Here is a 56,318-nt window from a genome sequence, read left to right as displayed (position 1 = left end):
GTGTCGATCAGGTGCTTAGCGGTACCGGCGGTTCGATCCAGCAGATCAATGACATGGCCGCGCAAATCGCCAGCGCTTGCGAGGAGCAAAGCAGCGTCACCGAAGAGATCGCCCGCAACATCTCCGATATCCGCGACTTGTCCAACGAAGCGGCAGCGAACTCTGCCCAGAGCATGCAGGCCAGCCAACAGCTTTCCAGCCTGTCGAGAAACCTGGCAGAACTGACCGGCCGCTTCCGCACCTGAAGCAGGGAGTGTCGTGTCCACTGACGATCAGCTCCGCGCGCTGCATCAGGACGGTTTTGTCCTGATGCCCGGCGTGCTGGATGCCCGACAGATCGCCGACCTGCGCCATGCCATCGACCAGTTGAAGCCCGAGCATTGGGACTACAGCGGTGTCATCGATCATTACAAATGTGTGTTCAATCGCGATCCGTTCTGGCTGCCGTTCCTGGATGTGGCCGGGGTGATCGAGCTGGCCGAGGCAGCCCTGGGCGATGATTGCCATGTCATCGGCCAAACGGCCTGGCGCTGCCATCCCGGTTTTACCGGGGCACCGTTGCACCTGGATTATCTGGCGATGCAATTGCCGCCAGGGCTGTTGGCTGACCCTGCCTTTGAACTGCCGATGCAGGTCTTTACCGCGCAGTTTTATCTGGATGACATCGACGCCGACTTGAGCCCGACCCAGGTCATTCCGGGCAGCCACAAAGCCGGCCGGGCCCCCGTGAAGGGCGAAACGCGGTGGCAGGGGCGCCCCGCGCAGCCCGTGCTGTGCCGGGCGGGCGGTGTGCTGATACTGCGCAGTGAGTTATGGCACGCCGGTAGCGATAACCGGACCGCCGACCGCACGCGTTACATGCTTCAGGTGCACTATGGTCGGCGGATGGTCGCGCAGAAGTTCTCACCTTATCTGCATTGGCAGTTCAATCCTGTGGTCTTGGTCGCCGCGACACCTCGTCAGCGGCGGTTGTTGGGCGATCACCAGGAAGCTGAATACGATTGAGCCTGGCTCAGTCAGATCCACACATCATTGACTGCCGTTCGCTCATTGGTTTGTTCGCCGGTATTGAGGACACCACGTGGTTCGATCAGCAGCAGTTTCACTTCGTGTGCGGCGCTGGGCTTGTGCTCGACACCTTTTTTGACCACGTACATTTCGCCCGGCCCTATGGTCACCGCACCGTCGCGAAAGTCGATATGCAACTGGCCCTCCAGCACGATGAAGGTTTCATCGGTGTCGGCGTGGGTGTGCCAGATGAATTCGCCTTCGAGCCGGGCGATCTTGAATTGGTAGTCATTCATTTCGGCCACGACTTTCGGTGCCCATTGTTCGTGGAACAGTGCGTATTTCTGAGCGAAGTTGATGGGGGCGTAGTGGGTCATCGAGGCATGCTCCTCAGGTGGGTGGTGAGCTGTACCTTACTGTCGGGGCCTGGGTGTCGTATTGGATGATCGTGCAGCTTTTTGTCGTGCCCAGCCTGTGCCTTCAGCGCAGCATTTTCAGCCAGCGTGCCGGTGAAATTCCGAAGGCCTGGGTGTGCAGTCGGGTCATGTGGCTCTGATCGAAAAAACCACAGGCCAGGGCTACCTCGCTCAGCGGCATGCCATGGAATACCAGGCGCCGGGCTTCGTTCAAGCGGCGCTGGGTGATGTAGCGATAGGGGCTGGTGCCATACAGTGCCCGGAAATCCCGGGACAGGCTCCATCGATCCCGGCCGCTGGCCTGCACCAGGTCGTCCAGTGTGATCGTCTGGTGGAGGGCATCATGGATGAACAGGCGGGCACGCTCCGCCGCCGGGTAGTCGATCAGCCGCCGCCCAGGTCGGCTGCCGGCCGCGATGTCGAGTGCCTGGGCCACATCGTAGATGGCGTCCTCTTCCTCCAGCGGATCGAGGGGATGATCCAGGCCGTTCAATAGTCGACGGGTCGCGATGTTGAGGCGAGGGTCGTTGGACAATCCTCCTTCGATGAAGGGCAATGGCTTGCCCCCCAGCACTTGCTGGATCACCGACGGTTCTATGTAGAACATCCGGTAGCGAAAACCCTCGTTCGTCCCGGCTTCGCCATCGTGCACCTCGTCCGGATGCAGGACGATGGTGCCGCCAGGCTGGCTGTGGCGCTTGCTGTGGCGATAGTTGAAGCTCTGCACGCCGGAAAGTGTGATTCCGATGGCGTAGGTGTCGTGGCGATGGGTGGTGTAGCCATGCCCGCTGAAATAGGCCTCGATGCGTTCCATTTTCCTCGATTCGGGCGCCCGCACCAGCCAGTCGCGATTATGGTTTGATCGAGTCATTGCACCAGCCTCCTTTTGTCCGCATACCCTACCTGCCTGAAAACCTTCGTTACAGCAAAAAAAGCTCAGGCTGCAAACAGCTCACTTGAGGCGATTGAACCCGTGGCGAGGGAGCTTGCTCCCGCTCGGTTGCGCAGCCACCGCAAAATCATAGGGCCGCTTCGCAGCCCAGCGGGAGCCAGCTCCCTCGCCACAATGATTCGGTTCAGATCTCCTTCACAGGCGTTTCGCCCTGGACATTCTTGATCAGCCTGATGACGTGAAGGCAGTCACTCTTGTTCACATAGGATTCGCCGCTGGCGATCGTTTCGTGGTTGCCGGCTCTCAAGCGCCAGCGCCATTGGCCTTTTCCAGTGCTCGGGGTGCCTCGGGTCTGTCGATAGATTTCAAAATACATCGGTTCGCTCCCTGCGATTCATTCAGTCAAGACATGCGTTGGACATGTGGCTGCCAGCCTAGCCAAGTGGCGGGTTTTGGCTACGGGAAATTCGTTTCCATTGGTTATTAAATATTGCTGGGCATGAGCCTGGAAAGAGGGTTCGACTTTCTGTAGGAAAAAAGTCATGTTGCGAACACACGGTCCGATGAAGTTCCGGTTTGATCCTTGCGTTGCCCTGCTCGGTCCTGCTTAATACGTTTCGACGCCTAGGGCCGCAAGCCGATGGGACTGAAAACACTATAAGAAAAAGAGCTATCAAGTGACTGAATATCCAGGAACGGATCTGCAAGGTCGTCTAGCGCTTTCGCTTGTCATTCCGGTCTACAACGAAGTCCAGTCCATCGATGTGTTCATGGCCAGGATCGACCAGGTCTTTGCCCATGAGTCGCTGGTGAGCCTGGAGCTGGTATTCGTCAACGACGGCAGCGTGGACGACACATTGGTGCTGCTGCTGGAACGGCAGAAGACCGATCCGCGCATCCGAGTCGTCGACCTGAGTCGCAACTTCGGCAAGGAGGCGGCGTTGAGTGCCGGCCTGCAAGCCGCTCGTGGCCAGGCGGTGGTGCCGATCGATGTCGATTTGCAAGACCCTCCCGAAGTCATCCTGGAAATGATTGCCCACTGGCGCAACGGTGCCGAAGTGGTGCTGGGCCATCGGATCAACCGCGACTCCGACTCCTGGGTCAAGCAGGTTTCCGCCAACGGGTTCTACCGGCTGCACAATAAAATCGCCGACCACAAGCTGCCGGAGAATGTCGGCGATTTTCGCTTGATGGATCGCTGCGTGGTCGATGCCCTGCAAACCCTGCCTGAATCTCGCCGCTTCATGAAAGGGCTGTTTGCCTGGGTAGGATTCCGCACCACCTACGTGGATTACGTCAGGCCTGAACGGGCCGCCGGTGAAAGCAAGTTCAATGGCTGGCGCCTGTGGAACTTTGCTCTTGAAGGCATCACCAGCTTCAGCACCGAACCGCTGCGTATCTGGACGTACCTGGGGCTTTGCGTCTCGCTGGTGTCTTTTGCGTTCGCCATCTTCATCGTACTGCGAACCCTTATTTCGGGGGTGGACCTGCCGGGCTATGCTTCGCTGATGGTGGCAGTCACGTTCCTGGGTGGGTTGCAACTGATCGGCATCGGCGTGCTGGGTGAGTACCTGGGCCGCACCTACATCGAATCCAAGCGCCGACCGATTTTCCTGGTGCGGCGCCTCTATGACGCCAAGGACTGACCATGGACCTCAAGGAAACCGATATCCTCGGTCCCGATATCGAGCAGCATTGGTACTACCGGTCGAAAGCGCGCGCCATGCTGCACATGCTCAAGGGCACCTCGGCCAGTACGCTGCTGGACGTGGGGGCCGGGTCGGGCTTTTTTTCCCATCACCTGCTGACCCATACCGCAACGGCCCAGGCCTGGTGCGTGGACATCAGTTATCCGGCCGACTCCGACGCCAGTACCGCCGGTAAACCGGTCCGCTATCGCCGTGCCATCGACACGCTGGACGCTGACCTGGTGTTGCTGATGGACGTGCTGGAGCATGTGGATGATGACGTGGGGCTGCTCAAGGCCTACGTCGACAAAGTGCCGTCGGGCAGCCGTTTCCTGATCACCGTGCCGGCGTTCCAGTTTCTCTGGAGCGGGCATGATGATTTTCTCGAGCATAAGCGCCGCTACACCCTCAAACAGCTGGAAAGTGTCGTGGCGCAGGCGGGTTTGCAGGTCCAGCAAGGTGCGTATTACTTCGGCTTGGTATTTCCCATTGCCGCCGCCCTGCGCCTGTTGCAGCGCAAGGCGTCCGGCGCCCCGGCCAAGTCGCAGCTTGCGCGTCATCATCCGCTGGTCAATGGCCTGTTGAGGTCACTGTGCAGCCTGGAGCGTCCGTTCATGGGCGCCAATCGTATGGTCGGCCTGACGGTGTTCTGCCTGGCGCAGAAGCCGTGACCTGGACGCACTCGCCGTTGCTGCGCCGTGCCTTGCGCTTTGCCATGACGGGTTTGGTTGTCACCGTAGTCCATGTGGTGGCTGCCGTGCTGTTTGTGCACCTGATCCTGGCAAACCCGCCACTGGCCAATGGTTTCGCCTTTGTCGTGGCGACCGTGGTGTCGTACCTGGTCAACACCCTATGGAGCTTTTCCAGCCGCTTGCATGGCCGTACCCTTGGCCGTTTCGTGGTGGTATCGATCGGCGGGTTCGGGCTGGCGATGCTGGTGGCCTGGGGCGCCCAGCGCGTCGGCCTGGATTACCTGGCGGGCATCGCAGCCGTGGCGCTGATTATCCCGGTGTTCACCTTCATCCTGCATAATTTCTGGACGTATCGATGACCGTTCGTGGTGAGCGTTACTGGGGCTGCTTGTTGCCCATCCTGTTGGGCGCGCTGGCATTCCTGCTGGTGATCGGCCCGCGGGTATTGGACCCCACGAACATCGCCTGGCTGGGGGAGGGCGATACGACAACCCATTACTTGGGCTGGGCGTTTTTCCGCAGTTCACCCTGGACCTTTCCGTTGGGCTTGAACCCTTCCTATGGTTTGGAGTTGGGCAACGGCATCATTTTTTCCGATTCCAATCCGTTGCTGGCGTTCCTGTTCAAGCCCTTCAGCGGCTGGCTGCCCGAGACGTTCCAGTATTTTGGCCTGTGGTTGCTGGCCTGTTTCATCCTGCAAGCCTGGTTCGCCTGGAAACTGCTCGGCCTGCTGACGCCGTCACTGTGGATCAGGCTGTTGGGCGCCGGGTTGTTTGTGTTTTCGCCGCCGATGTTTCTGCGCATGGGCGGGCATCTGTCGTTGTCCGGGCATTTCCTGATTCTGGCGGCCTTGTACTTGGCGCTGCGTCCTGGTTTGCAGAGGCGACGGCTGGCCTGGGGCGTGCTATTGGCTGCGACAGCGTTGGTGCATGCCTACCTGTTGGCCATGGTGGCGTTGATCTGGCTGGCCGACCTCGCCAACCAGGCCATCAAGGGTCGCTTGTCCCGACGCGATGCCTTGATCGAGCTGAGCGGTTTGTTTTTGCTGGTTGCGTTCTGTTGCTGGCAGGCCGGTTATTTCAGCGTGGGTGGCGGGACCGTATCGGGTGGTTATGGCCTGTACCGCTTGAATGTACTGTCGCTGGTCGACCCCAGTGGCTGGTCCTACATCGTGCGGGACCTGCCCGAGGGGCCCGGGGACTATGAAGGGTTCAATTACCTGGGACTGGGAGTCCTGATCCTGGCGATCTGTGCCGCTGTGGCACTGCTGCAAGGCAATACCGGTCTGGTGAGTGCCGTGCGCCACAGAGGGTTGTTGCTGTGGGCGCTGTTCGGGTTGACGCTGTTTTCGCTGACCAACACCCTCGGTATCGGCGTGCTGGATGTGCATTACTGGCTGCCCGGAAGCCTGGAGAAGCTGGCGAATGTCTTTCGCGCGTCTGGCCGGATGTTCTGGCCGGTGTTCTACGCCATCGTATTTGCCGTCATTTTCCTGGTGATACGCGGCAACAAACCACGGGCGGCGGCGTGTCTGTTGGCCATCGCCCTGCTGGTGCAAGTCCTGGATACCCGCGCTGGATGGGCAGGCCTGCGCCAGAGCCGGATGATGCCGGCCGCCTCCAGTTGGTCCACCTCCATGAATGATCCATTCTGGGCCAGTGCGGCCAGCCACTATTCGAAAGTCCGGACGCTGCTGCCGCAGAACCAGCCGGACAACTGGCTGCTGACCAGCCAATACGCCCTGAAGCATGGATTGGAAACCGATGGCGTGTACCTGGGGCGCATGGGCACCCGGGAGATCGAACAAGCCCAGCGACGCGCCGCGCAGATGCTTGCCAGCGGCGAGTATGCAGCGGATTCGCTGTACATCCTCGACCCTGGCGCCGCGCTCCAGGCGGCGAAGACCGTCAATCGCCAGACCGACCTGTTGACCCGTATCGATGGCCTCGTGGTGCTGGCGCCGGGTTGGAAGTCATGTGCCCAATGCCCATCGTTTACCGATGAGACGCTGGACGTGCAGGTGAAGATCGGCGAGCGCCAGGTGTTCAGCCGAATCAACCCGATGTTGGCCAGTGGCTGGGGACGCGTCGAGGATTGGGGCACCTGGTCGGAAGGGACCGAGGCTGAGATTGTCTTGCGCATTGCGCCAGAAGCGCGCGTCCTCTCGATAGACGCGGCGGCGTTCGTGCAGCCCCCTCTGCATACGCGCCAGCGAGTGGACGTCTCGATCAACGGTGTGGCGGCGTTGTCGACGCAGTTCACGCGCCTGCAAGACAACACCCTTGAACTGCCCCTGACACCGGCTATTCGTGAAACGATGGGCACGGATGGGTCGTTGCGCGTGCATTTCCATTTACCCGATGCCATCAGCCCCAAGGCGCTGGGGCTGGGAGGTGATGAGCGAGTCATGGCGCTGGGGCTGAAATCGCTGATCGTGAGGTAGGGCTTTTTTCATTGTGGCGAGGGAGCTTGCTCCCGCTCGGTTGCGCAGCAACCGCAAAATCTTGGGGCCGCTTCGCAGCCCAGCGGGAGCAAGCTCCCTCGCCACAAAAGCAGGGTGTCGCTCCCAATTTCTTCGACGGTATTGCGCAGGCGCTTAACCTTTTTGCGCATAGACGCACAACCCCAGGCGTTTCTACACTGCAGCCAATCAAGGGATGGAGGGCAGTGGATGAACCGCAACGAATTGCGCAAGGCCGACATCAACCTGATGGTGGTTTTCGAAACGCTGATGCTTGAGCGTAACGTGACACGGGTGGCGGAAAAACTGTTCCTGGGCCAACCGACCATCAGCTCGGCCCTCAATCGTTTGCGCAAAATGTTCAACGACCCGTTGTTCATTCGCGTCGGTCATCGCATGGAGCCGACGGCCCGGGCTGAAGAAATCATCCGGCATCTGTCTCCGGCGCTCGATTCGCTGTCGGTGGCCTTGAGCCTGACCCACGATTTCGACCCCACCAGCAGCACCATGACGTTTCGCATCGGCCTGTCCGACGACGTCGAGTTCGGTCTCTTGCCGCCCCTGTTGAGCAGCCTGCGGCAAGAGGCGCCGAAAATTGTGTTCGTGGTCCAGCACGTCGATTACTGGCGCATCCCCGATTTGCTGGCATCGGGCGACATCACCGTGGGCATCAGCCAGACTCGCGGCCTGCCGGCCAACGCCAAGCGCAAATTGTTGCGACACATCCAGCCCCGCGTGTTGCGCGCCGATGCGTCGGACACGCCGCTGACCCTGGACGAGTATTGCGCGCGACCTCATGTGCTGGTGTCCCATACCGCGAACGTCGCCGGGTTTGTCGATGAATGGCTGGCCGAGATCGGACGCACACGCCAGGTCGTGCTGTCGGTGCCGCAATACAGCGCATTGCCGGCATTGCTGGCCGGCACTGACCTGATCGCCAGCTTGCCGGACTATACCGCCGCCGCCATGGCGGCTTCGGGGCAACTGTTCAACGAACCCTTTCCTTTCAAGACCCCGACCCTGGATTTGTCCATGGTCTGGCTGAGCCATGTCGACAGCGACCCGGCCGAGCGCTGGTTGCGATCGCGGTTGGAGGCCTTCATGGGCGAGCGTGAGGTCTCGGTACAACCCTGACACCGGCCCGCAGCGAAACAAAAACTGCCCCAACGTTTAAAGTCGGGGTAAGGTTGTGACGGCTGAAATCCCCTTGTCATATTTTCGAATCGGAGTCGAACACATGCCTCACCTGCACATGGAGTACACCGCCAACCTGCCCGAGCTGAAGGCCGATGTTGCATTGCTGCGCCTGAACAATGCGCTGGTGGCTTCTGGTCAATTCGCGGCCGAGCTGGACATCAAGAGCCGGGCCGTGAAGCTCGAGACGTTCCGGGTGGGCACGGGGCTGGGCGAGCGAGGTTTCGTGCATGTGAAGCTGGCCTTGCTAAGCGGTCGCTCGACGGAAATCAAGAAGCAACTGGCCGATAGCCTGCTGGCCGTGATCCAGGAACTGGGGCCATGGCCGGCCGACGTTAGCGTGCAACTGTGCGTGGAAATCCTCGACATCGATCGAGGCCCGTATGCCAAGGCCTTGATCGGTCAATGACGTTCAGGTGTCGCGGGCGGCGCAGGCCTTGATGATCTGTTCGCGCAGCCAGGCGTTGGCACTGTCCTGATCGACGGCCAGGCTCCACTGCATGTTCAGGGTGAACCCCGGCAGGCCCTGGGGCGCTTCGTGATGATTGAAGATTGCCTCGTTGGCCAGCAATTTCTGGATGCGGCGGGGCAGGGTCAGGATGAAGTCGGTGCCGGTGATCATCTTCAGTGCGGCACTGTAGCTGTTGGCGCGGGCGGCAATCTGGCGTTGTTGCGCCTGCTGCGACAGCCAGCCGTCCACCATGTTGGTCGCTGACGACCAGGGCGTCGGAAACACGTGTCGGCGCCGTACGAAAGACTGAAGGCTCAGTTGCTGTTCAAGTGGCGTCGCCCGTTTATCCACGACACAAACCAGGTCCTCCTCCAGCAACTGCCGGGATTTGAAATCGGCATGGTTGCTGTGGAAGTTCGGGCCGAAGCAGATCACCAGGTCCAGGCTGCCGTCGCGCAACTCTTCGGCGGGGATGTCGGCTTCGAGCTTGTGCACGTTCACCACCACCGGCAGATTGGCGTAATCGAAGCCTTGCAGCAGTTGCGGCAGGATCAACTGTTCGAAATATTCCGGTGCGCAAATATTGAAGGTAATGGCTTGCCGGGTCGGATCGAAGGTGGGTGTACCGGCATGGCACAGGTTGATGCTTTGCAAAATGGCGCGCACATGCTCGTACATGCCCTCGGCCTTATAGGTGGGGCGCATGCCGGTGCGGGTGTTGATGAATAGCTCGTCTTCGAAACAGGTTCGCAGTTTCTTGAGGCAATAACTGACGGTTGACTGACTGACGCACAATGCCTCGGACACGCCGGTGACACTGCTTTGCTCGTACACGGCGCTAAACACCATGAGGTCTTGCATGTCGAGCTTTCTGAGGGAGTTACTGTTCAGCATCCGTTCTGTCTCTCGCTGTGCTCCTTGCGCGGATTTTGCGCAAACCAGGCCGATGATCCTAACGGAACGATCGTGCCAAGAGAATGCCAGGCAGGCGCTTTCATGGTCGGGAACGGGACAGATAATGTAGGGAACACGACGTGTCGATCAACGACTGTTTGGTTTGCCTATGTTTAGTTGGCTGCGATCCAAGCTCCATCAAATCCAGGTTTAACCTCCCAGGGTAGCGTGGGACGCTTGTCCGATGTGTTTCCTGTGATGCGCTCATGGACGGTTGGCCCCTGGCATTCCAATACCCTGCATCTGCCACGGTCGATCCGGTCGGCCGGTTTACGCCTGCCATGGCGCCAAGCCTCAGTGCGTTGCCCTCCGAGCTGGCCTTTTGGGCGCTCTGGCATTGCCGTCACGCCCGTCCTCCAGATACTCGTATTACCTGTTGATCATTCGCAGTGTTCGCTCAATGGCGAGCACAGACTGACGGTGCCTTGTCGCCCGTCCGACATGGAAATACGAGCCTTCTCATGAGCCTTGCCAAGATTTCTTTCGCTCCCGTGCAACACGCCGAGGCGTTCCTTGCGCAGAACCCTGATATCGAACTGTTCGAGCTGTTCATCCTCGACAACAACGGCGTGCCCCGGGGCAAGTTGTTGCATCGGGACGAGTTGCTGGCGGTTTTCGAAAGTGGCCGGCCACTGCCCAGTACGATTCTCGGGCTCACCGTCAATGGCGATGATGTGGAAAATTCCGGACTGGTGTGGGACGTCGGCGACATCGATTGCCGTGCCTACCCCCTCAGCGGCAGCTTGCAACGTATGCCGTGGCGATTGATTCCCACGGCCGCCGTGCAGGTCAGCATGCATCCCCAGGAGGGCATGCCGGCGACCATCGCCGATCCGCGTTATCTGCTCAGCCAGGTGATCGAGGCTTTACAGGCCGACGGCTATTACCCGGTGATGGCGGCGGAGCTGGAGTTTTATCTGCTGGACGCGCAACGCGACAGCCAAGGCCGGCCACAGCCAGCGCGGGACGCCGACGGTGGCCGACCGCGTGCCACCCAGGTCTACGGTTTGCGCGAGCTGGAGCAGATCGAGCCGTTCCTGGCCGACCTGTACGCTGCGTGCAAGCTGCAAGGCATTGCGGCCCGGACCGCCATTTCCGAATACGCACCGGGACAAGTGGAGATCACCCTTGAACACCGCAGCGATGCCTTGCAAGCCATGGATGAAGCGGTGCGCTACAAGCGACTGGTCAAGGGCGTGGCCCACAAGCACGGCATGCAGGCCTGCTTCATGGCCAAGCCGTTCGATCACTTGGCGGGCTCCGGCATGCACATGCATGTCAGCCTGGCGGACCGCGATGGCCACAATCTGTTTGCCAGTGAAGCCGCCGACGGCACGCCGCTGTTGCGCCATGCGGTGGGTGGGATGCTCGACACCTTGCTCGATTCGCTGTTGATGTTTTGTCCGAACGCCAACTCCTACCGGCGATTCCAAAGCAACAGCTACGCACCGCTGGCGGCGACCTGGGGCGTGGACAACCGTACCGTGAGCCTGAGGGTGCCGGGCGGCCCGGCGTTGTCGAGGCACATCGAGCATCGTATCTGCGGTGCCGATGCCAACCCTTACCTGGCTGCGGCGGCGATATTGGCCGGCATTCATCGCGGCCTACGTGAACAGTGCGATCCCGGGAAACCTGTCGAAGGCAACGGCTACGCCCAGGCGGCCGAGTTGCTGCCCACCGACTGGCTCACCACCCTGCGTGCCCTTGAGGCATCGGCCTGGGCGCGGGAAGCGTTTGGCGATGAGTTTCTTGGCGTTTATCTGGCGGTCAAGCGCGCCGAATACCGCCAATTCATGGCGGAAGTCGGGGAGCAGGACTGGCGCTGGTATCTGAATCAGGCTTAAGAACAGCTTCAAGCTGCAAGCTGATTGGCAAAGAAAGACTGTTCACTTAGGGCAGCCGAAAAAACGTGGCGAGGGAGCTTGCTCCCGCTTGAGTGCGAAGCACTCAAAAAAAGGGGCTGCTACGCAGCCCAGCGGGAGCAAGATCCCTCGCCACGCATCACTTTTCTTTAGCACTGCAAGCTGGGTCGAGCTTGCCGCTTAAATAATTATTTAATAGCAACTTTTTCACGAAAAATTGATGGTGGGCTACCTAAAGTTTGTGTTGCCGTAGGAAATGAACTTTTCACATTTTCCTGCGGCACTTCTTTTTCAAAGAGCAACTTTCAGGAAGTCGTCAACCATCATGCTGACCCTTAAAGCCGTGCGCCCCGAGTGGGTGACGCTGGCCGCCAGTGCCTTTTTGTTAGTGGGTTTCAACCTCGTTCTCTGGCAACACTTGCTGGCGATCACCACGGCTGACGCTCGTGGCCTGCTGATGTGCGTGGCGTTTGGCCTGATGATTTTCTGCGCGTTCAACCTGGTGTTGACGCTCGTGGCCTTCCGTCCGCTGCTCAAGCCCGTGCTGATGCTATTGTTCCTGGTCAGTGCTGGCGTGGCGTATTTCATGGCCCAATACGGTGTATTGATCGATGCGGGCATGTTGCGCAACTTTGCTGAAACCAATGCCACGGAAGTTCGTGATCTGTTGTCGCTGAAGTTGTTTATCTACCTCGGGTTATTGGGGGTGTTGCCTTGCTGGTTATTATTCAAGACCCCGATCAGCTACCGTCGCTGGCCCAAAGAGTTATTAAGTAAGTTGCTGGTTGGCGTGGCGTCGGCCGCGGTAATCGGTATGGTCGCCCTGGCCAACTACCAAGGTTTGTCTTCGTTGTTTCGCAACCACCACGAGTTGCGTTTGATGGTCGTGCCGAGCAACTACATCGGTGCGTCGCTCGGCTATTTGCGTGAGCAGGTCGCGTCGGCCAAGCAGCCGTTCATCACCCTGGGCGAGGACGCGAGCCGCAACCCGGCCTGGCAAACCCACGGCCGCAAATCCCTGACCGTACTGGTGGTGGGCGAGAGTGCCCGGGCCGAGAACTTCGGCATCCTCGGCTATGACCGCGATACCACACCGACACTGGACAAAGAGGCCGGCCTGATCGCCTTTACCGATGTGCATTCCTGCGGCACGGAAACCGCCGTGTCGGTGCCCTGTATGTTTTCCAACATGGGGCGCAAGAACTATGACGCCAGCAAGGCCAAGAATGAAGAGGGTTTGCTGGACGTGCTCAAGCACGCCGGGCTGGAGGTGATCTGGCGGGACAACCAATCCGGCTGCAAGGGCACTTGTGATCGGGTCACGCTGCAGGATGTCAGCAATCTCAAGGACCCGGCCCTGTGCGCCAACAGTGAGTGCCGTGATGAAATCCTGCTCCAGGGTTTGCAGCATTTCATCGACACACTCGACAAGGACACGGTGCTGGTACTGCACCAGATGGGCAGCCACGGGCCGGAATACTTCAAGCGCTATCCCAAGGAATACGAGCATTTCACCCCGGTATGCGAAAGCAACGCGCTGAACAATTGCAGCCGCGAGAGCATCGTCAACGGCTACGACAACACGCTGGTGTACACCGATCACGTACTGTCGACCCTGATCGATCTGTTGCGGGCCAACCAGGACAAGGTCGACACGGCCATGCTGTACCTGTCGGATCATGGCGAGTCCCTGGGCGAATACAACCTGTTTCTCCATGGCACGCCCTACATGCTCGCCCCGGAGCAACAGAAACACGTGGCAATGCTTGCCTGGTTTTCCGACAGCTATCAGAAATCTTTCTCGGTCGACACCCATTGCCTGCAACTGAGTCGGCAAAAGCCTTTGAGCCAGGACAACCTGTTTCATTCGATGCTCGGGCTGCTGGAAGTCAACAGCCAGGTCTACAACCGGGACCTGGACCTGTTCGCCAGCTGTCGCGGCGCGGTGATTGACGGTGTCCTGGCACGAGAGTGATGGCCTGGACCTTTTTTTCACGCAGTGTTGGTTAACCTGTCATTCAATCTTCTCCAAGAGCCGTTCGTATGTCCGGGCTACCCCCATCCACCGTCGAGCTTGAGTTCGCCAGGCAGCATGACCAGGAGCATGCACAGGTTTGCTGTGGGCCGACGCCTCGACGATTGCGCCTGGCGTTCTGGCGCGACGAGCACATGGTACGCAATGCCCTGAAGGTGGCGGGCGAGCCCGGGTTGGTGCTGGATGTGGCCTGTGGCGCGGGACGATTCTGGCCGGTGCTGGCCGAGCACGCCAACCGGGTGATCCTGGCGGCGGACCCGTCGCCGGACAGGCTCGAACATGCGCTCACTCACCATGGCGGCGCGTTGCTCCAACGGGTCAAGACCTTCCCGAGTTCAGCGTTCACCCTCGGGCTGTCGGCCAACGCGGTGGATTGTATTCTCTGTCTGCAACTGTTTCGCCACGTCAGCGCCAGCGAGCATCGCCTGGCGCTGTTGCGCGAATTTCATCGGGTCAGTCGCGACACGGTGATCGTTTCGGTGAAAATCGAAGGCCGCCTCAAGATCGGCCAGGCGCCGCGACGGAGCCTGGCCGACAAGGCAGATGTGGAAGCCGAGTTCCGCGAGGCCGGTTTCAGCGTGCTTTGGTACCAGGATTTCCTGCCCGGTTTTGCTCTGACGCGTGTTTATGCGTTGCGTAAGACCGGTTAAGTCTTGATGTAGGACTATTCTTTCTTTTTCGCAGGCGATTTCTCTCAGGCGGCTGCTCTATGGATGCTCGCAATCGCCGGCGGCGATATATACTGCGCGCCATTCTTCAAGGGAGAGCCGTGTGGCCATCGATATTCACTGGATTCGCGACAACGATAGCCTCGGTCAGTTTTGCGCCGAGTGGCAGCAGTTGCCATTCGTCGCCCTCGACACCGAATTCATGCGGGTCGACACTTTTTACCCTATTGCCGGTTTATTGCAGATCGGCGACGGCAAGCGTGCCTACCTGATCGACCCCTTGACCATCGACAATTGGCAACCCTTGGCCGCACTACTGGAAAACCCGGCGGTGCTCAAGGTGTTGCACGCCTGCAGCGAAGACCTTGAAGTGCTGCTGCGCCTGACCGGCAGCCTGCCTGCGCCGCTGTTCGATACGCAATTGGCCGCCGCCTACCTGAACCTGGGTTTCTCCATGGGCTATTCGCGGCTGGTGCAGGAAGTGCTGGGTATCGAGTTGCCCAAGGGCGAGACCCGTTCCGACTGGCTGCAACGGCCCCTGTCCGAGACGCAGATCAGCTACGCGGCAGAGGACGCCGTGCACCTGGCAGAAGTTTTCGTACTGCTGCGCCCGAAGCTTTCCGACGAAAAGTACCGTTGGGTCCTGGAAGACGGCGCCGAACTGGTAGCCAACCTGCGTCGCGAGGTCGACCCGTACGAGGTCTACCGCGAGGCCAAGCTCGCCTGGAAACTGTCCCGCGCCCAATTGGCCGTGCTGCGCGAGCTGTGCGCCTGGCGCGAACGCGAGGCGCGGGCTCGTGACCTGCCGCGCAATCGCATCATTCGCGAGCATTCGCTGTGGCCCCTGGCCCGTACCCAGCCGGATAACCTCGGCGCGTTGGCGAAAATCGAAGACATGCACCCGCGCACCGTGCGCCAGGACGGCCAGTTTCTGCTGGACCTGATCCAGCGCGCCGCCAGCGTGCCGCCCGAGCAATGGCCGCCGGCCGTGGCCGAGCCACTGCCCATCGAGGCCTCGGCCCTGGTCAAGCGTCTGCGGGCGCTGGGGCAGGCTGAAGCCGAGCGCCTGGAAATCGCCCCGGAGCTGATGCTGCGCAAGAAAACCCTCGAAGCGCTGATCAAGAGCGGCTTCCCCGAGGGCCCTTACCAATTGCCCGATTCGCTGCGTGGCTGGCGCCGCGAATTGATGGGCCAGGCGCTGCTCGACAGCCTGGCCACTGCCGGAGAACAGCCTTGAAACGTATCTGCTCCATCTATCGAAGCTCGAAGAAAAACGAGATGTACCTGTATGTGCTCAAGAGCGATGCCTTGGAGCGTGTACCTGAGCCGTTGATGGCCGCCTTTGGCAAGGCGATCCATGCCTTCGACCTGGTCCTGAGCCCCGAGCGGGCGCTGTCACGGGAGGACATCAACAAAGTGCTGGAAAACCTCGACACCCAGGGCTATCACTTGCAAATGCCGCCGGCCGAAGACGAGTACATCGAGCATTTGCCCGAAGAGTTGTTGCGCCGCAACGACCCGGTCTGACGGTCTCTGAGGCACCTGTTCTGGGTGCCTCTGGAAAAACACTGGAAGGGTTTATTGACGACGATCGTATGGATGGAGCGACACTCTATCGGCGGTTGTCTGCACTGTTTTTGAAAGGTTTGATTCATGCGCGTTCTGATTGCCGAACACGACCACCCGGTGTACGCCCAGCTTCTGCGTCAGGCGGCACCCGATATTGAAGTCCTGACCAGCGGCGACTCCGCCGAATTGTCGCGACTGGCCACCGATTGCCCGGTCTGGCTCGGCCAGCCTGATCTGCTGGCCACCTTGTTGCGTCAGGGCCATAGACCCAGCTGGCTGCAGTCGACCTGGGCGGGTATCACGCCGTTGTTGGCCGAAGGCTTGACGCGCAACTACCGCCTGACCCGTGCGGTGGGCATTTTCGGCCAGGTGATGGCCGAATACGTGCTGACCTACATGCTCGGCCACGAGCGTGAGGTGCTGGCACGGCTGGTCAGCCAGGTCGAGCGCAAGTGGGACAATCGCCAGGGGCAAGGCCTGGCCGGGCGCAAGGTGTTGATCGTCGGGACCGGTGATATCGGTCAGCGTGTGGCGCAGTTCCTGGTGCCGTTTGGTGTGCAACTGTACGGTGTGGCCAGTGAAGCGCGAGCGTTGGCGCCGTTCATCGAAGTCGGGGCGCTGAAGGATCTGCCGCGCTTGGTGGGTGAGGCGGATTACGTGATCAATTTGCTGCCCAACACACCCGATACCCATGATGTGTACGACGCGGCGCTATTCAAGCAATTCAAGCCGACCGGGTTGTTCATCAACGTCGGCCGTGGCGTGGCGGTGGTGGATGCGGACCTGGTGCAAGCCCTGAAGGACGGGCACCTGGCCGGTGCGGTGATCGACGTCTGCCGTCAGGAGCCATTGCCACAGCGCCACCCCTTCTGGACCGCCTGGGGCCTGCTGCTGACCGGCCACAGCTCGGCACCGACCTCGCCGCCGATGATGGTGCAGTTGTTCCTGGAAAACCTGCGGGCCTATCAGGCCGGTGAGGCGCTACGCGGGGAAGTGGATTTCAGCCGGGGTTACTGACTTTCTTCCCGCTCCGGGTTGCGCCGTTCACTTAAGGTTTGTGTGAACCCAACCCTGTGGCGAGGGAGCTTGCTCCCGCTGGGCTGCGCAGCAGCCCCAAAACCTAAGCACGCGGTGCATCAGATTGTCCGAGCCGGCTGATTCAGGGCTGCTGCGCAGCCCAACGGGAGCAAGCTCCCTCGCCACGGGAAGTGCTGTTCTTATGTGAATAGTTTGTTCACATGAAGGGGCAGGGTTACAGGGTGAAGTCGCCCTCAGCCACCAGTTCGCTCAACGGCCGGCGCGGGCTTGGGGTTTCGCGGGCCTGGAGGTATTCGGCCAGTGTCGATTTGTCCCCCAGCTTGCCAATCGCCACGGCGGCGTGCAGGGCGTAGCCTTCCGGGATCTTCAGTTCCTTGCGGGTCAACGCCTGGTCGAAACCGGCCATGCCATGGGTGTGCCAGCCGCTGAGGCTGGCTTGCAGCGCCAGGTGGCCCCAGGCCGCACCCGTATCGAAGGTGTGGGACTGCGCAGGGGTTTCTTCGGTGGCGCCGGGAATGGCGAAGGTGGTTTTCGAAACAATGATCACCAGCGCCGAGGCGTGTTGGGCCCAGCTGCGGTTGAATTCATTGAGCAGGCCCAGGAAACGCTCCCAATTCGGCGTGTCGCGGCGCGCATACAGGAAACGCCATGGTTGGGAGTTGTACGCCGACGGCGCCCAGCGTGCAGCTTCGAAGAAGCCCAGCAGGGTTTCTTCGGCAATGGTCTCGCCGGTAAAGGCACGGGGCGACCAGCGCTCGATGAATTGAGGGTGAATCGCGTAATCGGCAATGCGGGGATTGGCACTCATGGGCTTACCTGGCTGGGGTTTGGAAAGTCAATGAAACAACCTACGTCCCGCCGCCCGGGCTGACAAGTCCCGGCCTACCGACAGTCGCCAATGCTTGGCCTGAAGAGGCCCGGGCACTAGACTGTCGGCCTTTTCACCACCTGATGTTGATGCTTGAGCCATGGCCGCCAAAGTCGAACCGTTCTGGAAACGCAAAACCCTCGATCAGCTCGATCTGCAGGAATGGGAATCGCTGTGCGACGGCTGTGGCCTGTGCTGCCTGCAAAAACTCGAAGACGAAGACGACAACAGCGTCTACTACACGCGCATCGCCTGCAAACTGCTGGACCTGAAAACCTGCCAGTGCACCGACTATCCCAACCGCCGCGACTTTGTCCCCGATTGCATCCAGCTCACGCCGGGCAAGGCCGATGAGTTCAAATGGCTGCCGCCGACCTGTGGTTATCGGCTGGTCAGCGAGGGCAAGGACTTGCCGTTGTGGCACCACCTGGTCTGCGGTGATCGCGATGCGGTGCACCACGAACGCATTTCCCAGTCCGGGCGTATGCTGGCCGAAGGCAGCGTGCCGGAAGACGATTGGGAAGATCATCTGATTTTCCGCGCCGGCTGAGCCGTCGGGCGGCGCGCCCCAGGGAGAACCCATGGCTGCAGGATTGAAACGGATGCTGGCCGCCGGGCTGCTGGCGATGTGCGGGCCGCTATGGGCGGCGCAGAAAGTCGATCTGGATTATCACGTGCACCTGTTGCCCCTGAGCGATCAGGCCGAGGTGCGTCTGACCCTGGCCCGGGGGGCGGCGGTGCGTAGCCTGGATTTCGACCTCGGCGACGGCAGTCGCTACAGCGATTTCAAGGCCGACGGCCAATGGCAACTCACTCCCGGCAAAGAGGCGCGAGGTGTCTGGCGGCCGGCAGCGGACAAGGCCAGCCTGAGCTACCGCGTGCGCATCAGCCATGCGCGCAAGAACGCCACCTTCGAAACCCGCATGACCCCGACGTGGGCGTTGCTGCGCGGCGACGACCTGGTGCCGTCGGCCAGGCTCGACCAGCAGGACGGCGTCGAACTGGTGGCCCGTCTTGAAGTTGAATTGCCCAATGGCTGGAAAAGCATCGAGACGCCCTGGCCGCGCATCGGCAAGCAACGCTTTCGCATCGACAACCCCTCGCGCCTGTTCGACCGCCCTACGGGCTGGATGCTCGCCGGCAAACTGGGTAGCCGCCGCACCCGCCTGGGCGAAACTGAGGTGACGGTCGCCTCGCCCCAGGGCCAGGACATGCGCCGGATGGATGTGCTGACGCTGCTGACATTCGTCTGGCCGCAGGTACAAGCACTGGTGCCGCGCCATCCGGCCAAGTTGCTGATTGTCGGCGCCGGCGATCCGTTGTGGCGTGGCGCCCAGGCCGGTCATGACTCGATCTACCTGCACAGCCGTCCGCCGCTGGTCAGCGAGCGGGGCAGCAGCCCGTTGTTGCGGGAGTTGGTGCAGGCGCTGGCCCGGGTCAATGATCATGATCGCAGCGATTGGATCAGCGAGGGGCTGACCGAGTACTACGCCATCGAACTGCTGCGCCGCGCCGGCGGCCTGAGTGATGAGCGCTATCAGACCTTGAACGACCGGCTCGCCCGCGACAGCAAGGGCATCACCACCTTGCGCGGCGAACAGATCAGCTCGGCGGCGGTGGCCAAGGCGGTGTTGCTGTTGCAGGAACTGGACCGCGAGATTCGCCTGAAAACCCGCAACAAGCGTTCGCTGGATGATGTGTTGCAGGGGGCGATGCGGTTGGAAACGGTCGATACCAAAGAGTTTGTGCAGCTCAGTGAGAGCGTTCTGGGTGGGGCCTCTACTGTGCTGGATACCCGGTTACTTCAGTGACACCGCCATCGCGAGCAAGCTCTCCCACATTGGGTTTTCGGCGTTCACAAAACATGTGGGAGCGAGCTTGCTCGCGAAGGGGCCAAGCGGCGCTGCAAAAATCAGAGCCCAACCTTCGGCGAATCCAACGAGTCATTCCCCGTCACCGTAGCCGTGCCAGTCGCCGCTTCGGCATTGGCCTTCAGGCGGCTCAGCTCATCACCGGCCTGTTCGATGCGGGCGCGGGCGTTGCTGAGGTTCTGCCGGTTCTTTTCCAGCAAGGCCTTGGCCGAGCAATGCCCGGTGATCCCCCGCGCCAGCGCCATGCCGCCGATCGCCAGTTGAGCCAGGCCGAGCACACCGCCACGGCGCAAGCCCTTGCCCATCATCAGCACACCGCCGGCCAGTGAGCCAATGCGTTCCCAGCCATGCACGTTTTGTGGCGGATGGGATTGGAAAGGGGTGGTCTCAATCGGCTCGAACGGATTGTTATCGCTCATGATCTGTCTCCAGTATGGGGATTGGTATAAAGCTGACTGCCCGAGCGATTGCCTTGTTCAATCGAATGTTGCACCGATCAGCGGAATTGCGGCCCCGAACGGGTGTTGTTGCCTTTGGCCATGCGGTCATACAGCACGACGTTGACGGTGGCGGCCAGGTTCATGCAGCCGGTGGTGGGGATGTACACCACATCCTCACACCAATCGCGAATGTCCTTGTCCAGCGAGCCGTCTTCCGGGCCAAAAATGTACAGCGCTCGGTCCGGGTGAGTGTATTCCGGCAGTGGGCGAGCGCCTTCCACCAGTTCCACGGCCACCGGCACACAGCCCAGGGGCAGGATTTTCTTCAGGTCGTCGATACCGATCAGCGGAATGTCGTAGTGGACTTTCTTGGTGTCGGTGACGAAGTCGGCGGCTCGCTCATAGCGCTTGCCGGTGTAGAACACCGACGCCACGCCGTAGCAGCCGGCGGCACGCATGACCGAACCGACGTTTTCCGGTGACTTGGGGTTGAACAGACCGATGCAGCTATAGCGTTTGTTGGCCACGGGCGGGGTGCCTTTGGGGAAAAGGCGCGATTATACGGGGAATGGGGCTGCGTGTTCAGTTTGTGAGTGGGGGGTGATGGTCGGTGACCTGTTCACGAACCTGACCAATCGGTAACGTCCCCGCCAGCGTCGTGACAGGCACCAGTCGTTATGGTTTGCCTGACAAATGACTGCCGGAGTTCCTCATGAAAACCCTTGATGCCTTGCTCGCCGTTTCGATCCTGTCCCTTTCTTCCCTTGCCTTGGCGGAAGGCGGAGGTGACCGGGTTTATGGCCAGATGATCCAGAACAATCAACAAGCCATGGCGCAATACGCCGTCGAAAACGGCAAAGCCATCGCCGAAATCGTTCATTACGAATACGGCATGAAACTCGATGTTAAAAAAGTGGTGAGCATTACACCGGCCAATAAAGGCTGTGGTGTCGGACCGTCGCGCATGACCTACGAAGACTCGAACGGCAAGCTCAATACCCTGGAATATAGGCTCCTGGGTGATAACTGTCCGAATGGCGGCTGATTACCGTCTCGTTTGTTCTCCTTTGGTTTTGAGACGGTCAGGCGCCCTGGTGGCGCCTGTTTTTTATGGGCGCCGGATTATTGTGCTGGCGTGTTACGCAACCTCAAGGCATTGAACACCACCGATGCCGAACTCACGCTCATGGCGATGGCGGCAATCATGGGCGAGAGCAGGTGACCGGTCAGGGGGTACAGCAGGCCGGCCGCCAACGGAATACCCATCGAGTTATAGAGGAAGGCAAAGCCGAGGTTCTGGCGCATGTTTCTAACGGTTGCCACCGAAAGGGTGCGGGCCCGCAAGATCCCCATCAAATCGCCTTTTACCAAGGTCAGCTGGGCGCTGTTCATCGCCACGTCCGTGCCTGTACCCATGGCAATGCCTACGTTCGCCCGAGCCAGGGCGGGCGCATCGTTTATTCCGTCACCCGCCATCGCGACCTGGCGGCCATCGCGCTGCAGGTCCGCCACCAGACGTTCCTTGTCCTCGGGTTTGACTTCGCCATGGACCTCTTCAATGCCCATCTCCCTGGCCACGGCGCGTGCCGTGGTGAGGCCGTCACCGGTGGCCATGATGATTGTGATGTCGTGAGCCTTGAGCCGGCTGACCGCTTCCCTGGAGGTTGGCTTGATCGGGTCCGAGACGCCCAGCAGCCCGGCCAGTACTCCGTCGACCGCCATGTAGATAATGCTGATGCCTTGCGCGCGTAGCTGCTCGGCCTGCTGTTGCAGTGGGCTGACGCTGATGCTGGCGGCGTTCATCAGGGCGGTATTGCCCAAGTGGATCTGTTTGCCGTCCACCTGGCCACTGACACCGATGCCGCTGCCGGATTCAAATGAAGCCGGCTTGATCAGTTCAAGATGCTCGGCTCGTGCGTGATCGACGATGGCGTGGGCCAGGGGATGTTCGCTGCCCTGGTCGAGGCTGGCGGCCAACAGCAGCACCTGGCGGTCGTCGAAGCCCTGGGTGGCTTTCACGCTGTGAAAGGTCGGGCGCCCTTCGGTCAGGGTGCCGGTCTTATCGACGATCAGCGTGTCGATCCTGCACAAGTTCTCGATGGCGCTGGCGTCCCGGAAAAGCACGCCCAGGCTGGCAGCCTTGCCGGTGGACACCATGATCGACATGGGGGTTGCGAGTCCCAGCGCGCAGGGGCAGGCGATGATCAGCACGGCGACGGCATTGATCAGCCCGAAGACCCAGCCAGGTTCGGGGCCTAACAGCCCCCAGCCGAAAAAGGTCAGTACGGCGATGGCAATCACGCCCATGACGAAATAGCCAGCGATCACGTCGGCCATGCGCTGCATAGGCGCTTTCGAGCGCTGGGCCCGGGCGACCATCTGGACAATTTGCGCCAGGACGGTCTCGGCGCCGACCTTCTGCGCCGTCATCACCAAGCTACCGTGGGTGTTGATCGTGGCGCCGATCAGGTTGTCCCCGGCGCGTTTGCTCACCGGAACCGGCTCGCCGGTGAGCATCGACTCGTCAACGGCGCTTTCCCCTTCGAGTACCGTACCATCGACCGGGACCTTTTCACCGGGCCTGATCCGCAGGTGGTCACCCTGATGGACGTGGGCCAGGGGAATGTCTTGTTCCTGGCCATCGGCATTGATCCGGCGCGCGGTCTTGGGGGACAGCCCCAACAGCGACTTGATGGCGGCCGACGTCTGCGAGCGTGCCTTGAGCTCCAGCATCTGCCCCAGCAAGGTAAGGGAGATGATCACTGCGGCGGCTTCAAAGTAGACGCCGATACGCCCCTCTTGCACGAATGTGGTGGGGAATCCTCCCGGCCAAAACGTGGCGGCGACACTGTAGAGATAGGCCGCCGCGGTGCCCAGGCCAATCAGGGTCCACATGTTCGGGCTACGCTGGCGAACAGAGGCCACTGCCCGTACAAAAAACGGCCAGCCTGCCCACAGGACCACGGGTGTCGCCAGGAAAAACTCGACGAGATTTTGCGTTGCTCCGTGAAACAGCGACAAAGCGTGCCCCGCCATGGCGAGCACCGTGACGATCACCGTCAACGGCAGTGACCACCAGAAGCGGCGCGTGAAGTCCTTGAGTTCTGGATTGTCCTCTTCTTCCAGCGCGGGCATCACCGGCTCCAGCGTCATGCCACACTTGGGGCAGGTGCCGGGGCCGGGTTGGCGGATTTCCGGGTGCATGGGGCAGGTGTATTCAGTCGCCATGTCGCCGCTGGGCGCTGGAGCACTGTGGTGAAGGTGCGCTGGAACGTTGGGCATGGCTAGGGGCCTTCCTGATCCCTGCGGTTGACGGGTGGTTGGCCATGTCGTCCATGACCGCCATGGCCGTGGCCGTGTCCGAAGATATGCATCAAGGGACATATCAGGAGAATCAGGTACGGCCAATTCGCCGCGATGTGGCTGAAGTGTTCTCGCGCCAGATAGAAGAGGCCGATGGCCAACAACATGATCAATACAATGCCGGTCTTGCCCCGCCAGAATGGCGTAGCACCCGCAGGGGGTTGATGAGTGTTCATGGTGTCGCTCCTTCAGGCCGGGCGAGCCACCGCCACCGATAACCACAGAATAGGCAGGGAGGGCTTTGGCAGATTGATATTCATCAACCTTGGCTTACTTGACCTGCAAATGAGGGAAGTAGCGGGCATGCTAAAGGTGCGAAGCTGTCAGCGACCTGACGAGGGCATTGCAGATTTGTCAGCTGGACCATGAAAGCGGCCCAGGCAGCCGCCCCACAGTCGAGCAGGCCACTTTTGGCGAGGGGATTTGATCTGTGGAGCAACACTTTGCAGCGCAAGATAAACCCACTCGCACAACGGCTAATTACTCGTCCTTCTTCATCAACCCGGCCAGTGCGGCGAAGGGGTTGTGGGTCGCCTTGGCGATTTTCGGAGTGCTCAGGGAGCCGTCGCCGAAATATTGCTGGTCGGTGTAGCGCGAGTGTTCGTTGTCGTGGCAGTACAGGCACAGCAGTTCCCAGTTGGAACCGTCCTGCGGGTTGTTGTCGTGGTTGTGGTCGCGGTGGTGAACGGTCAGTTCGCTCAGGCGCTTGCCGGAAAACTCACGGGCGCAGCGGCCACAGACATGGGGGTACATTTTCAGGGCTTTGTCGCGGTAGCCCATCTCCCGGTCGCGCTGGGCATCGGCGAGGATGCGGTCCAGCTTGGCGGTGTTGGACGGTGGCGTTGACGAACTCATGGGTTCACCTTTGTAGACAAGACGGATGACGGTTGGACAGAGTTTAGCTCAGCCCTTGAGCTTCTCGGCAATCCAGATGGTGTGGCGGGTGCCTTTGTTGCCATGGGCGAACACTTGCACCTCTTCGGCCTTGAAGCCGGCCTTCTTCAGCTTGTCGGAAAACTGCCGGTCAGCGCTGGCCGACCACACCGCCAGCACGCCCTTGGGCCGCAGGGCCTTGGCGCAGGCGGCCAGACCTCCAGCCGAATACAGCCAACTGTTGGCTTTCTGGGTCAGGCCTTCCGGGCCGTTGTCGACGTCCAGCATGATCGCGTCGAACCCCTGGGGTTCGGCTTGCAGGACCTTGGCGACGTCTTCCATGCGGATCACTGTGCGTGGATCCGACAACGGCCGCCCGGCCTTTTCACCCAGGGGGCCACGGTTCCACTCCACCACGCCGGGCACGAGTTCGGCCACCACCACTTCGGCGGTCTTGCCCAGGTGCTTGAGGGCCGAGGCGAGGGTGAACCCCATGCCGAGGCCGCCGATCAGCACGCGCGAGCCGGGACGACCGGCGACCTTGCGGCAAGGAATCTCTGCCAGGGCATCTTCGGAACCGTGCATGCGGGTGTTCATCAACTGCCCGCCGTCACCGCCCTGGATCTTGATGACGAAGTCTTCCCCGTACTCGAATAGGCACAGGGCACCGCCGTTATCAGGGATGGGCGTGGTGTCGAGTAGAACGAAACGTTTCATGGAAATCTCGTAGGAGGGCAAACCGCGCGGTAACGACTAGCCTTAAAGCAGACAATAGCCACGGAGCCATTGATGAAGTGCATCATTCTAACGGCCATTGCCCTGGCGGCGCTCTCAATAAGTTGCGCCCAGGCTCAACAACCGACGATTCCAGTCAACCCGCCCAGCATCCCCGGATCGCCTGGCACCGCCACTCCCATGCCCTATCCGCCGGTCACGCCCAACGGGGTGCCCAAGGTTGGCCCCGGAAGCGGCGGACCGCCCTTGCTGCCCCCCATCGAAATGCCCAAGCCGCCCAAGGACCAGCCGATACCGGGCATGGAGCCCAAGCCAGTGAAGGCCAAGTCGCCTGGAGGATAAATCGACAAGACGACGCATTCACCTGTGGGAGCGAGCTTGCTCGCGATAGCGGTGTGTCCGTCGGCTTCAATGCTGGCTGATCCGCCGCCATCGCGCGAGCAAGCTCGCTCCCACTGGGTTTATGTGTTGTTGTCAGACCTGCTGCGACAACAACTGCCCATCGGCCATGCGCAGGCGCTTGGACAGGGAGACGGCGAGGGCGCGGATGATCTTGGCGGCGATCTTGGGGGCGTCGTTGAGCATTTTTTCCAGGGAGTCCTTGCCCAGGTTCAGCAACTGGCAATCGCTGGCGGCGATGCAGCTGGCCGAGCGCCGTTCGCCGTCGAGCACGGCCATTTCGCCGAATGCCCGGCCGCTGCGCAGCGTGGCGATGGTCACGGGGTGGCCGTCGGGGCCGGTTTTCTGAACGGCCACCTGGCCGGTGTGGATGATGCACATGAAGCTGCCGGCATCGCCCTCGTGGAAAATCGCTTCGCCCTGGGCGATGGCGCTGATGCTGAAATAGCCCGACGCCGCGGCGAAGTCCACAGGTAGCAACTGGTCGAACAGACCGCAGTCCATCAGCCAGTCGCGGATTTCTTTGTTCAGTAAGGTCGGTTCTGACATGTTGGCACGGTCTTTTTCTTGTGTGTGTTGCAGGTTCAGTTTGGCCCGGGCGTAAAAAGATCCATGGTAGATCCCCTGTGGGAGCGAGCTTGCTCCCACCGTTATTTGATCCGGGATGCCCGGCGCATGGAGCTAAGACCCGGCCATCCCACAGAGTTCCTCAGACCACCCCCAAAACCTTCAAGACAAATGCATATTCGAGCGCTACGTCACGCAATCCCTGGTAACGCCCGCTCATTCCGCCGTGGCCGGCGCCCAGTTCGGTCTTGAGCAGCAGGGGGTGGTCGTCGGTCTTGGTGGCGCGCAATTTCGCCACCCACTTGGCCGCTTCCCAGTACTGCACACGGCTGTCGTTGTAACCGGCGATCACCAGCAGCGCCGGGTACGCCTGGGCGCTGACGTTTTCGTACGGGGCGTAGGCTCGGATCCGATCATAAACGTCCGGCTCCTCTGGATTGCCCCATTCATCGTACTCGGTGACGGTCAGCGGCAAGTCCGGGTCGAGCATGGTGTTGAGCACGTCGACGAACGGCACCTCGGCAATCGCAACCTTGAACAACTCCGGGCGTTGGTTGAGCACCGCGCCGATCAGTAGGCCACCGGCGCTGCCGCCGCTGATCGCCAGTTGTTCGGCGGTGGTGAAGCCGTTGGCGATCAAATGCTCGGCACAGGCGATGAAATCGCCGAACGTGTTGTGCTTGTGTTCCTGCTTGCCGGCGCGATACCAGGCTTCACCCAGCTCGCCGCCGCCGCGCACATGGGCGATGGCAAACGCTACGCCGCGGTCAAGCAGGCTCAGCCGCGAATGGGAAAACCACGGGTCGAGGCTTTCGCCATAGGCACCGTAGCCGTACAGGTACAGTGGTACCGGCCGGCCGAGGGCTTCGCGCTTGACCACCAGGCTGATGGGCACTTGTGTGCCGTCTGGCGCCGTGGCCCACAGCCGTTGGCTGACGTAGTCATCGGCGTCGAACGGGCCCAGTACCGGGGTTTGCTTGAGCACGACCTGTGCGCCGCTGGCCAGGTCCAACTGGCGGATCTGCGCCGGACGGTTCAGGGCCTCGTAGCGCAGGCGAATGCGCTCGCTGACGAATTCCAGGCTGTTTTGCACATGCAGGCTGTAGGCCGCGTCCGGCAGTTGCACCCGATAGGCCGGCAAGCCTTGCGGGTGAACCTCGATGATCGGCAGGCCGCCTTCGCGCAGGCTCAAGGTCATGGCCCCGGCGTTCAGGCTCAGGCCGTCGATCATCACCGTGTCGCTGTGGGGGATCAGGTTCTGCCACTCGGCCTCGGTCGGCGCCACGCCTGTGTCGGCGGCCTGGTACAGGGCGAAGTTGATCCCGTCGCGGTTGCTGCGGATCAACCAGGTCCATTGGCCATCGAGCAGGCCGTGGTCGACGTCGTACTCATGGTTTTCCACGCGGGTCGCCAGGCAGGTAAAGGGGCGCTGCGGTTGCGCAGCGTCCAGTACCCAGACTTCGCTGGTGGTCTTGCTGCCCAGGGACAGGATCAACTGCTTTTCCGAACTCGAACGATAGCAATGCAGGAAGAAACGCCCGTCCGGCTCGTGGAACACCTCTTCGGCGGCAGTGCCGTCCAGGCGATAGCGCCAGAGTTTGTGGGGGCGATGGGTGTCGTCCAACTCGCCGAAAAACAGCGTCAGGCTGTCGTTGGCCCAGGTCATGCTGCCGTCGCAATCGGCGAAGGACAGTTCGCTGACCTTGTCGTTGGACAATTCCTTCACGAACAGGGTGTAGATCTCATCGCCCGTGGTGTCCAGGCTGTAGGCCAGGCGCTGGTGGTCAGGGCTGATGCTGAAAGCGCCCAGGGAAAAGAAGCCGCCGCCGGCCAGCACGTTCGGGTCCAGCAGCAGTTGTTCACGGCTTTCATCCACGTTCAGGCTGTCATCGGCCGGACGCGGGCAGCGGTAGTGGCGCGGGTATTCGTCACCAGCCGTGGTACGGGTGTAGTACAGGTACGGGCCCCAGGGCGAGGGCAGTGACAGGTCGGTCTCGAGAATCCGACCCTTGATCTCCTGGAACAGGGTTTCGCGCAGTTCGGCCTGGTCGGCGAGTTGCGCCTCCTGGTAGCTGTTTTCCGCCTTGAGGTAGTCGAGCACGGCGTCGGTGTCGCGTTCCTGCAGCCAGGCGTATGGGTCAACACCGGGGTCCCTGCGGGCAATCGGGGCGTTGGAAACGTGGGCAGATAGGGACATGAAAGGCTCTCGAACGTTGTACGAAAAGGGACACATGGCCTGGACAGAACCAACCACACAGGCCATTCGCCAGACGCCGGGGCAGCCTGACGAGCGAAAAGCCGTTACTATAAGCGCCTCTTTGCCTGCCTTGCCATGGACACCATGACCGAGAATGACTATCTGATCGCCTGGGGCCTCTACGCCTTCGCCGCCCTGGGCTGCCTGTTGGTATGGATGCGCATGACCCGCTGGATGTGGCGCTGGTTGCGCGAACCGCTGCGGTTGCTGCTGGCGGTGCTGCTGTTTAGCCCTACCATCGTAGATCCGGTGAAGGACAAGGTCGCCCCGGCCCTGGCTATTGTTGCCCTGGACGTGCTGTTCAAAGTCGGCAACAACGTCTGGCGGGCGGCTTCCGATCTGCTCATGTACGGCATGATCGCCTTCGGTCTCTACTTCATTTTGGTGCTGATCCGCTTTCCCATCGAGCGGGCCGCCAACGCTCGCAAGGAACGGGCCGCCGCCGCAAAAGCCGCCGCTGCGGTCGATGAGCCGGAGGACGAGCCACCGTTTGGCGTGGCCGGCGATGACCGTTACGGTCGCCCGCCCGTGCCGAGCAACCCCCAGCGTTCGCGTATCGAACCGCGCCTGTAACCGGGCCTGCCCCTTGAAGCGAGAGTTCGAGCATGTGTGAGTTATTGGGCATGAGCGCCAATGTGCCGACCGACATCGTGTTCAGCTTCACTGGGCTGATGCAGCGCGGCGGCAAGACCGGGCCGCATCGGGACGGTTGGGGCATCGCCTTCTACGAGGGCCGTGGCCTGCGCCTGTTCCAGGACCCGGCCGCCAGCAGCGAATCGGAAGTGGCGAACCTGGTGCAGCGCTATCCGATCAAGAGCGAAGTGGTGATCGGGCATATTCGCCAAGCCAACGTCGGCAAGGTCTGCCTGTCCAATACGCACCCGTTCGTGCGTGAGTTGTGGGGCCGCAACTGGTGTTTTGCCCACAATGGCCAACTCGCCGATTTCCAGCCGGGCGTGAGCTTCTACCGCCCGGTGGGCGATACCGACAGCGAAGCGGCTTTCTGCGATCTGCTCAACCGTGTGCGCCAGGCCTTCCCCGAACCGGTGGAGGTGGAACAATTGCTACCGTCGCTGATCGAGGCCTGCGCCGAATACCGCAGCAAAGGCGTGTTCAATTGCTTGCTCAGCGATGGCGACTGGCTGTTCTGCTATTGCTCGACCAAACTGGCCCAGATCACCCGTCGCGCGCCGTTCGGCCCGGCTCGGCTCAAGGATGTGGATGTGATAGTCGATTTCCAGGCTGAAACCACGCCCAACGACGTGGTCACGGTGATCGCCACCGAACCGTTGACCGAAAACGAAACCTGGACCCGCTACGAACCGGGCCAATGGAGCCTGTGGCGACGCGGCGAATGCGTCAGCCACGGCCGGACCGAATAAGGACGTCACGTTATGTTGCTCAGTTATCTACGGCTGGTGTTGTTCGCGGTGGGCCTGTTGGTTGGGGTCCAGGTGCCGGGCTTCATCAATGATTACGCCAAGCGGGTCGAGGCCCACCTGATCGAGGCGCAGACCGGCTTGCAAGGGTTCCAGGGCACCGCCAATCAGTTCTTCAAGGGCGACATGCAAGCCCTGGTGGCCCATTACCGCGCCAGCGAAGACCCGATCTTTCGCAGCGACGCCGACAGCCTGAACACCTTGCTCGTGCGCCAGCAGGCCCTGGACAAGCAATTCCAGGCCATGCAGGGCCCGTGGTACATCCGCTTGCTGCAAGTGGCGCTGGCCGCCGATCCGGACATCCGCAAGGAAACCTGGAACGGCTACAGCTACCAGATCCTGTTGACTCCCGAGGCCATGATCTGGGGCATCAGCGGTGCGTTGTTGCTGTCGTTCGGCCTGGAGTGCCTGTTCCGCCTGATCGACTGGGTGGTGCTGGGCGGCAAGCGCCTGCGCCAGAGCCGGCCGATTGAAGAGCGGGATTTGCGCGGGCTCTGATTGCACGACTGATCGAAACCGCAACCGGCTTCTGTGGCGAGGGAGCTTGCTCCCGCTGGGCCGCGAAGCGGCCCCAAAACCAGACACCGCGCAGTGTCAGGTAGATGGTATCCAGCAGGTTTGGGGCTGCTTCGCAGCCCAGCGGGGATAAATCCCCTCGCCACAGGTTCGTGGTTGGTAAAGTGGCTCGAACGGTCTGACTCACCCAGCCCATCGCCAAACACAAACCCCGTGGCGAGGGAGCTTGCTCCCGCTGGGCTGCGCAGCAGCCCCAAAAAGCCTGGAAGCATTCAGCCAGTTACACCGAGGCACCTGGTCTGGGGGCTGCTTCGCAGCCCAGCGGGAGCAAGCTCCCTCGCCACAATGGTGTTCAGCTAGGCCACAACGGTGTGCAGCCAGGCCTTGCGTGTTACCCAATCAAATTTTTCTTATGACCCAACCGAGGTTTTATTCGTTGGACGGGATCGGCCGCGCGCTCAAGAATCGACGCATCGGTCTCCACGTCAGCGTCGTCGAGACTTACAACAATAAAACTGCGGAGAACCACCATGAGTGCACCCGACACGCTCGGCGTCCCCCAACCCCAGGCCCGTTCCGGCCCATTCGATTGGTATCGCAACATCAACCAGCAGGAACGTCGCACCTTCTGGAGCTGCAAGATCGGCTACGCCCTGGACGGCATGGACACGCAGATGCTCAGTTTCGTGGTGCCGACCCTGATCGCGATGTGGGGCATTACCACTGGCCAGGCAGGCCTGATTCACACCAGTACCTTGATCGCTTCGGCCATTGGCGGCTGGGTGGCCGGCATTCTCTCGGACCGCATCGGGCGGGTGCGCACCCTGCAACTGACGGTGCTGTGGTTCGCCTTCTTCACCTTTTTGTGCGGCTTTGCCCAGAACTATGAACAACTGCTGATCGCCCGCACATTGATGGGCTTCGGTTTTGGCGGCGAATGGACCGCCGGCGCCGTGTTGATGGGTGAAGTGATTCGTGCCAAGGATCGCGGCAAGGCGGTGGGCATGGTGCAGTCGGGTTGGGCGCTGGGCTGGGGCATGACGGCGATCCTGTATGCGCTGCTGTTCTCGGTGCTGCCGCCGGAAGACGCCTGGCGCGCACTGTTCATCCTCGGCATCGTGCCGGCGGTGTTCGTGATTTTCGTCCGCCGACTGGTCAAGGATCCGGAAGTCTATAACCAGACCAAGGCCCGGCTGACGCCGGAAAACCCAGCGAAGTTCTACGAGATTTTTGCCCCCGGCATCCTTTTCACCACCTTTCGCGCCTCGCTGCTGACCACCGGTGCCCTGGGCGGTTACTACGCCATCACGTCCTGGCTGCCGACGTTCCTGAAAAATGAGCGTGGCCTGAGCGTATTGAGTACCGGCGGCTACCTGGCGATGGTGATCGTCGGTTCCTACGTGGGCTATGTCATCAGTGCGTACCTGTCGGACATCCTGGGGCGCAAAAAGAACTTTGTCCTGTACGCCGTCGGCTCTTTCACCATCGTCCTGCTGTATACCCAGGTGCCGGTGAGCAATAACGTGATGCTCTGGCTGGGCTTTCCCTTGGGGTTCTTCGCGTCGGGCATGTTCAGCGGCATGGGCTCGTTCCTCACCGAACTGTTCCCTACGCGCATTCGTGGTTCGGGCCAAGGCTTCTGCTACAACATTGGCCGGGCGGTGGCGGCATTGTTCCCGCTGTTGATTGGTATTTTGAGCCAGAAGGTGCCGCTGAGCGTGGGTATCGGAGCGTTCGCCGCGGTGTCCTATGGCGTGGTGATCCTGGCGGCCCTGAGCCTGCCGGAAACCCAAGGCAAGCAGTTGGAAGCCGAGTAACTGATAACCTGTGGTGCGCGTGCCCCACAGTTAAACAAAGAAAGAACCTACAGGAGCGTTCACCGTGAACCGCCTGCTATTGAATTGCGACATCGGCGAAAGCTTCGGCAACTGGACCATGGGTCTGGACGCCGAGGTGATGCCCTTCATCGATTGCGCCAACATCGCCTGCGGCTTTCATGCCGGCGACCCGAGCATCATGCGCAAGACCGTCAGCCTGGCCCTGAGCCATGGCGTGCGAATCGGCGCGCACCCGGCCTATCAGGATCTGGCGGGCTTCGGCCGCCGTTCCATGGCCTACGGCGCCCAGGAATTGCAGGACCTGCTGCATTACCAGATCGGCGCCCTCGACGGCATCTGCCGGGCGCAAGGCGGACGGGTCAGCTACGTCAAGCCCCACGGCGCGATGTACAACGACATGATGGCCAACCCGGCGCAACTGCGCGCGGTGATCCAGGCTGTTGCGGCCTATGATCGGCAACTGCCGCTGATGCTCATGGCGACCCGGGACAACAGCGCCGCCCAGGCCCTGGGCGATGAGTACGGCCTGACCCTGTGGTTTGAAGCCTTTGCCGACCGCGCCTACGACAGTGCCGGTCGCCTGGTTTCGCGGCAAGCACCGGGTGCCGTGCACCACGATCCCGAGGTGATTGTCGGGCAGGCCCTGGCTATCGCCCGTGGCGATGCGTTGACCGCCAGTGACGGCAGCGCCTTGCACCTTGTTGCCAACACCTTGTGCGTACACGGCGACAACGCCAGCTCCGTGGCGGCCGTGCAACGCATCCGCGAAGCTCTGGACCGGCAGAGTGCACCATGAGACCACGCTTGGAAGTGGTGGCGGTGGACTGCTTGATGGTGCGCCTGTTCGATGAGATCGCCGAGGCCAACATGCCCTGGATGCTCGCCGCCAGCGAGCGCCTGCGAGTGGTGTTTGCCGAGCATCTGATTGACCTGGTGCCGTCCTATACCACGTTGATGGTGCACTACGATTTGCTCGCCCTGAACCCGGTGCAGGCTCGTGAATTGATCGATGAGGCGTTGAATAACCTTTCACCGGATGCCCGGTCCGCCGGCCAATGCCACGTGCTGCCGGTGTGGTACGACCTCAGTGTCGGGCCGGAGCTGGAGCTGCTGGCGAGCCGCAGCGGGCTGACGGTCGCCCAGGTGATCCGTCGCCACAGTGAACGCGAGTACCAAGTGTTTGCCTTGGGCTTCGCCCCCGGTTTCGCCTTCATGGGGCTGGTGGATGAAGAATTGGCTTCACCGCGCCTCGACACGCCGCGCAAGCGCGTGGCGGCCGGCAGTGTCGGCATTGCCGAGCGCCAGACCGCGGCGTATCCGGTGGTGTCGCCCGGTGGCTGGAACCTGATCGGTCGCACCCCGGCCAAACTGTTTGATCGCGAGCGCGACGGCTACAGCCTGATGCAACCGGGGGACACGGTGCGTTTCGCCCCCGTGGACCATGCCGAATTCATCGCGCTGGGTGGCGACGACACACCGCTGGAGACCCAGGCATGAGCCGCTTGTTGATCGAGGCCAGCACCCCGCTGTGCCTGTTGCAGGACGTCGGCCGTTTCGGCGTGAGGCACCTGGGTGTGACCCAGGGCGGGGCGGCGGACTGGCTGTCGATGGCCTGGGCCAATTGGATGCTCGGCAATGGCCTGGACGCAGCGGTGGTGGAGATTACCCTCGGCGGCTTTACCGTAGTGGCCGAAGAGGATTGCGTGCTGGCGCTGGCCGGGGCGGACCTGGGCGCGCGAATAGACGGCCAGGGCGTGGCATCGTGGCGCTTCTTCAGTCTGCGCAAGGGCCAGGTGCTGGCGCTCACCCAGCCCGTGCTCGGTGCCCGGGCCTATCTGGCGGCCCCTGGCGGATTCAATGCGCCTGCGGTACTGGGCAGCCGGGCGACGGTAGTGCGCGAGGAACTGGGTGGCCTGGATGGGCGAGGGCGAGCGCTGAGTCGTGGCGAGCGCCTGAGCTATTCAGGCGCGGCGACGCCTCGGCCCATGCCGCACACGCGGATTCCGGACTTCCAGCAAGCGCAGCCGCTGGACCTGATCCTGGGGGCGCAGAATGGCGCGTTTAGCGGACAGAGTCTGTTCGACGCGTTCAACACCCCGTGGACGCTGGACAGTCGCGCCGACCGCATGGGCATCCGCTTGCTGGGCACGGCGTTGGCGTATCAGGGGCCGGCGATGATTTCCGAGGGCATTCCGCTCGGTGCGGTGCAGGTGCCGCCGGATGGCCAACCGATCGTGCTGCTCAACGACCGGCAAACCATCGGTGGCTATCCACGCCTGGGGGCCTTGACTCCGTTGGCCCTGGCCCGGTTGGCGCAATGCCTGCCGGGGACGCAGGTGCGGTTGCGGCCGGTGGTGCAGGAGGTTGCGCATCGGCAGCAGGTGGAGTGTCTGCAGGTGTTTTTGAAAGGCTAGAAGCATCGCGAGCAAGCTCGCTCCCACAGGGATCTTATGTACGACGAATATCCAGTGTGGGAGCGAGCTTGCTCGCGATGAGGCCTGTACAGGCAACCAAAAATCTTACTTGGACAGGAACCGCATCCCTTCCTCCAACCCCCGCAAAGTCAGCGGATACATCCGGTCTTCCACCAACTCGCGCACGATGTTGGTCGAGGCGGTATAGCCCCAGGTGTCCTTGGGATACGGATTGATCCAGATGAGCTTCTTGTACTTCTCCATGAAACGCTGCATCCACACATAGCCAGCCTCTTCGTTCCAGTGTTCGACGCTGCCGCCGGCCTGGGTGATTTCATAGGGGGCCATGGCGGCGTCGCCGATGAAGATCACTTTGTAGTCGGCACCGTACTTGTGCAGCAAATCCTGGGTCGAGGTGCGTTCCGAGGTACGGCGCAGGTTGTTTTTCCACACCGACTCGTACACGAAGTTGTGGAAGTAGAAATACTCCAGGTGCTTGAACTCGGTCTTGCAGGCCGAGAACAGTTCTTCGCAGATCTTCACGTGGGCATCCATCGAGCCGCCGATGTCGAACAACAGCAACAACTTCACGGTGTTGCGTCGCTCCGGGCGCATCTGGATGTTCAAGAGGCCGGCGTCCCGGGCGGTGTGGTCGATGGTGCCGTCGATGTCCAGCTCTTCGGCCGCACCCTGGCGAGCGAACTTGCGCAGGCGGCGCAGGGCGATCTTGATGTTGCGGGTGCCCAATTCCACCTGGTCGTCGAGGTTCTTGTACTCGCGCTGGTCCCAGACCTTCACAGCCTTGCCCTGGCGCTTGCCGGCGTCGCCGACCCGGATGCCTTCGGGGTTGAAGCCGCCGGAGCCGAACGGGCTGGTGCCGCCGGTGCCGATCCATTTGTTGCCGCCGGCATGGCGTTCCTTCTGTTCTTCCAGGCGTTTCTTGAACTCTTCGATCAGCTTGTCCAGGCCACCCAGGGACTGGATCTGCGCCCGCTCTTCGTCGGTCAGTGAACGCTCGAATTCCTTGCGCAGCCAGTCCTCGGGAATCAGCGCCTGGAGGTGATCGTCGAGTTTTTCCAGGCCGTTGAAGTAGGCAGCGAACGCCCGGTCGAACTTGTCGAAATGCCGTTCGTCTTTCACCAGGATTGCCCGGGACAAGTAATAGAACTCGTCCATGTCGGCGAAGATCACCCGCTGTTTCAACGCGTTGATCAGGTCCAGCAATTCGCGCACCGACACGGGCACTTTGGCGGCGCGCATCTCATTGAACAGGTTAAGCAGCATGGCAATCGCCCTCGCTCTTGTTAGACGAAGAGGATCAGCGGGTGCCGCGACGGCTCATGAACGCCAGGCGCTCGAGCAGTTGCACGTCCTGCTCGTTCTTGACCAGGGCGCCGGCCAGCGGCGGGATGGCCTTGGTCGGATCACGTTCGCGCAGTACCGCTTCGCCGATGTTGTCGGCCATCAGCAGCTTGAGCCAGTCCACCAGTTCGGAAGTGGAAGGCTTTTTCTTCAGGCCCGGCACCTTGCGCACGTCGAAGAACACGTCCAGCGCTTCACTGACCAGGTCCTTCTTGATGTCCGGGTAATGCACGTCGACGATTTTCTGCAGGGTGACGCGGTCGGGGAAGGCGATGTAATGGAAGAAACAGCGGCGCAGGAACGCGTCCGGCAGTTCCTTTTCGTTGTTGGAGGTAATGATGATGATCGGCCGTTGCTTGGCCTTGATGGTTTCGTCGGTCTCGTAGACGTAGAACTCCATCTTGTCGAGTTCCTGCAACAGGTCGTTGGGGAACTCGATGTCGGCCTTGTCGATTTCGTCGATCAGCAGGATCACCCGCTCCTCGGACTCGAACGCTTCCCAGAGCTTGCCCTTCTTCAGGTAGTTGCGTACGTCATGGACCTTGTCCACGCCCAATTGCGAGTCCCGCAGGCGGCTGACCGCATCGTACTCGTACAGGCCCTGGTGAGCCTTGGTGGTGGACTTGATGTGCCAGGTGATCAAGCGCGCGCCGAAGGACTCGGCCAGTTGCTCGGCGAGCATGGTCTTGCCGGTGCCCGGTTCGCCCTTGACCAGCAGCGGCCGCTCCAGGGTGATGGCGGCGTTCACGGCCAGTTTCAGGTCATCGGTGGCCACGTAGGCGCTGGTGCCTTCGAACTTCATCTGCAATTCCTCGAACGGTGTCGCCGGCCTGGCGAGGCGGGGCGCGCGAAAATAAATAGCGTGCCCGACTATACCGCGAGGCCCCGCCGACTGTGAACGCAGACGCTGTATTCAGTCTCTGAATGGAGCGTCACATGTTGACTCAGTCTCGGCGGCTTGCCAGTATTGCATATCGCCAATTTGGCGATATGTTTGGTGTATGTCTACTAAATATCGATTTAAAAATACTTACCGCATTCAACTGCGTGAACGAGACCATCCACCGCCCCATGTACACCTGACGGGTGGTGGGGTGGATGTGATGTTGAGCCTGGAAACCGTGGAAGTGATGATGGGCCGTGCGCCGCCGTTGATCATCAAGCAAGCGCTGGACTGGGTCAGGGTCCACCAGGCGCAACTGTTGGAGGATTGGAAACGATGTTACCCATGAAACGGCCGCGGCTATTGGCCGTGCAGGCTTTATTACCGTTCAGTCTTGAACTGACGTTCATCGACGGGCAGCAATTGACGCTGGACTTGAGTGCCGACGTGCAACGTTACCCAGGCTTGCAGCCTTTGCTGAAAGAGGCAGCGTTTGGAGGCGCGAGCGTGGGGGATGATGGTTGGAGCGTGGAATGGCCCGAACTGGATATCCAGATCGGTGCCGATACCTTGTATCTGGATGCGCTGGCGCAGAATGCCGTGGATGAAAATACCCGTATCTTCATCGATTGGCGTGCCCGTACCGGCCTATCGCTGAACCAGGCGGCTGAAGCACTGGGGGTCAGCGCTCGCAGCATCAGCCGCTATAGCAGTGGGCGCGAGGCTGTACCGCGTTCGCTGGCCCTCGCGTGCTTGGGATGGGACTCGCTGCAGCGTGGCGCGGGCATCGCGGCGGCGGAACCGATCGGCCGCTACACCGTCACGCGCAAACCCTAATCGGTCGAAGGCGGTGGCTGTTCATAACGGGCGTTGAAGGCCTGGACGAAACCGTTGCGCAGGATCTGCAGGAAGGCCTCGAAGGCGCTGATGTCCTGCTGGTGGACATTGCCGCTGAGTTCCACCCGGGTGGCGAACTGGTTCTTGCGCTGGTTCTTGAGGGCCGTTTCGCCTGTGCCGACCAGCGCTTCCCAGACCGAGCGGAAGATGTTCTTGTTCTGGTTTTCCACGTCCTGCTGCCAGTCGAACACATCGACATCGCGCAGCAATGGCTTGATGTAGCCGCTGAGCTTGGCGTTGTCGGCTTCGGCCTCGATCACCAGGTCGCCGTGACCGGCATTGAAATCGAATTTGCCATAAGCAGCGGCGAAATCGTTCAGGCGCTTGAGCTCGATGTTCCTGGCTCGCAGGCGGAAGTCGAAATCCTCGAAGTTGCTCAACGGGTCGAAGGTGGCCTGCATTTCCAATGGCGCGTGTTCGGCCACCAGGGCCTTGCCCTCGAAACGGGCGTCGCGCTTGCCTTCGGTGTCGACCACGTTGGTCAGGTTGTAGAAGCTGGCGTTGACGTCGGTGGCCCGCAGGTTGACCGGTGGCTTGGAGTTGAAATTGCGGAAGGTGACCTTGCCATCCCGGATGCGCACTTCGTTGAAGGTGATAGGCAGCAGTTTGCCCAATTGCTCGCGCCAGTTGGTGCCCCGGCCGGTCTGGGAGTTCTGTCGGTTGGCGCCGCCGTCGACGAAGTTCACTTCCGGGCGGGTGAATTCCACCTCGGCGACCACCGCATGGTCGTACCACAGCGAGTGCCAGCTCACCGACAAGTCCACCAGCGGTGCGGTGACGAACGGCACCGGAACCTTGCCGTCGACCTTGACGATTTCCAGGCCGTTGATCCGGTAGGCACCGCGCCACAGGGCCAGGTCCACGTCGGTGATCTGGCCGCGATAATCGCCCATGTTGGCCAGTTTGTCGTTCAGGTAGTCGCGTACCAGGTAAGGCAGGGCGAAATGCAGGGCCACCAGCACCGCGACGAGGGCGGCGAACACCCACAATGGCCAGCGATATCGACGCTTCATGTCAGTCAGTCTCCAGCGTTTGTTGGGGGAGCGCCTTCTAATGCCATTGACTGTCGCAACAATGGGAACGTTCGGTGCAACTGGACGCCCATGGGCAAGAGGCATACCTTTAAAGGCTTACATTCCCGCTGCATCAAGGACCCAGCCATGAGCCGTATATTCGCTGACAACGCCCATTCCATCGGTAATACGCCGCTGGTGCAGATCAACCGCATTGCCCCGCGCGGTGTGACCATCCTGGCCAAGATCGAGGGGCGGAACCCAGGGTATTCGGTCAAGTGTCGGATCGGCGCAAACATGATCTGGGACGCTGAAAGCTCGGGCAAACTCAAGCCGGGCATGACCATCGTCGAACCGACTTCGGGCAACACCGGGATCGGCCTGGCGTTCGTCGCCGCCGCTCGTGGCTACAAGCTGATGCTGACCATGCCCGCCTCCATGAGCATCGAGCGCCGCAAGGTACTCAAGGCACTCGGCGCGGAACTGGTGCTCACCGAACCGGCGAAGGGCATGAAAGGGGCCATCGACAAAGCCGCCGAGATCATGGCCGGCGATCCAGCCAAATACTTCATGCCGCAGCAGTTCGATAACCCGGCGAACCCGGCGATTCACGAAAAAACCACCGGCCCGGAAATCTGGAACGATACCGACGGCGCGGTGGACGTGCTGGTGGCGGGTGTGGGCACCGGCGGGACCATCACCGGCGTTTCGCGGTACATCAAGAACACCTGCGGCAAACCGATTTTGTCGGTGGCGGTCGAGCCCGAGGTTTCGCCGGTGATTACCCAGGCGATGGCGGGCCAGGAGATCAAGCCCAGCCCCCACAAGATCCAGGGGATCGGCGCTGGGTTCGTGCCGAAGAACCTTGACCTGTCGATCGTTGACCTGGTCGAGCGGGTATCCGACGACGAGTCCAAGGCCATGGCTCTGCGCTTGATGCAGGAGGAGGGCATCCTCTGCGGGATCTCTTGTGGCGCGGCGATGGCCGTGGCCGTGCGCCTGGCGGAAAAACCGGAGATGCAGGGCAAGACCATCGTCGTGATCCTGCCGGATTCGGGCGAGCGGTACTTGTCGAGCATGTTGTTCAGTGATTTGTTTACCGAGCAGGAGATTCAGCAGTAACTGCCTGCACAGGATGTGATGGGCGCTTTGTGGCGAGGGAGCTTGCTCCCGCTGGGGTGCGCAGCGCCTCCAAAATAGGTGGCCCTCATCAAGTCGCAGGCGCTTTTGTGGCGAGGGAGCTTGCTCCCGCTCGACTACGAAGCAGGCGTCCGGACTCCAGCGTGGGTCGCCAGATCGTAGGGGCGCGCTTCGCACGCCAGCGGGAGCAAGCTCCCTCGCCACAAAAGCTCTCGCCATCGTAGGTTGAATGATTGTTCGATGCGTCAGCCAAGGTTCAGGCGGCGCATGTTAGAAAGTGTTTATTGCGTTTCACTCAACAGAGAATGTTGCGTCAGATGGTTTTTACCCGGGCCTGGAGTGGTTAACATGGCCTTCGGCTACGTCGGGCAGTAGGCGTTGCGTCAGTTGTTTTTGGACAAGGAGTTGTAAAAATGACCGTTTCGTTTGTCGCCAAGGCCTCGGTGTTGCTGCTGTTCCTGGGCAGTACGCTGTACGTGCACCTGCGTGGCAAGGCGCGTTTGCCGGTACTGCGCCAGTTCGTCAACCACTCGGCGCTGTTCGCCCCTTATAACACCTTGATGTACCTGTTCTCCGGCGTGCCCTCGAGACCTTACCTGGACCGCAGCAAGTTCCCCGAACTGGATGTGCTCAAGGACAATTGGCAAGTCATCCGCGACGAGGCCATGCACCTGTTCGATGAGGGTTACATTCGCGCTGCCGAGAAGAACAACGACGCGGGTTTCGGCTCGTTCTTCAAAAAGGGCTGGAAGCGTTTTTACCTCAAGTGGTACGACAAACCGCTGCCGTCGGCTGAGCTGTTGTGCCCCAGGACGGTCGCGCTGGTCAGCCAGATTCCCAATGTCCGGGGCGCGATGTTTGCCCTGCTGCCGGGTGACAGCCATCTCAATCCCCACCGAGACCCCTTCGCCGGTTCGTTGCGTTATCACCTGGGCTTGTCCACCCCCAATTCCGACGACTGCCGGATCTTCGTCGACGGTCAGATCTACGCCTGGCGCGATGGCGAAGACGTCATGTTCGATGAAACCTATGTGCACTGGGTCAAGAACGAAACCCCGCAGACCCGCGTGATTCTGTTCTGCGATGTCGAGCGGCCCCTGAAAAGCCGGTTGATGACCCGCCTCAACCGCAGCATCAGTGCATTTCTCGGCCGCGCCACCGCGCCGCAGAACCTGCAGGAAGAACACGTCGGCGGCATCAACCGCGCCTATGCCTGGAGCAAGTCGTTCAGTGACGGCATCAGCGGCCGGGTCAAGCAGTTCAAGCGCAAGCATCCCAAGGCCTACCGGGTGATGCGGCCCGTGTTGGCGGTGGCGGTGCTGACGGCGCTTGGCTACTGGTTGTTCGTTTAAATATTGCGTAGTCCATCGAGCGCTGGTTATAGTCGGCGCTCTTCGGGTTTTCGAACCCACCCTTCAAGAGATCGGCTCATGCCTGCATCCCCTGTCATCGCGGTCGTGGTTCCAGCGTTCAACGCTGGCGTCGTGCCGTGTGGGAGTCAGCAGCCTGCGCAGATCGGTCAATACCCTCCACCTGTCAGTAGCCCACCGGTGTACGCCGTCGTATCACCGCCGGGTGTTGGCGTTCAGGGCTGATCGGCAACGGTTGCCGTCCCCTGTGCCCGCCTGAAAAAACTACTGGACTTCAGCCTCGGCTGAGTTGGCTTTTTGCCTGACTACAGGTGGTATTCATGTTTTCCCTTTCTAAAAACGCCTTGTTGGCGGCGGCTTCCACGAGCCTGTTCGTTTTGCTGTGGAGCAGTGGGGCGATCTTTTCCAAGCTGGGCCTGGCCCATGCGTCCCCCTTCGCCTTTTTGCTTATCCGTTTTGCCATCGCCCTGTCGGCGCTGGTGCTGTTGATTCCGTTGCTCAAGTTCAAGCTGCCCAAGACTGGCAAGCCGATGCTGTACGCGGCGACCACCGGGTTGGTGCTGCTGGGCGCCTATCAGATTTTTTATCTGCTGGCGCTGCAAATGAACGTCACCCCCGGGGTGATGGCGACGCTCATGGGCGTGCAGCCGATCCTGACCGTGGTGCTCATGGAGCGGCAGCGTTCCTGGTCGCGGCTGTTCGGCCTGGCGCTGGGGTTGGTCGGGTTGGTCATGGTGGTGTACCAAGGCATCGGCCTGGCCGGCATGTCCCTGGCCGGGATGCTCTGCGGGTTGCTGGCGCTGGTGAGCATGACGGCCGGTTCCATCATGCAGAAGCGCATCACCGACAACCCGCTGGGCACGCTGCCGGTGCAGTACCTGGCCGGGCTGGTGCTGTGCGCGGTGTTCGTGCCCTTCCAGCCGTTCCACTTCGAGTACAACACGGGTTTCATCGTGCCGGTGTTGTGGATGGCGCTGGTGGTGTCGGTGCTGGCGACGTTGCTGCTGTACCGACTGATCGCCCGGGGCAACCTGGTGAATGTCACCAGCCTGTTCTATCTGGTGCCGGCGGTGACGGCGATCATGGACTACCTGGTGTTTGGCAACCGGCTGGCGTTGTTGAGCTTGTTGGGGATGGTGTTGATCATCGTGGGGTTGGTGTTTGTGTTTCGTAAAAGCCGTTAGCCCTTAGATATTTAGTGACTGCACCATTGCTTTCGCGGGCAAGCCCGCTCCCACAGGTTATGTACAGGCCTTGTGGGAGCGGGCTTGCTCGCGAAGGCATTTTTAACCGCGCCGATGAACTACCGGGCGGACGCTTGAACCGGTTTCGCCGCCCCAGGTTTCAACACCAACCACAACGCCGCTGCAATCAACACCCCGCCATACAAATGCGCCATCCCCAACGGCTCATCCAGCAGCAACGCCCCCCACAGCACGCCGAACGGCGGAATCAGGAAGGTCACGGTCATGGATTTGACCGGGCCGATGGAACTGAGCAGGCGGAAATAAAGGATGTACGCCAGCGCGGTACACACCAGGCCCAGCCCCAACAGTGACAACCAGACGCTCCAGCCACCCCAGCTGGCCGGTGGTTGGCTGATGACGCTGTAGCCAAACAGCGGCAGCAAGAACACCGTGGCGCCGAACATGCTGCCCAGGGCCGAGAGACGGCTGTCCAAGCCACCTTGCTGATCGAGCCAGCGACGGGTGAGGAAACCGGCAAAGCCATAGCAGGTCGTGGCCAGCAGGCAGGCGAGGGCGCCCATCAGCAATTGCAGGTCGAACGCCACCGGGCCGGCGCGGGTCAGGATGCCGACGCCGAACAACCCCAGGCAGACACCGCTGACCTTGGCCGGAGTGAGTTTTTCGCTGAAGAACAAGCCGCCGATCAGCACCCCCATCAACGGCGTGGTGGCGTTGAAGATTGCCGAATAACCGGCCGGCAGCGCCTGGGCGGCCAACGAATAGAAGGTGGCCGGAATGCCCGAGTTGATCAGGCCCAGCCCCATCACGACTTTGAGCTTGCCGCGAAAATTCCAGTCGATGCGCATCAGGGCCAGGATCACTAGCAGCCCGACGAAGGCGATGGACACGCGAAAAAAGGCAGTGGGAATTGTGCCAATGACGGGGGCGATAATGCGCATGAACAGGAAACTGGCGCCCCAGATAGCGGCCAGTGACAGTAAGCGCAGGATATCGACGAGGTTCACGAGTCATTCCTTCCTTGATTGGGCGGCAAGTGTCGCCGTCCTGAATAGCGATGGCAATGGTTGCGTTGGCGCGTGATTGGCCTCTAAGCTCAGTCGCCAATAACAAGCATGACCCGCCGAGGTTTACCCTATGCCGCAGCCATGGCCCGCCATCGAAATCGCCCGTTCGATCCTCGACGGCTTCGACGATTATCGTGAGCATTTCCGGCAGATCACCGACGGCGCCCGCGCTCGGTTCGAACAGGCGCTGTGGCTGGAGGCGCAAGCGGCTTCGGCGGCGCGCATCAACTTGTATGAAGAAAAAGTCTTCGAAACCGTTGCCAAGCTGCACAAGGCCTTCGATGACGAAACCCTGATGGACGTGAGCTGCTGGCCGCTGGTCAAGAGCGCCTACATCAGCCTGATCGACCTGCGCTTCGACGATGAGCTGTCGGAAACCTGGTACAACTCGATCTTTTGCGGGCTGTTCAGCCACGACCTGATCAGCGATGGCACCATGTTCATCCACACCACCCGGCCCAGCCTGCGCCGCGCCCGTGCCGCCCAGACCCGCACCTACAAACCCCAGGGGCAGTTGGACCGGATGCTGGCGAGCGTGTTCGCCGATTACCGTTTCAGCGAGGACTACGGCGACTTGCCAGGCGACCTGCAGCGCCTCGAAGCGCAGTTGCGCGAGAACCTGCCGGACTGGGTCTGCAAGGACCCGGAGCTGACGGTGGAGTTGTTTTCTTCAGTGCTCTATCGCAACAAGGGCGCTTACCTGGTGGGCCGGATCTTCACCCGCGATGACCAATGGCCGCTGGTGATCCCGCTGCTGCACCGCGAGGGCCGGGGTATCCAGATCGATGCGTTGATTACCGACGAGGCGCAGGTGTCGATCATCTTCTCGTTCACCCGCTCGTACTTCATGGTGGACGTGCCGGTGCCGGCGGAATTCATCGGCTTTCTCAAGCGCATCCTGCCGGGCAAGCACATCGCCGAGTTGTACACCTCCATCGGTTTCTACAAGCACGGCAAGTCCGAGTTCTACCGAGCGTTGATCAATCATCTGGCGAACACCGACGACCAGTTCATCATGGCCCCGGGTGTGCGTGGCATGGTCATGAGCGTGTTCACCCTGCCGGGCTTCAACACCGTATTCAAGATTATCAAGGACCGCTTCTCGCCGTCGAAAAACGTTGACCGGGCCACGGTGATCGAGAAGTACCGCTTGGTGAAGAGCGTCGACCGGGTCGGGCGCATGGCCGATACCCAAGAGTTCGCCGATTTCCGTTTTCCCCTGGGCAAGTTCGAGCCGGCGTGCCTGGAGGAACTGTTGGAAGTGGCGCCGTCCACGGTGTCGGTGGAAGGCGACACGGTGCTGATTCGTCACTGCTGGACCGAGCGCCGCATGACACCGCTGAACCTGTATTTGGAAAACGCCAACCAGGACCAGGTGCGCGAGGCACTGGAAGACTATGGCCTGGCCATCAAGCAACTGGCGGCGGCCAATATCTTTCCCGGCGACATGCTGCTCAAGAACTTCGGCGTGACCCGCCACGGCCGCGTGGTGTTCTACGACTACGATGAAATCTGCTTCCTGACCGAAGCCAACTTCCGCCACATCCCCCAGCCCCGTACACCGGAAGACGAAATGGCCTCCGAGCCCTGGTATTCCATCGGGCCGCTGGACGTGTTTCCCGAGGAGTTCCCACCCTTCCTGTTCGCTGACGCCGGGCAGCGCAAGCTGTTCGACCAGTTGCACGGCGAGTTGTACAACGCCGACTATTGGAAAGGCCTGCAAGAGGCAATCCGGGCGGGGAAGGTGATCGACGTGTTCCCGTATCGCCGCAAGGACCTGGACAGCGAATAACCCAGCAGGTAAACGAAGCCTCCTGTGGCGAGGGAGCTTGCTCCCGCTGGGGCGCGAAGCGGCCCTAGAACCCGGCAACGCGGTGGAACAGGTCGATTGAGTGAGCTTGAGAGGGGGCTGCTGCGCTGCCCAGCGGGAGCAAGCTCCCTCGCCACAAAAGCATCCCGGTCGACCAACCGATTTGCTCTTGAGACTGACACTGATTCGAGGCACTCCCTTAACCCGCGCCGTGCCCAATTCCCGTGGCGAGGGAGCTTGCTCCCGCTGGGTCGCGCAGCGGCCCTGGAGCCCGGCGACGCGGTGGGTCAGGTTGATTGAATGAGCTTGATAGGGGCTGCTGCGCAGCCCAGCGGGAGCAAGCTCCCTCGCCACAAAAGCAGCCTTGACGAAAATCCCCTGTGGGAGCGAGCTTGCTCGCGATAGCGGTATCTCAGTCAACATCTAATGCAGGCTGAACCACCGCCATCGCGAGCAAGCTCGCTCCCACAAAGGGTGTGGCGGTGGGCTGCTTTGCGCGTTCGGCGCAATGGCCGCAAATCTGCGACAATCGCCCCCCTGCACAAACCGACGACCCTTGCGTACCTGATGACTGACCAAGCCCCCGCTATCGACAAGCTGCTGAAAAACCTCGACCACGCCATGCTCGCCGACCGTCACCGGTTGCGGCGCCAGTTGCTCGAGCTGCGCAAGAAACCCGACGAGGCCAAGCTGGCCCAGTGGGTGGCGCGCATGCAGGCGTCGTGCGACCAGGTGTTGGCGCGCAAGGCAAGCCTGCCGGTGATCCGCTACGACGACAATCTGCCGATCGCCGCCAAGCGCGACGAAATCAAGGACGCGCTGCTCAAGCACCAGGTGCTGATCATTGCCGGCGAGACCGGTTCGGGGAAAACCACGCAGTTGCCCAAGATCTGCCTGGAAATCGGTCGCGGCCAGCACGGCTTGATCGGCCACACCCAACCGCGCCGGATCGCCGCCCGCAGCGTCGCAAGCCGTGTCGCCGAAGAACTGGCCACGCCGTTGGGCGCGCTGGTGGGTTATCAGGTGCGCTTCGAGGACCAGAGCGACGCCAACACCCTGATCAAGCTGATGACCGACGGCATCCTGCTGGCCGAGACCCAGAACGACCGCTACCTCGAGCGCTACGACACGATCATCGTCGACGAAGCCCACGAACGCAGCCTGAACATCGACTTCCTGCTGGGCTACCTCAAGACCCTGCTGCCACGCCGTCCGGACCTGAAAGTCATCATCACCTCGGCGACCATCGACCTGGAGCGCTTCTCCAAGCATTTCGATGATGCGCCGATCGTGGAAGTCTCGGGCCGCACCTTCCCGGTGGAAACCTGGTATCGCCCGCTGACCCTGGAGCAGGACGAGGAAGGCAACCGGGTCGAGGATGACTTGACTGTCGACCAGGCGATCCTCGCCACCCTTGATGAAATCGCCGCCTACGAGCGCAGCGAGCGCCGCAGCCCTGGGGACGTGCTGGTGTTCCTGCCGGGCGAGCGGGAGATTCGCGACGCCGCGGAGATGCTGCGCAAGGCCCAGCTCAAGCACACCGAGATCCTGCCGCTGTATGCGCGACTGTCGCCGGCCGAACAGCAGCGGATCTTCCAGTCCCACCCGGGCCGTCGCGTGGTGCTGGCGACCAACGTCGCCGAGACCTCGCTGACCGTGGCGGGCATCCGCTACGTGATCGACAGCGGCACCGCGCGCATCAGCCGCTACAGCTATCGGGCCAAGGTCCAGCGCCTGCCCATCGAAGCCATTTCCCAGGCCAGTGCCAACCAGCGCAAGGGACGCTGTGGGCGGGTCGAGCCGGGCATCTGCGTGAGGCTGTACAGCGAAGAAGATTTTCTTGGACGGCCGGAGTTCACTGACCCGGAAATCCTGCGCACCAACCTGGCGGCGGTGATCCTGCAGATGCTGCACCTGCGCCTCGGCGAGATCACTGATTTCCCGTTCATCGAGCCGCCGGATGGCAAGGCCATCAGTGACGGTTTCAACCTGCTGCAGGAATTGTCGGCGGTGGATCGCAACAGCCAATTGACCCCGCTCGGTCGCCAGTTGGCGCGCCTGCCGGTGGACCCGCGCATGGGCCGCATGCTGTTGGAAGCGGCGAAGCTGGGCAGTTTGCAGGAAGTGTTGATCGTCGCCAGTGCCATGTCGATCCAGGACCCGCGCGAGCGTCCGCCGGAGCGCCAACAGGCGGCGGACCAGGCCCACGCCCAGTGGAAGGACGCGGATTCGGACTTCGCCGGGCTGGTCAACCTGTGGCGCGGTTTCGAAGAGCAGCGCCAGGCCCTGACCGCCAGCCCGCTGCGCAATTGGTGCCGCAAGAACTTCCTCAACTACCTGCGCCTGCGCGAGTGGCGCGATTCCCATCGTCAGTTGAGCCTGATCTGCCGCGACATGCAGTTGAGCCTCAATAAAGAACCGGCCGATTACCCGAAACTGCACAAAGCGGTGCTTTCGGGCCTGTTGAGCCAGATCGGCCAGAAAACCGAAGAGGGCGACTACCTCGGCGCTCGCCAGCGGCGGTTCTGGGTCCACCCGTCTTCGGGCCTGGGCAAGAAGCGTCCGCAATGGCTGATGACCGCCGAGTTGGTGGAAACCACCAAGCTGTATGCGCGCATGGTGGCCAAGATCGAACCGGACTGGATCGAGCCGCTGGCCGGGCACCTGATCAAGAAAAACCACTTCGAACCCCATTGGGAGAAGAAGCGCGGACAGGTGGTGGCCTATGAGCAAATCACCCTGTTCGGGCTCATTGTCGTTGGTCGACGGCCAGTGCATTACGGGCCGGTGGACCCGGTGGTGTCACGGGAGCTGTTCATCCGCGAGGCGCTGGTGCGCGGCGAGATCCAGTCCAAGGCCAAGTGCCTGAGCGCCAATACCCGCTTGCTGGAACAGCTCGACGAACTGGAAGCCAAGGCCCGTCGCCGCGACATCCTGGCGGACGAGGAAACCCTGTTTGCCTTCTATGACGCGCGCTTGCCGGCCGAGATCCACCAGACCGCGACGTTCGACAGCTGGTACCGGATCAACAGCCAGAAAGACCCGCAACTGCTGATCATGCGCGAAGAAGACGTGTTGGCCCGCGAAGCCAGCGAAGTCACCGCCGCGCATTATCCCGACACCTTGCGCGTCGGCGACCTGACCTTGCCGCTGAGCTATCACTTCGAGCCCAACCACCCACGCGACGGCGTGACGTTGCGAGTGCCGGCGCCACTGCTGCCGATGCTACCGCCGGAGCGCCTGGAGTGGCTGGTGCCAGGGGTGATCGAAGCCAAGTGCATCGCCCTGGTGCGCAACCTGCCCAAGGCCTTGCGCAAGAACTTCGTGCCGGTGCCCGACTTCGTCAAGGCGGCGCTGCAACGCATCACCTTCGCCGAGGGTTCGTTGCCGCAAGCCCTGGGCCGTGAGCTGTTGCGCATGACCGGCGCCAGGGTCAGCGACGAAGCCTGGGCGGAAGCCGCGCAGCAGGTGGAAAGCCATCTGCGCATGAACCTGGAAATCGTCGACGGCCAGGGCAAGTTCCTTGGTGAGGGCCGGGACTTGGCCGAGCTGACGGCGCGCTTTGCCGAGGCCAGCCAGGCCGCCTTGGCCGTACCGCAAACGGCGAAAAGCCAGGCGCCGGTGGAGGCGAAAATCTTTGCGCCGGTGGCCGAGAAAACCCAGCAGAAGATCGCCGGGCTGTCGATGACGGTCTATCCGGCGCTGGTGGAAGAGGGCGGCGTGGTCAAGGAAGGCCGCTTCCCGACCCCGGCCGAAGCCGAGTTCCAGCATCGCCGCGCCTTGCAACGCTTGCTCATGCAGCAATTGGCCGAATCGGCCAAGTTCCTGCGTGGCAAGCTGCCCGGGCTGACGGAGCTGGGCCTGCTGTACCGCGAACTCGGGCGGATCGACAGCCTGGTGGAAGACATCCTGCTGGCCAGCCTCGACAGTTGTGTGCTCGAAGGCGAAGCGAGCCTGCCCCGCGACGGTGCCGCACTGGCCTCCCTGGCCGAGCGCAAGCGCGGCGGCTGGACCGAGCACGCCGAACGTCTGGCGAAACTGACCCTGGACATCCTCAAGCTCTGGCATGGCCTGCAAAAACGCTTCAAGGGCAAGATCGACCTGGCCCAGGCCGTGGCGCTGAACGATATCAAGCAGCAACTCAGCCACCTGGTGTACCCGGGGTTCGTGCGCGAAACCCCACATCAGTGGCTCAAGGAACTGCCGCGCTACCTCAAGGCCATCGAGCAACGCTTCGAGAAGCTCGGTAGCCAGGTGCAGAAAGACCGGGTCTGGAGCGGCGAACTGTCGAACCTCTGGACCCAATACCAGGCCCGCGCCAGCAAACACGCCCAGGAAGGCAAGCGCGATCCGCAACTGGAACTGTACCGCTGGTGGCTGGAGGAATACCGGGTGTCGCTGTTCGCCCAGCAACTGGGGACCAAGGTGCCGATTTCCGACAAGCGCCTGGGCAAGCAGTGGAGCCTGGTGGAGGGCTGATCGCAGAATCACGGGCAGGCCCGTAACCCACAGGTTTTATGTAGTAAGTGAGGGAGAATGGGCCAAACGCCAGCGTTTATGGCAAACTTCGCGGCTATAAATGCCGGTCCCGTGGTTTTGAGCTTCAATGCCCCGGGCGGATCGGAATAAAGCGATGCCAGGGCTGCTTCCCCGGATGGGAAAAGTCCCTTTGTGTATTGGTACGTCGGTGCCAATGCTTTCTGCCTGAACAGATCAGAGACACGACCATGCATAACGTCGTCATCAGCGGCACCGGCCTGTACACCCCGGCCAACAGCATCTCCAATGAAGAGCTGGTGCAATCTTTCAATACCTATGTCGCACAATTCAACGCCGACAACGCCGATGCCATCGCGCGCGGTGAAGTCGAGGCGTTGACCGAATCCAACGCCGCGTTCATCGAAAAGGCCTCCGGCATCAAGAGCCGCTTTGTCATGGACAAGGAGGGCATTCTTGATCCGCAACGCATGACCCCACGGTTGCCCGAGCGCTCCAACGACGAATGGTCGGTGCTGTGCGAGATGGCCATCGGCGCTGCGAAACAGGCCCTGGAGCGCGCCGGCCGCACGGTCGCCGACATCGACGGGGTCATCGTCGCCTGTTCCAACCTGCAGCGTGCCTACCCGGCCATCGCCATCGAAGTCCAGGAAGCCCTGGGCATCGAAGGTTTCGGTTTCGACATGAACGTGGCTTGTTCCTCAGCCACTTTCGGCATCCAGGCAGCAGCCAACAGCGTGCAACTGGGCCAGGCCCGGGCAATCCTGATGGTCAACCCGGAAGTGTGCACCGGCCACCTGAACTTCCGTGATCGCGACAGCCACTTCATCTTCGGCGACGCGGCTACCGCCGTGATCATCGAGCGGGCGGACCTGGCGACCTCGCCGTACCAGTTCGACGTGGTCAGCACCAAGCTGCTGACCAAGTTCTCCAACAACATTCGCAACAACTTCGGCTTCCTCAACCGCGCCGCCGAAGAAGGCATCGGTAGCCGTGACAAGCTGTTTGTCCAGGAAGGCCGCAAGGTGTTCCGCGACGTCTGCCCGATGGTGGCCGAGCTGATCGGTGCCCACCTGGAAGAAAACCAGCTGAACGTCGGCGAGGTGAAGCGCTTCTGGCTGCACCAGGCCAACCTGAGCATGAACCACCTGATCGTGCGCAAACTGCTGGGGCGCGAAGCCACCGAAGAGGAAGCGCCAGTGATCCTCGACCGCTACGCCAACACCAGTTCGGCGGGCTCGGTGATTGCATTCCACAAATACCAGGATGATTTGCCCAGCGGTTCGGTCGCTGTGCTCAGTTCGTTCGGCGCTGGGTATTCGATTGGCAGTGTGATTTTGCGTAAGCATTGATCTGGTCTGGCTCAGCTTTGATCTGTGCCTTTTCAGTTTCTATCTGGGCTGGTTCAGCTTTTGTGTGGCGAGGGAGCTTGCTCCCGCTGGGGCGCGAAGCGGCCCTAAGATTTTGCGGCTGCTGCGCAACCGAGCGGGAGCAAGCTCCCTCGCCACAAACATCATCAGTCCTTCCAGGCAATGGGGCGTTGAATGACGGTCACCGATGACACCCTTCTGCTCCAACGCCTCCTGGCCGGTGAGCAGCAGGCCTATAAGGAACTGGTCAGCGCCTACCAGAGCCCGATGCGCGCCGTGGCCTATGCCATCGTCGGCAGCCGCCATGTCGATGAAGTGGTGCAGGACGCGTGGCTGTCGGTGGTGCGCAATCTCAGTGGTTTCCAGGGACGTTCCAGCCTCAAGACCTGGCTGCTGACCATCACCGCCAACGCTGCCAAAGGGCGCTACAAACAGAACCGTCGGGAGGTGTTGCTCGACGATCTGCCGTCACCCCATGGCACCCTCGGCGATGATCGTTTCGCCGCCGACGGTCATTGGCTGTTGGCGCCGTTCGCCTGGCACCAGGACACGCCTGAGGCGCTGCTCACGATGGCGGAATTACGCGATTGCCTGGAGCACACGTTGCTCAGCCTGTCGGAACTGCAAGGCAGCGTGCTGAACCTGCGGGAACGCCAGGGGCTGGAGCTGGAAGAAATCTGTAATCTTCTGGATATTTCGCTCTCCAATGTGCGAGTGCTGTTGCATCGCGCCCGGCTGAAAGTCTTCGCGACCGTTGAACATTTCGAGGAAACCGGCGAATGCTGACCTGCAAGGAACAAGTGGCGCGCTCCAGCGATTATCTCGACGGCCAGTTAAGTTTTCGTGAACGCCTGATGGTGCGTCATCACCTGATGTTCTGCCCCAACTGCCGGCGTTTTATCCGCCAGATGCGGCTAATGCAGGCGACCCTCAAAAAGCTTCCTGAAGCCCCCATTCCCGACCTGGATCACCTCGCCGAAAAACTCGCGGCTGAACGTAAACGTCACCACCCCTAGTTCCGTATGCACCTGCGACTGCTCTAACTTGCCGCTTGCAGCTCACCCCTTGCAGCTGCTTCTCAGTTATTCCCTTTCGAAGTAAAAAGTTCCTCTGTCATAAAATCTTTATGTGATAGCAACTCGCCTGACACAACCCGTCGCCAAGATCCCCTCCCAACACCAGCGGGCCCAGTTCCGCGTGTTTTCTAACGCATAGACTACCAACAGGGGAATTCTTCGATGATCCGCAAGCACTTCGCAGGTGTTGCCGCCAGCGCACTGGCAATGGCAGTAACCGCCCAGGCTTTCGCCGGCACCGTCACCACCGACGGCGCCGATATCGTGGTCAAAACCAAGGGCGGCCTTGAGGTCGCTACCACTGACAAAGAGTTCAGCTTCAAGCTCGGTGGTCGTCTGCAGGCTGACTACAGCCAGTTCGATGGTATCTACACCGACAACGGCAACTCGGCCGATGCCGCTTACATCCGCCGCGCGTTCCTGGAACTGTCCGGCGTGCTGTACACGGATTGGGCCTACACCATCAACTACGACATGTCCCACAACAGTGGCGACTCCGATAACGGCTACTTCGACGAAGCGTCCCTGGCCTACAACGGCTTCAAGCCGGTTTCGATCAAGGTGGGTCGCTTCGACCCCGACTTCGGCCTGGAAAAAGCCACCAGCTCCAAGTGGGTCACTGCACCTGAGCGTAACGCCGCTTACGACCTGATCGACTGGACGAACAGCCATCAGAACGGCCTGGGCCTGCAAGCCTCCAGCACCTTCGCCGATTCGTTCTATGCCTCGGCCGGTGTATTCAGCAAAGACACCGACGACACCGACGGCGACAGCGTCAAGCAAGTCAACGGTCGCTTCGTATTCGCGCCAATGCACGATGCTGGCAACGTGCTGCACTTCGGTGTGAACGTGGCTTCGCGCGACGTCTCCGACACCGTCTTCGATGCGCGTTATCGCTCCCGCCTGGGCATGCGTGGCGTTGAAACCCTGGGTGGCAACGACGCCGGCCCTAACGGCAACCGTCCGGTACTGGGCGGCGCGAACAACTCGCCAGCCGGTTCGTACGACCGCGACACCGCCTTCGGCCTGGAAGCCGCTTTCGCCATGGGCCCGGCGTCGATCCAGGGCGAATACATCACTCGCAAGACCAAGGCTGATGCCGATGGTTTCGAAGACATCAAAGGCCATGGCTTCTACGTACAGGGCGCGTACACCCTCACCGGCGAGTCCCGTGGTTATAAAGTTGGCAAGTTTGACGCGATCAAACCTCAGAACAAATCCATCGGCGCCTGGGAAGTGTTCTATCGCTTCGACAGCCTGACCGTCGAAGACGACAACATCACCACTGCCTCGGCGACCCGCGACGTGGGCGATGCCGAAGCCAAGGTGCACAACCTGGGCGTGAACTGGTACGCCAACGAAGCGGTGAAAATCTCCGCCGCCTACATCAAGGCCAAAACCGACAAAGTGACCAATGCCAACGGCGACGACGATGGCGACGGTTTTGTGATGCGTGCTCAGTACGTGTTCTAAACCGCACTGGCTTGATATACCGCTCTGACTTCATCCGTTAAAGCGCTCCTTTGAACCCCGCCTCTGGCGGGGTTTTTTTTCGCTCCGCATTTGCCTGAAATGCTGTATGGGCAACCACCTGTCAACCCTGACAGTTTCATGGCATTTGAAAAGAGTGCTTACTTTGTCCAGTCGCAGAACGACGGGTAGCGTCTGGAATTGGGCAGTACTCGCTTTGCTTGTCGAAATGAAGGGCCCTGAGCGGCCCATGGCAATCAACGGTGAAGATGGAGAGCAACATGGCTGGTCCAGATAAAAAGGAGCAACTTTCATCCAATGAGTCCTCGCCTGAGGCCGATGCTTCGTCCGGCGAACCGGCTTTCAGCTTCCACTATGACGCGTTGGACACGTTGGCTGGGCGCAGTACTTCGAGCGGTAAAGAGCACCGGTTCTACCGCCACGATGAACTGGCGAACGAGATCCAGGAGGGCGTCAGCCGTACCTTCCTGAGGGCTGAGGGCATCGTGCTCGCCGAACAGCAGACCGGCGAGCGAACGCCCCGGTTGCTGGCGGGGGATGACAAGAACAGCGTGCTGGTTGAGGTCAGTCAGGATGCTATCCAGGCAGTCGCGTATTCAGCGTACGGTCATCGCGTGCATGACGCATCGGTGAGCAGCCCGCTGGGTTATAACGGCGAGCGACGGGAGACACAAACCGGCTGGTACCTGCTGGGCAATGGTTATCGAGTCTTCAATCCGCTGTTGATGAGGTTTCACAGTCCGGACAGCTTGAGTCCCTTCGGTGAGGGGGGATTGAATGCGTATATGTATTGTGTGGGGGATCCTATTAATAATGTGGATCCGACGGGGCGTAGTCCTTGGGGGTGGTTGCTTCGAAAAACTGGAACAACTACCGCATCTTCTATTGCGCAAAATCTTCGTCCGAATTTTGTCATCAATCCGCACAAAAATAGAGCGGCCTCGTTAAAGACTATCGGGCCTGAACACGTTAAAAATTTCAAAAAAGTTGGGGTTCTATATTACGAGGATGTTCAGGCAGTCGGAAAAAATCTAGACAAACTTATAGCCAGAAGAGCGCCTACTAAAGAGATAAAAGCTGTGAGAAAGGAATATAAGCGTCTAGATGCTTTAGCGAAATCAGCTGCTGATGATTTCCTTGAAGCTGAAAAGAATGAGGGGAAATTGGGAATCACTCGGTACAGCGCCAAGAAAATTAAAAATGAAGCAAAAGAATATAACGCAAGGCGGGCAGCTGAACGGAGAGCGAAGCGTCGTGCTTTTAAGGAGCAAAAAGTAAAAGATAAACAGCAGATGCAGATGCTAGCTGGCCAAATTCGCGATATTGAAAAGAGCTATTTGGGTGATGGTAACAGTTAACTACTGATCTATTTTAAGTGGGGTAGCAACGAAACCTGACGTTGCTATCCCATCTTGGATCGATTATTTAAAAGCCATGAAAACTGCTTTGCTCCTCGTCCTACTCAGTCCAGATGGGCGATACTCGCTCTGTCCGCGCTTGGATATCGAGGAACCGCATGCCGCTTCACGTCTTGGACAGCCTGTCCGCCATTGCACCGCAAGAATGGGACGCGCTGGTCCCCGCCAACCAACCATTCCTGCGCCACGCCTTCCTCAGCACCCTGGAAGACAGTGCCAGCCTCGGCCCGCAATCTGGCTGGCAGCCGGAGCATTTGCTGCACATCGAAGGCGGTCGTCTGCTGGCGGCCTTGCCCAGTTACCGCAAGTGGCATTCCTACGGTGAATACGTATTCGACCACGCCTGGGCCGATGCCTGCGCCCGGGCCGGGATCGAGTATTACCCGAAGTTGCTGACGGCGGTGCCGTTCAGTCCGGTCAGTGGCCCGCGACTGCTGGCGGCCCGTGGGGAGGATGGCCTGGAGCTGTTGGGCAGCCTGCCGGGTTATCTTGAGATCGAAGGGCTCTCCAGCGCCCACATCAATTTCACCGATGCCTTCACCGACGCTGCACTTGCCGGGCAAGACGGCTGGCTGCAGCGGATCGGCTGCCAGTATCACTGGCAAAATCGCGGTTATCGCGACTTCCAGGACTTTCTCGATGCCCTCAGTTCCCGCAAGCGCAAGCAGATGCGCAAGGAACGCGAACAAGTGGCGGGGCAGGGCATCGCGTTCGAATGGCTCGAAGGTCATCAGTTGGACGAGGCACAGTGGGACTTTGTCTACGCCTGTTACGCCAACACCTACGCGGTGCGGCGGCAGGCGCCGTACCTGACCCGGGCGTTCTTCAGCCTGCTGGCCGAGCGCATGCCCGAGGCCATTCGCGTGGTGCTGGCCAAGCAAGGTTCACGGCCGGTGGCGATGGCGTTCAGCCTGGTGGGCGGCGACAGTTTCTACGGGCGTTACTGGGGCTGCCTGGCGGAATTTGATCGCCTGCATTTCGAGACCTGTTTCTACCAGGGCATGGACTACGCGATTGCCCATGGCTTGCAGCGTTTCGATGCCGGGGCCCAGGGGGAGCACAAATTGATTCGGGGGTTCGAACCGGTGATTACCCGTTCGTGGCATTACCTGCGGCATCCGGGGTTGAAAGCGGCCGTGGCGGATTTCCTCGTGCGCGAGCAAGAGGGGGTGCTGGCCTATGCCGAAGAGGCGAAAACAGCACTGCCTTAT

55 protein-coding genes (2 of these 55 cut by a window edge) are annotated in these 56,318 nt (G+C 61.0%); 38 read left to right on the top strand and 17 right to left on the bottom strand.

What is annotated here, in order from left to right:
- Nucleotides 1-245, top strand: partial view of a methyl-accepting chemotaxis protein gene (locus tag V7773_RS30415; protein ID WP_371856975.1) — the 3' end only. It extends 544 nt beyond the left edge of the window; only the last 245 of its 789 coding nucleotides appear in the window; the start codon falls outside the window, past its left edge; its stop codon occupies nt 243-245.
- A 13-nt stretch (nt 246-258) separates the two neighbouring features.
- Nucleotides 259-1,005 (top strand): phytanoyl-CoA dioxygenase family protein, encoded by a 747-nt coding sequence (locus V7773_RS10485; protein WP_336073305.1) that lies wholly within the window; start codon nt 259-261, stop codon nt 1,003-1,005.
- Between the two features lie 11 nt (nt 1,006-1,016).
- Here V7773_RS10485 and V7773_RS10480 read toward each other — a convergent pair whose 3' ends face one another.
- The 3 genes from V7773_RS10480 to V7773_RS10470 form a co-directional block, all read right to left on the bottom strand.
- On the bottom strand, nt 1,017-1,385 hold the full coding sequence (locus V7773_RS10480; protein ID WP_072341306.1) for a cupin domain-containing protein: 369 nt from the start codon (nt 1,383-1,385) through the stop codon (nt 1,017-1,019).
- 103 nt (nt 1,386-1,488) lie between these two features.
- Nucleotides 1,489-2,295 carry an AraC family transcriptional regulator gene (locus tag V7773_RS10475; protein ID WP_092413467.1) on the bottom strand — a complete coding sequence of 269 codons (807 nt, stop codon included), beginning with the start codon at nt 2,293-2,295 and terminating at the stop codon, nt 1,489-1,491.
- A 205-nt stretch (nt 2,296-2,500) separates the two neighbouring features.
- Entirely contained in the window at nt 2,501-2,692 is a 192-nt protein-coding gene (locus V7773_RS10470; protein WP_063322516.1) for a YegP family protein, read from the bottom strand.
- A gap of 301 nt (nt 2,693-2,993) precedes the next feature.
- Here V7773_RS10470 and V7773_RS10465 point away from each other — a divergent pair, with 301 nt between their 5' ends.
- From V7773_RS10465 to V7773_RS10440, 6 genes are all read left to right on the top strand, one after another.
- Complete coding sequence (locus V7773_RS10465) at nt 2,994-3,962, top strand: glycosyltransferase family 2 protein (RefSeq protein ID WP_336073304.1); 969 nt, start codon at nt 2,994-2,996, stop codon at nt 3,960-3,962.
- 2 nt (nt 3,963-3,964) lie between these two features.
- Nucleotides 3,965-4,675, top strand: coding sequence for a class I SAM-dependent methyltransferase (locus tag V7773_RS10460; RefSeq protein WP_336073303.1), 711 nt, complete (start codon nt 3,965-3,967; stop codon nt 4,673-4,675).
- 44 nt (nt 4,676-4,719) lie between these two features.
- Nucleotides 4,720-5,055 (top strand): GtrA family protein, encoded by a 336-nt coding sequence (locus V7773_RS10455; protein ID WP_063325150.1) that lies wholly within the window; start codon nt 4,720-4,722, stop codon nt 5,053-5,055.
- Entirely contained in the window at nt 5,052-7,139 is a 2,088-nt protein-coding gene (locus V7773_RS10450) for a DUF6311 domain-containing protein (RefSeq protein ID WP_336073302.1), read from the top strand. Before V7773_RS10455 ends, V7773_RS10450 begins: the two co-directional genes overlap by 4 nt.
- A 228-nt stretch (nt 7,140-7,367) precedes the next feature.
- Nucleotides 7,368-8,291, top strand: a complete 924-nt coding sequence (locus tag V7773_RS10445) for a LysR family transcriptional regulator (protein ID WP_063322512.1) — start codon at nt 7,368-7,370, stop codon at nt 8,289-8,291.
- 103 nt (nt 8,292-8,394) lie between these two features.
- Nucleotides 8,395-8,760 carry a 5-carboxymethyl-2-hydroxymuconate Delta-isomerase gene (locus V7773_RS10440; RefSeq protein ID WP_063322511.1) on the top strand — a complete coding sequence of 122 codons (366 nt, stop codon included), beginning with the start codon at nt 8,395-8,397 and terminating at the stop codon, nt 8,758-8,760.
- A 3-nt stretch (nt 8,761-8,763) separates the two neighbouring features.
- Here V7773_RS10440 and V7773_RS10435 read toward each other — a convergent pair whose 3' ends face one another.
- Entirely contained in the window at nt 8,764-9,696 is a 933-nt protein-coding gene (locus tag V7773_RS10435) for a LysR family transcriptional regulator (RefSeq protein WP_063322510.1), read from the bottom strand.
- A 536-nt stretch (nt 9,697-10,232) separates the two neighbouring features.
- On the opposite strand from V7773_RS10435, the gene V7773_RS10430 reads away from it, so the two are divergent.
- From V7773_RS10430 to V7773_RS10405, 6 genes are all read left to right on the top strand, one after another.
- A complete protein-coding gene (locus V7773_RS10430; protein WP_170862030.1) occupies nt 10,233-11,600 on the top strand; it encodes a glutamine synthetase family protein in 1,368 nt (455 codons plus the stop codon).
- 343 nt (nt 11,601-11,943) lie between these two features.
- Nucleotides 11,944-13,593, top strand: a complete 1,650-nt coding sequence (locus tag V7773_RS10425) for a phosphoethanolamine transferase (RefSeq protein ID WP_336073300.1) — start codon at nt 11,944-11,946, stop codon at nt 13,591-13,593.
- Nucleotides 13,594-13,661: 68 nt separating this feature from the next.
- Nucleotides 13,662-14,303, top strand: a complete 642-nt coding sequence (locus V7773_RS10420; protein WP_336073299.1) for a class I SAM-dependent methyltransferase — start codon at nt 13,662-13,664, stop codon at nt 14,301-14,303.
- A 121-nt stretch (nt 14,304-14,424) separates the two neighbouring features.
- Nucleotides 14,425-15,558, top strand: coding sequence for a ribonuclease D (gene rnd / locus V7773_RS10415; RefSeq protein ID WP_003198851.1), 1,134 nt, complete (start codon nt 14,425-14,427; stop codon nt 15,556-15,558).
- Complete coding sequence (locus V7773_RS10410; protein WP_003198853.1) at nt 15,555-15,848, top strand: YcgL domain-containing protein; 294 nt, start codon at nt 15,555-15,557, stop codon at nt 15,846-15,848. Before rnd ends, V7773_RS10410 begins: the two co-directional genes overlap by 4 nt.
- 126 nt (nt 15,849-15,974) lie before the next feature.
- Nucleotides 15,975-16,907 (top strand): D-2-hydroxyacid dehydrogenase, encoded by a 933-nt coding sequence (locus V7773_RS10405; RefSeq protein ID WP_063322506.1) that lies wholly within the window; start codon nt 15,975-15,977, stop codon nt 16,905-16,907.
- A 235-nt stretch (nt 16,908-17,142) separates the two neighbouring features.
- On the opposite strand, the gene V7773_RS10400 is transcribed toward V7773_RS10405, so the two are convergent.
- The gene (locus tag V7773_RS10400) at nt 17,143-17,736 is read right to left on the bottom strand and encodes a nitroreductase family protein (protein WP_092148554.1); all 594 of its coding nucleotides are present in this window, start codon (nt 17,734-17,736) and stop codon (nt 17,143-17,145) included.
- Between the two features lie 160 nt (nt 17,737-17,896).
- On the opposite strand from V7773_RS10400, the gene V7773_RS10395 reads away from it, so the two are divergent.
- Together V7773_RS10395 and V7773_RS10390 are read left to right on the top strand one after the other, a co-directional pair.
- Entirely contained in the window at nt 17,897-18,346 is a 450-nt protein-coding gene (locus V7773_RS10395) for a YcgN family cysteine cluster protein (protein ID WP_018607524.1), read from the top strand.
- A 31-nt stretch (nt 18,347-18,377) separates the two neighbouring features.
- A complete protein-coding gene (locus V7773_RS10390; protein ID WP_336073297.1) occupies nt 18,378-19,607 on the top strand; it encodes a hypothetical protein in 1,230 nt (409 codons plus the stop codon).
- 101 nt (nt 19,608-19,708) lie between these two features.
- Here V7773_RS10390 and V7773_RS10385 read toward each other — a convergent pair whose 3' ends face one another.
- A complete protein-coding gene (locus tag V7773_RS10385) occupies nt 19,709-20,086 on the bottom strand; it encodes a YgaP family membrane protein (RefSeq protein WP_003198860.1) in 378 nt (125 codons plus the stop codon).
- 77 nt (nt 20,087-20,163) lie between these two features.
- Nucleotides 20,164-20,634, bottom strand: a complete 471-nt coding sequence (locus V7773_RS10380; protein WP_003198862.1) for an RNA methyltransferase — start codon at nt 20,632-20,634, stop codon at nt 20,164-20,166.
- A 185-nt stretch (nt 20,635-20,819) separates the two neighbouring features.
- On the opposite strand from V7773_RS10380, the gene V7773_RS10375 reads away from it, so the two are divergent.
- A complete protein-coding gene (locus V7773_RS10375) occupies nt 20,820-21,152 on the top strand; it encodes a DUF2790 domain-containing protein (RefSeq protein WP_063322500.1) in 333 nt (110 codons plus the stop codon).
- A 77-nt stretch (nt 21,153-21,229) separates the two neighbouring features.
- Here V7773_RS10375 and V7773_RS10370 read toward each other — a convergent pair whose 3' ends face one another.
- The 4 genes from V7773_RS10370 to V7773_RS10355 form a co-directional block, all read right to left on the bottom strand.
- Entirely contained in the window at nt 21,230-23,389 is a 2,160-nt protein-coding gene (locus tag V7773_RS10370) for a copper-transporting P-type ATPase (RefSeq protein WP_336073296.1), read from the bottom strand.
- Nucleotides 23,390-23,391: 2 nt separating this feature from the next.
- Entirely contained in the window at nt 23,392-23,646 is a 255-nt protein-coding gene (locus V7773_RS10365) for a DUF2933 domain-containing protein (RefSeq protein WP_018607538.1), read from the bottom strand.
- Nucleotides 23,647-23,950: 304 nt separating this feature from the next.
- Entirely contained in the window at nt 23,951-24,325 is a 375-nt protein-coding gene (locus V7773_RS10360) for a YajD family HNH nuclease (protein WP_003184246.1), read from the bottom strand.
- Nucleotides 24,326-24,373: 48 nt separating this feature from the next.
- Nucleotides 24,374-25,060, bottom strand: coding sequence for a spermidine synthase (locus V7773_RS10355; RefSeq protein WP_003184244.1), 687 nt, complete (start codon nt 25,058-25,060; stop codon nt 24,374-24,376).
- Nucleotides 25,061-25,132: 72 nt separating this feature from the next.
- On the opposite strand from V7773_RS10355, the gene V7773_RS10350 reads away from it, so the two are divergent.
- Nucleotides 25,133-25,420 (top strand): hypothetical protein, encoded by a 288-nt coding sequence (locus V7773_RS10350; RefSeq protein WP_063322496.1) that lies wholly within the window; start codon nt 25,133-25,135, stop codon nt 25,418-25,420.
- 132 nt (nt 25,421-25,552) lie between these two features.
- Here V7773_RS10350 and V7773_RS10345 read toward each other — a convergent pair whose 3' ends face one another.
- A complete protein-coding gene (locus tag V7773_RS10345) occupies nt 25,553-26,026 on the bottom strand; it encodes a cyclic nucleotide-binding domain-containing protein (protein ID WP_092148539.1) in 474 nt (157 codons plus the stop codon).
- 160 nt (nt 26,027-26,186) lie between these two features.
- Nucleotides 26,187-28,241, bottom strand: a complete 2,055-nt coding sequence (locus tag V7773_RS10340) for a S9 family peptidase (protein WP_336073293.1) — start codon at nt 28,239-28,241, stop codon at nt 26,187-26,189.
- Nucleotides 28,242-28,376: 135 nt separating this feature from the next.
- On the opposite strand from V7773_RS10340, the gene V7773_RS10335 reads away from it, so the two are divergent.
- From V7773_RS10335 to V7773_RS10305, 7 genes are all read left to right on the top strand, one after another.
- Nucleotides 28,377-28,874 (top strand): MFS transporter, encoded by a 498-nt coding sequence (locus V7773_RS10335; protein ID WP_072341351.1) that lies wholly within the window; start codon nt 28,377-28,379, stop codon nt 28,872-28,874.
- Between the two features lie 32 nt (nt 28,875-28,906).
- Nucleotides 28,907-29,683: a class II glutamine amidotransferase gene (locus V7773_RS10330; protein WP_003198875.1), complete on the top strand. Its 777-nt coding sequence runs from the start codon at nt 28,907-28,909 to the stop codon at nt 29,681-29,683.
- Nucleotides 29,684-29,695: 12 nt separating this feature from the next.
- Nucleotides 29,696-30,238 (top strand): DUF2937 family protein, encoded by a 543-nt coding sequence (locus V7773_RS10325; RefSeq protein ID WP_063322493.1) that lies wholly within the window; start codon nt 29,696-29,698, stop codon nt 30,236-30,238.
- A gap of 548 nt (nt 30,239-30,786) precedes the next feature.
- Entirely contained in the window at nt 30,787-32,073 is a 1,287-nt protein-coding gene (locus V7773_RS10320; RefSeq protein ID WP_336073291.1) for an MFS transporter, read from the top strand.
- A 64-nt stretch (nt 32,074-32,137) separates the two neighbouring features.
- Nucleotides 32,138-32,890: a 5-oxoprolinase subunit PxpA gene (locus tag V7773_RS10315; RefSeq protein ID WP_336073290.1), complete on the top strand. Its 753-nt coding sequence runs from the start codon at nt 32,138-32,140 to the stop codon at nt 32,888-32,890.
- Nucleotides 32,887-33,591: a 5-oxoprolinase subunit PxpB gene (pxpB, locus tag V7773_RS10310; protein ID WP_336073289.1), complete on the top strand. Its 705-nt coding sequence runs from the start codon at nt 32,887-32,889 to the stop codon at nt 33,589-33,591. The genes V7773_RS10315 and pxpB overlap by 4 nt, the downstream gene beginning before the upstream one ends.
- On the top strand, nt 33,588-34,508 hold the full coding sequence (locus V7773_RS10305) for a biotin-dependent carboxyltransferase family protein (protein WP_336073288.1): 921 nt from the start codon (nt 33,588-33,590) through the stop codon (nt 34,506-34,508). The genes pxpB and V7773_RS10305 overlap by 4 nt, the downstream gene beginning before the upstream one ends.
- A gap of 105 nt (nt 34,509-34,613) precedes the next feature.
- Here V7773_RS10305 and V7773_RS10300 read toward each other — a convergent pair whose 3' ends face one another.
- Together V7773_RS10300 and V7773_RS10295 are read right to left on the bottom strand one after the other, a co-directional pair.
- On the bottom strand, nt 34,614-35,792 hold the full coding sequence (locus tag V7773_RS10300; RefSeq protein ID WP_003198888.1) for a vWA domain-containing protein: 1,179 nt from the start codon (nt 35,790-35,792) through the stop codon (nt 34,614-34,616).
- A 34-nt stretch (nt 35,793-35,826) separates the two neighbouring features.
- A complete protein-coding gene (locus tag V7773_RS10295) occupies nt 35,827-36,672 on the bottom strand; it encodes an AAA family ATPase (protein WP_003184225.1) in 846 nt (281 codons plus the stop codon).
- 199 nt (nt 36,673-36,871) lie between these two features.
- On the opposite strand from V7773_RS10295, the gene V7773_RS10290 reads away from it, so the two are divergent.
- The gene (locus V7773_RS10290) at nt 36,872-37,102 is read left to right on the top strand and encodes a DUF4160 domain-containing protein (protein ID WP_336073287.1); all 231 of its coding nucleotides are present in this window, start codon (nt 36,872-36,874) and stop codon (nt 37,100-37,102) included.
- Complete coding sequence (locus tag V7773_RS10285) at nt 37,090-37,590, top strand: DUF2442 domain-containing protein (protein WP_336073286.1); 501 nt, start codon at nt 37,090-37,092, stop codon at nt 37,588-37,590. Before V7773_RS10290 ends, V7773_RS10285 begins: the two co-directional genes overlap by 13 nt.
- Here the strand turns inward: V7773_RS10285 and V7773_RS10280 are convergent.
- On the bottom strand, nt 37,587-38,663 hold the full coding sequence (locus tag V7773_RS10280) for a DUF748 domain-containing protein (RefSeq protein ID WP_092150798.1): 1,077 nt from the start codon (nt 38,661-38,663) through the stop codon (nt 37,587-37,589). The genes V7773_RS10285 and V7773_RS10280 overlap by 4 nt on opposite strands.
- Before the next feature lie 147 nt (nt 38,664-38,810).
- Here V7773_RS10280 and cysK point away from each other — a divergent pair, with 147 nt between their 5' ends.
- The 3 genes from cysK to V7773_RS10265 all read left to right on the top strand — a co-directional run bounded on the left by cysK (nt 38,811) and on the right by V7773_RS10265 (nt 42,357).
- Nucleotides 38,811-39,785, top strand: a complete 975-nt coding sequence (gene cysK, locus V7773_RS10275) for a cysteine synthase A (protein WP_092150801.1) — start codon at nt 38,811-38,813, stop codon at nt 39,783-39,785.
- A 431-nt stretch (nt 39,786-40,216) separates the two neighbouring features.
- Complete coding sequence (locus V7773_RS10270; protein ID WP_336073285.1) at nt 40,217-41,155, top strand: aspartyl/asparaginyl beta-hydroxylase domain-containing protein; 939 nt, start codon at nt 40,217-40,219, stop codon at nt 41,153-41,155.
- A 338-nt stretch (nt 41,156-41,493) separates the two neighbouring features.
- Nucleotides 41,494-42,357 carry a DMT family transporter gene (locus tag V7773_RS10265; protein WP_092150807.1) on the top strand — a complete coding sequence of 288 codons (864 nt, stop codon included), beginning with the start codon at nt 41,494-41,496 and terminating at the stop codon, nt 42,355-42,357.
- A 119-nt stretch (nt 42,358-42,476) separates the two neighbouring features.
- Here V7773_RS10265 and V7773_RS10260 read toward each other — a convergent pair whose 3' ends face one another.
- Nucleotides 42,477-43,385 carry a DMT family transporter gene (locus V7773_RS10260; RefSeq protein WP_336073284.1) on the bottom strand — a complete coding sequence of 303 codons (909 nt, stop codon included), beginning with the start codon at nt 43,383-43,385 and terminating at the stop codon, nt 42,477-42,479.
- A 130-nt stretch (nt 43,386-43,515) separates the two neighbouring features.
- On the opposite strand from V7773_RS10260, the gene aceK reads away from it, so the two are divergent.
- From aceK to V7773_RS10220, 8 genes are all read left to right on the top strand, one after another.
- On the top strand, nt 43,516-45,237 hold the full coding sequence (gene aceK / locus V7773_RS10255) for a bifunctional isocitrate dehydrogenase kinase/phosphatase (protein ID WP_336073282.1): 1,722 nt from the start codon (nt 43,516-43,518) through the stop codon (nt 45,235-45,237).
- A 585-nt stretch (nt 45,238-45,822) separates the two neighbouring features.
- The gene (gene hrpA / locus V7773_RS10250; protein ID WP_336073281.1) at nt 45,823-49,734 is read left to right on the top strand and encodes an ATP-dependent RNA helicase HrpA; all 3,912 of its coding nucleotides are present in this window, start codon (nt 45,823-45,825) and stop codon (nt 49,732-49,734) included.
- Between the two features lie 248 nt (nt 49,735-49,982).
- Entirely contained in the window at nt 49,983-51,104 is a 1,122-nt protein-coding gene (locus tag V7773_RS10245; RefSeq protein ID WP_063322480.1) for a beta-ketoacyl-ACP synthase III, read from the top strand.
- A 192-nt stretch (nt 51,105-51,296) separates the two neighbouring features.
- On the top strand, nt 51,297-51,908 hold the full coding sequence (locus tag V7773_RS10240) for an RNA polymerase sigma factor (RefSeq protein ID WP_072341392.1): 612 nt from the start codon (nt 51,297-51,299) through the stop codon (nt 51,906-51,908).
- A complete protein-coding gene (locus tag V7773_RS10235) occupies nt 51,902-52,138 on the top strand; it encodes an anti-sigma factor family protein (RefSeq protein ID WP_063322478.1) in 237 nt (78 codons plus the stop codon). The genes V7773_RS10240 and V7773_RS10235 overlap by 7 nt, the downstream gene beginning before the upstream one ends.
- 222 nt (nt 52,139-52,360) lie before the next feature.
- The gene (locus tag V7773_RS10230; RefSeq protein ID WP_063322477.1) at nt 52,361-53,671 is read left to right on the top strand and encodes an OprO/OprP family phosphate-selective porin; all 1,311 of its coding nucleotides are present in this window, start codon (nt 52,361-52,363) and stop codon (nt 53,669-53,671) included.
- 278 nt (nt 53,672-53,949) lie between these two features.
- Nucleotides 53,950-55,047 carry an RHS repeat-associated core domain-containing protein gene (locus V7773_RS10225; RefSeq protein ID WP_336073279.1) on the top strand — a complete coding sequence of 366 codons (1,098 nt, stop codon included), beginning with the start codon at nt 53,950-53,952 and terminating at the stop codon, nt 55,045-55,047.
- A gap of 158 nt (nt 55,048-55,205) precedes the next feature.
- A protein-coding gene (locus V7773_RS10220; protein WP_336073278.1) for a GNAT family N-acetyltransferase crosses the window boundary here: on the top strand, nt 55,206-56,318 show its 5' portion. 12 nt of this gene lie beyond the right edge of the window; only the first 1,113 of its 1,125 coding nucleotides appear in the window; it begins with the start codon at nt 55,206-55,208; its stop codon lies off the right edge, out of view.

Source organism: Pseudomonas sp. 3JA, from assembly GCF_036961705.1.
Classification (GTDB): domain Bacteria; phylum Pseudomonadota; class Gammaproteobacteria; order Pseudomonadales; family Pseudomonadaceae; genus Aquipseudomonas; species Aquipseudomonas fluorescens_Q.
Note: the sequence above shows the minus strand (reverse complement) of the source record. Positions and strands in the feature narration are given on the sequence as shown.

Coding starts and splice junctions, on each gene's coding strand:
- V7773_RS10480 (WP_072341306.1), bottom strand. CDS start 1,385: ATGACCCACTACGCCCCCATCAACTTCGCTCAGAAATACGCACTGTTC.
- V7773_RS10475 (WP_092413467.1), bottom strand. CDS start 2,295: ATGACTCGATCAAACCATAATCGCGACTGGCTGGTGCGGGCGCCCGAA.
- V7773_RS10470 (WP_063322516.1), bottom strand. CDS start 2,692: ATGTATTTTGAAATCTATCGACAGACCCGAGGCACCCCGAGCACTGGA.
- V7773_RS10460 (WP_336073303.1), top strand. CDS start 3,965: ATGGACCTCAAGGAAACCGATATCCTCGGTCCCGATATCGAGCAGCAT.
- V7773_RS10455 (WP_063325150.1), top strand. CDS start 4,720: ATGACGGGTTTGGTTGTCACCGTAGTCCATGTGGTGGCTGCCGTGCTG.
- V7773_RS10450 (WP_336073302.1), top strand. CDS start 5,052: ATGACCGTTCGTGGTGAGCGTTACTGGGGCTGCTTGTTGCCCATCCTG.
- V7773_RS10445 (WP_063322512.1), top strand. CDS start 7,368: ATGAACCGCAACGAATTGCGCAAGGCCGACATCAACCTGATGGTGGTT.
- V7773_RS10440 (WP_063322511.1), top strand. CDS start 8,395: ATGCCTCACCTGCACATGGAGTACACCGCCAACCTGCCCGAGCTGAAG.
- V7773_RS10435 (WP_063322510.1), bottom strand. CDS start 9,696: ATGCTGAACAGTAACTCCCTCAGAAAGCTCGACATGCAAGACCTCATG.
- V7773_RS10425 (WP_336073300.1), top strand. CDS start 11,944: ATGCTGACCCTTAAAGCCGTGCGCCCCGAGTGGGTGACGCTGGCCGCC.
- V7773_RS10420 (WP_336073299.1), top strand. CDS start 13,662: ATGTCCGGGCTACCCCCATCCACCGTCGAGCTTGAGTTCGCCAGGCAG.
- V7773_RS10405 (WP_063322506.1), top strand. CDS start 15,975: ATGCGCGTTCTGATTGCCGAACACGACCACCCGGTGTACGCCCAGCTT.
- V7773_RS10400 (WP_092148554.1), bottom strand. CDS start 17,736: ATGAGTGCCAATCCCCGCATTGCCGATTACGCGATTCACCCTCAATTC.
- V7773_RS10395 (WP_018607524.1), top strand. CDS start 17,897: ATGGCCGCCAAAGTCGAACCGTTCTGGAAACGCAAAACCCTCGATCAG.
- V7773_RS10390 (WP_336073297.1), top strand. CDS start 18,378: ATGGCTGCAGGATTGAAACGGATGCTGGCCGCCGGGCTGCTGGCGATG.
- V7773_RS10385 (WP_003198860.1), bottom strand. CDS start 20,086: ATGAGCGATAACAATCCGTTCGAGCCGATTGAGACCACCCCTTTCCAA.
- V7773_RS10375 (WP_063322500.1), top strand. CDS start 20,820: ATGAAAACCCTTGATGCCTTGCTCGCCGTTTCGATCCTGTCCCTTTCT.
- V7773_RS10370 (WP_336073296.1), bottom strand. CDS start 23,389: ATGCCCAACGTTCCAGCGCACCTTCACCACAGTGCTCCAGCGCCCAGC.
- V7773_RS10365 (WP_018607538.1), bottom strand. CDS start 23,646: ATGAACACTCATCAACCCCCTGCGGGTGCTACGCCATTCTGGCGGGGC.
- V7773_RS10360 (WP_003184246.1), bottom strand. CDS start 24,325: ATGAGTTCGTCAACGCCACCGTCCAACACCGCCAAGCTGGACCGCATC.
- V7773_RS10355 (WP_003184244.1), bottom strand. CDS start 25,060: ATGAAACGTTTCGTTCTACTCGACACCACGCCCATCCCTGATAACGGC.
- V7773_RS10350 (WP_063322496.1), top strand. CDS start 25,133: ATGAAGTGCATCATTCTAACGGCCATTGCCCTGGCGGCGCTCTCAATA.
- V7773_RS10345 (WP_092148539.1), bottom strand. CDS start 26,026: ATGTCAGAACCGACCTTACTGAACAAAGAAATCCGCGACTGGCTGATG.
- V7773_RS10340 (WP_336073293.1), bottom strand. CDS start 28,241: ATGTCCCTATCTGCCCACGTTTCCAACGCCCCGATTGCCCGCAGGGAC.
- V7773_RS10335 (WP_072341351.1), top strand. CDS start 28,377: ATGGACACCATGACCGAGAATGACTATCTGATCGCCTGGGGCCTCTAC.
- V7773_RS10330 (WP_003198875.1), top strand. CDS start 28,907: ATGTGTGAGTTATTGGGCATGAGCGCCAATGTGCCGACCGACATCGTG.
- V7773_RS10325 (WP_063322493.1), top strand. CDS start 29,696: ATGTTGCTCAGTTATCTACGGCTGGTGTTGTTCGCGGTGGGCCTGTTG.
- V7773_RS10320 (WP_336073291.1), top strand. CDS start 30,787: ATGAGTGCACCCGACACGCTCGGCGTCCCCCAACCCCAGGCCCGTTCC.
- pxpB (WP_336073289.1), top strand. CDS start 32,887: ATGAGACCACGCTTGGAAGTGGTGGCGGTGGACTGCTTGATGGTGCGC.
- V7773_RS10305 (WP_336073288.1), top strand. CDS start 33,588: ATGAGCCGCTTGTTGATCGAGGCCAGCACCCCGCTGTGCCTGTTGCAG.
- V7773_RS10300 (WP_003198888.1), bottom strand. CDS start 35,792: ATGCTGCTTAACCTGTTCAATGAGATGCGCGCCGCCAAAGTGCCCGTG.
- V7773_RS10295 (WP_003184225.1), bottom strand. CDS start 36,672: ATGAAGTTCGAAGGCACCAGCGCCTACGTGGCCACCGATGACCTGAAA.
- V7773_RS10290 (WP_336073287.1), top strand. CDS start 36,872: ATGTCTACTAAATATCGATTTAAAAATACTTACCGCATTCAACTGCGT.
- V7773_RS10285 (WP_336073286.1), top strand. CDS start 37,090: ATGTTACCCATGAAACGGCCGCGGCTATTGGCCGTGCAGGCTTTATTA.
- V7773_RS10280 (WP_092150798.1), bottom strand. CDS start 38,663: ATGAAGCGTCGATATCGCTGGCCATTGTGGGTGTTCGCCGCCCTCGTC.
- cysK (WP_092150801.1), top strand. CDS start 38,811: ATGAGCCGTATATTCGCTGACAACGCCCATTCCATCGGTAATACGCCG.
- V7773_RS10270 (WP_336073285.1), top strand. CDS start 40,217: ATGACCGTTTCGTTTGTCGCCAAGGCCTCGGTGTTGCTGCTGTTCCTG.
- V7773_RS10265 (WP_092150807.1), top strand. CDS start 41,494: ATGTTTTCCCTTTCTAAAAACGCCTTGTTGGCGGCGGCTTCCACGAGC.
- aceK (WP_336073282.1), top strand. CDS start 43,516: ATGCCGCAGCCATGGCCCGCCATCGAAATCGCCCGTTCGATCCTCGAC.
- hrpA (WP_336073281.1), top strand. CDS start 45,823: ATGACTGACCAAGCCCCCGCTATCGACAAGCTGCTGAAAAACCTCGAC.
- V7773_RS10245 (WP_063322480.1), top strand. CDS start 49,983: ATGCATAACGTCGTCATCAGCGGCACCGGCCTGTACACCCCGGCCAAC.
- V7773_RS10240 (WP_072341392.1), top strand. CDS start 51,297: ATGACGGTCACCGATGACACCCTTCTGCTCCAACGCCTCCTGGCCGGT.
- V7773_RS10235 (WP_063322478.1), top strand. CDS start 51,902: ATGCTGACCTGCAAGGAACAAGTGGCGCGCTCCAGCGATTATCTCGAC.
- V7773_RS10230 (WP_063322477.1), top strand. CDS start 52,361: ATGATCCGCAAGCACTTCGCAGGTGTTGCCGCCAGCGCACTGGCAATG.
- V7773_RS10225 (WP_336073279.1), top strand. CDS start 53,950: ATGGCTGGTCCAGATAAAAAGGAGCAACTTTCATCCAATGAGTCCTCG.